General features: G+C 32.4%; 41 protein-coding genes (2 of these 41 running past the window's edge). 21 read left to right on the forward strand and 20 right to left on the reverse strand.

All coding sequences use genetic code 11. From position 1 onward, the window contains the following. Positions 1 to 205, reverse strand: the 5' portion of a protein-coding gene (locus tag QM746_RS00525) for a DUF6759 domain-containing protein (RefSeq protein ID WP_414982422.1). Its footprint begins 368 nt before the window's first position; the window shows 205 of its 573 coding nt (coding positions 1–205); the start codon lies at positions 203 to 205; the stop codon falls past the left edge of the window. Positions 206 to 333: 128 nt separating this feature from the next. On the opposite strand from QM746_RS00525, the gene tsf reads away from it, so the two are divergent. The 4 genes from tsf (at position 334) to guaB (ending at position 10,067) form a co-directional block, all read left to right on the forward strand. Beyond that, on the forward strand, positions 334 to 1,158 hold the full coding sequence (gene tsf / locus QM746_RS00530) for a translation elongation factor Ts (protein WP_414982423.1): 825 nt from the start codon (positions 334 to 336) through the stop codon (positions 1,156 to 1,158). Between the two features lie 96 nt (positions 1,159 to 1,254). Beyond that, on the forward strand, positions 1,255 to 5,061 hold the full coding sequence (locus tag QM746_RS00535; protein WP_414982424.1) for a choice-of-anchor L domain-containing protein: 3,807 nt from the start codon (positions 1,255 to 1,257) through the stop codon (positions 5,059 to 5,061). Positions 5,062 to 5,105: 44 nt separating this feature from the next. After that, a complete protein-coding gene (locus tag QM746_RS00540; protein ID WP_414982425.1) occupies positions 5,106 to 8,504 on the forward strand; it encodes a gliding motility-associated C-terminal domain-containing protein in 3,399 nt (1,132 codons plus the stop codon). 102 nt (positions 8,505 to 8,606) lie between these two features. Continuing rightward, complete coding sequence (guaB, locus tag QM746_RS00545; protein WP_414982426.1) at positions 8,607 to 10,067, forward strand: IMP dehydrogenase; 1,461 nt, start codon at positions 8,607 to 8,609, stop codon at positions 10,065 to 10,067. A gap of 79 nt (positions 10,068 to 10,146) precedes the next feature. On the opposite strand, the gene QM746_RS00550 is transcribed toward guaB, so the two are convergent. From QM746_RS00550 to ruvC, 3 genes are all read right to left on the reverse strand, one after another. Next, the gene (locus tag QM746_RS00550) at positions 10,147 to 11,370 is read right to left on the reverse strand and encodes an OFA family MFS transporter (RefSeq protein ID WP_414982427.1); all 1,224 of its coding nucleotides are present in this window, start codon (positions 11,368 to 11,370) and stop codon (positions 10,147 to 10,149) included. 143 nt (positions 11,371 to 11,513) lie between these two features. After that, positions 11,514 to 12,593 carry a DUF4407 domain-containing protein gene (locus tag QM746_RS00555; protein ID WP_414982428.1) on the reverse strand — a complete coding sequence of 360 codons (1,080 nt, stop codon included), beginning with the start codon at positions 12,591 to 12,593 and terminating at the stop codon, positions 11,514 to 11,516. A gap of 156 nt (positions 12,594 to 12,749) precedes the next feature. Beyond that, entirely contained in the window at positions 12,750 to 13,304 is a 555-nt protein-coding gene (gene ruvC, locus QM746_RS00560) for a crossover junction endodeoxyribonuclease RuvC (RefSeq protein WP_414982429.1), read from the reverse strand. A 99-nt stretch (positions 13,305 to 13,403) separates the two neighbouring features. On the opposite strand from ruvC, the gene QM746_RS00565 reads away from it, so the two are divergent. Next, positions 13,404 to 14,633, forward strand: a complete 1,230-nt coding sequence (locus QM746_RS00565) for an aminotransferase class I/II-fold pyridoxal phosphate-dependent enzyme (protein WP_414982430.1) — start codon at positions 13,404 to 13,406, stop codon at positions 14,631 to 14,633. Positions 14,634 to 14,693: 60 nt separating this feature from the next. Here QM746_RS00565 and QM746_RS00570 read toward each other — a convergent pair whose 3' ends face one another. Then, positions 14,694 to 15,743, reverse strand: coding sequence for a hypothetical protein (locus tag QM746_RS00570; RefSeq protein WP_414982431.1), 1,050 nt, complete (start codon positions 15,741 to 15,743; stop codon positions 14,694 to 14,696). A 166-nt stretch (positions 15,744 to 15,909) separates the two neighbouring features. Here QM746_RS00570 and QM746_RS00575 point away from each other — a divergent pair, with 166 nt between their 5' ends. Together QM746_RS00575 and QM746_RS00580 are read left to right on the forward strand one after the other, a co-directional pair. Continuing rightward, positions 15,910 to 16,233 (forward strand): PadR family transcriptional regulator, encoded by a 324-nt coding sequence (locus tag QM746_RS00575; RefSeq protein WP_414982432.1) that lies wholly within the window; start codon positions 15,910 to 15,912, stop codon positions 16,231 to 16,233. 4 nt (positions 16,234 to 16,237) lie between these two features. After that, positions 16,238 to 16,954, forward strand: coding sequence for a hypothetical protein (locus QM746_RS00580; RefSeq protein ID WP_414982433.1), 717 nt, complete (start codon positions 16,238 to 16,240; stop codon positions 16,952 to 16,954). A 105-nt stretch (positions 16,955 to 17,059) separates the two neighbouring features. On the opposite strand, the gene QM746_RS00585 is transcribed toward QM746_RS00580, so the two are convergent. From QM746_RS00585 to QM746_RS00615, 7 genes are all read right to left on the reverse strand, one after another. After that, entirely contained in the window at positions 17,060 to 18,037 is a 978-nt protein-coding gene (locus QM746_RS00585) for a deoxyhypusine synthase family protein (RefSeq protein WP_414982434.1), read from the reverse strand. A gap of 336 nt (positions 18,038 to 18,373) precedes the next feature. Continuing rightward, a complete protein-coding gene (locus tag QM746_RS00590; protein ID WP_414982435.1) occupies positions 18,374 to 18,520 on the reverse strand; it encodes a hypothetical protein in 147 nt (48 codons plus the stop codon). Positions 18,521 to 18,618: 98 nt separating this feature from the next. Then, the gene (gene arfB, locus QM746_RS00595) at positions 18,619 to 19,011 is read right to left on the reverse strand and encodes an alternative ribosome rescue aminoacyl-tRNA hydrolase ArfB (RefSeq protein ID WP_414982436.1); all 393 of its coding nucleotides are present in this window, start codon (positions 19,009 to 19,011) and stop codon (positions 18,619 to 18,621) included. A 3-nt stretch (positions 19,012 to 19,014) separates the two neighbouring features. Beyond that, the gene (locus tag QM746_RS00600; protein ID WP_414982437.1) at positions 19,015 to 20,103 is read right to left on the reverse strand and encodes an AMP-binding protein; all 1,089 of its coding nucleotides are present in this window, start codon (positions 20,101 to 20,103) and stop codon (positions 19,015 to 19,017) included. 1 nt (position 20,104) lies between these two features. Continuing rightward, a complete protein-coding gene (argS, locus tag QM746_RS00605; protein ID WP_414982438.1) occupies positions 20,105 to 21,862 on the reverse strand; it encodes an arginine--tRNA ligase in 1,758 nt (585 codons plus the stop codon). Positions 21,863 to 21,942: 80 nt separating this feature from the next. After that, positions 21,943 to 23,532 (reverse strand): SusD/RagB family nutrient-binding outer membrane lipoprotein, encoded by a 1,590-nt coding sequence (locus QM746_RS00610; RefSeq protein WP_414982439.1) that lies wholly within the window; start codon positions 23,530 to 23,532, stop codon positions 21,943 to 21,945. Between the two features lie 11 nt (positions 23,533 to 23,543). After that, positions 23,544 to 26,561 (reverse strand): SusC/RagA family TonB-linked outer membrane protein, encoded by a 3,018-nt coding sequence (locus tag QM746_RS00615; RefSeq protein ID WP_414982440.1) that lies wholly within the window; start codon positions 26,559 to 26,561, stop codon positions 23,544 to 23,546. 427 nt (positions 26,562 to 26,988) lie between these two features. Here QM746_RS00615 and QM746_RS00620 point away from each other — a divergent pair, with 427 nt between their 5' ends. After that, complete coding sequence (locus tag QM746_RS00620) at positions 26,989 to 27,573, forward strand: ribonuclease HII (protein WP_414982441.1); 585 nt, start codon at positions 26,989 to 26,991, stop codon at positions 27,571 to 27,573. Positions 27,574 to 27,701: 128 nt separating this feature from the next. On the opposite strand, the gene yidC is transcribed toward QM746_RS00620, so the two are convergent. After that, positions 27,702 to 29,504, reverse strand: a complete 1,803-nt coding sequence (gene yidC, locus QM746_RS00625) for a membrane protein insertase YidC (RefSeq protein ID WP_414982442.1) — start codon at positions 29,502 to 29,504, stop codon at positions 27,702 to 27,704. Positions 29,505 to 29,644: 140 nt separating this feature from the next. Then, complete coding sequence (locus QM746_RS00630) at positions 29,645 to 31,252, reverse strand: CTP synthase (protein WP_414982443.1); 1,608 nt, start codon at positions 31,250 to 31,252, stop codon at positions 29,645 to 29,647. A 191-nt stretch (positions 31,253 to 31,443) separates the two neighbouring features. On the opposite strand from QM746_RS00630, the gene QM746_RS00635 reads away from it, so the two are divergent. From QM746_RS00635 to QM746_RS00645, 3 genes are all read left to right on the forward strand, one after another. Further along, a complete protein-coding gene (locus QM746_RS00635; RefSeq protein WP_414982444.1) occupies positions 31,444 to 34,224 on the forward strand; it encodes a T9SS type A sorting domain-containing protein in 2,781 nt (926 codons plus the stop codon). Positions 34,225 to 34,333: 109 nt separating this feature from the next. Further along, positions 34,334 to 35,683: a DNA repair protein RadA gene (radA, locus tag QM746_RS00640; RefSeq protein ID WP_414982445.1), complete on the forward strand. Its 1,350-nt coding sequence runs from the start codon at positions 34,334 to 34,336 to the stop codon at positions 35,681 to 35,683. Between the two features lie 78 nt (positions 35,684 to 35,761). Then, on the forward strand, positions 35,762 to 36,343 hold the full coding sequence (locus QM746_RS00645) for an ACP phosphodiesterase (protein ID WP_414982446.1): 582 nt from the start codon (positions 35,762 to 35,764) through the stop codon (positions 36,341 to 36,343). Between the two features lie 41 nt (positions 36,344 to 36,384). On the opposite strand, the gene QM746_RS00650 is transcribed toward QM746_RS00645, so the two are convergent. Together QM746_RS00650 and QM746_RS00655 are read right to left on the reverse strand one after the other, a co-directional pair. Further along, the gene (locus tag QM746_RS00650) at positions 36,385 to 36,783 is read right to left on the reverse strand and encodes a hypothetical protein (RefSeq protein ID WP_414982447.1); all 399 of its coding nucleotides are present in this window, start codon (positions 36,781 to 36,783) and stop codon (positions 36,385 to 36,387) included. 4 nt (positions 36,784 to 36,787) lie between these two features. Continuing rightward, on the reverse strand, positions 36,788 to 37,288 hold the full coding sequence (locus QM746_RS00655; RefSeq protein ID WP_414982448.1) for a DUF6702 family protein: 501 nt from the start codon (positions 37,286 to 37,288) through the stop codon (positions 36,788 to 36,790). A 64-nt stretch (positions 37,289 to 37,352) separates the two neighbouring features. Between QM746_RS00655 and QM746_RS00660 the strand changes: the two genes are divergently transcribed. The 4 genes from QM746_RS00660 to groL all read left to right on the forward strand — a co-directional run bounded on the left by QM746_RS00660 (position 37,353) and on the right by groL (position 42,634). After that, entirely contained in the window at positions 37,353 to 37,931 is a 579-nt protein-coding gene (locus tag QM746_RS00660) for a HupE/UreJ family protein (protein ID WP_414985103.1), read from the forward strand. Positions 37,932 to 38,055: 124 nt separating this feature from the next. Beyond that, positions 38,056 to 40,428, forward strand: a complete 2,373-nt coding sequence (locus tag QM746_RS00665; protein WP_414982449.1) for a M1 family metallopeptidase — start codon at positions 38,056 to 38,058, stop codon at positions 40,426 to 40,428. A gap of 186 nt (positions 40,429 to 40,614) precedes the next feature. Further along, on the forward strand, positions 40,615 to 40,893 hold the full coding sequence (locus tag QM746_RS00670) for a co-chaperone GroES (RefSeq protein ID WP_213190461.1): 279 nt from the start codon (positions 40,615 to 40,617) through the stop codon (positions 40,891 to 40,893). 112 nt (positions 40,894 to 41,005) lie between these two features. Beyond that, positions 41,006 to 42,634, forward strand: a complete 1,629-nt coding sequence (groL, locus tag QM746_RS00675; protein ID WP_414982450.1) for a chaperonin GroEL — start codon at positions 41,006 to 41,008, stop codon at positions 42,632 to 42,634. 216 nt (positions 42,635 to 42,850) lie between these two features. Here the strand turns inward: groL and QM746_RS00680 are convergent, their stop codons facing one another. After that, complete coding sequence (locus tag QM746_RS00680; RefSeq protein ID WP_414982451.1) at positions 42,851 to 43,201, reverse strand: helix-turn-helix domain-containing protein; 351 nt, start codon at positions 43,199 to 43,201, stop codon at positions 42,851 to 42,853. 202 nt (positions 43,202 to 43,403) lie between these two features. Here QM746_RS00680 and QM746_RS00685 point away from each other — a divergent pair, with 202 nt between their 5' ends. The 5 genes from QM746_RS00685 to uvrC all read left to right on the forward strand — a co-directional run bounded on the left by QM746_RS00685 (position 43,404) and on the right by uvrC (position 50,111). Then, positions 43,404 to 44,180, forward strand: coding sequence for a T9SS type A sorting domain-containing protein (locus QM746_RS00685; RefSeq protein WP_414982452.1), 777 nt, complete (start codon positions 43,404 to 43,406; stop codon positions 44,178 to 44,180). 18 nt (positions 44,181 to 44,198) lie between these two features. Beyond that, entirely contained in the window at positions 44,199 to 44,483 is a 285-nt protein-coding gene (locus QM746_RS00690) for a hypothetical protein (protein ID WP_414982453.1), read from the forward strand. Positions 44,484 to 44,576: 93 nt separating this feature from the next. Further along, a complete protein-coding gene (locus QM746_RS00695) occupies positions 44,577 to 47,714 on the forward strand; it encodes a UvrD-helicase domain-containing protein (protein WP_414982454.1) in 3,138 nt (1,045 codons plus the stop codon). 23 nt (positions 47,715 to 47,737) lie between these two features. Then, positions 47,738 to 48,247: a hypothetical protein gene (locus QM746_RS00700; RefSeq protein WP_414982455.1), complete on the forward strand. Its 510-nt coding sequence runs from the start codon at positions 47,738 to 47,740 to the stop codon at positions 48,245 to 48,247. Positions 48,248 to 48,320: 73 nt separating this feature from the next. Then, the gene (gene uvrC / locus QM746_RS00705; RefSeq protein WP_414982456.1) at positions 48,321 to 50,111 is read left to right on the forward strand and encodes an excinuclease ABC subunit UvrC; all 1,791 of its coding nucleotides are present in this window, start codon (positions 48,321 to 48,323) and stop codon (positions 50,109 to 50,111) included. A gap of 30 nt (positions 50,112 to 50,141) precedes the next feature. Here uvrC and QM746_RS00710 read toward each other — a convergent pair whose 3' ends face one another. The 3 genes from QM746_RS00710 to QM746_RS00720 form a co-directional block, all read right to left on the reverse strand. Further along, positions 50,142 to 50,930 carry a hypothetical protein gene (locus QM746_RS00710; protein ID WP_414982457.1) on the reverse strand — a complete coding sequence of 263 codons (789 nt, stop codon included), beginning with the start codon at positions 50,928 to 50,930 and terminating at the stop codon, positions 50,142 to 50,144. 99 nt (positions 50,931 to 51,029) lie between these two features. Continuing rightward, the gene (locus tag QM746_RS00715) at positions 51,030 to 52,109 is read right to left on the reverse strand and encodes a PorV/PorQ family protein (RefSeq protein WP_414982458.1); all 1,080 of its coding nucleotides are present in this window, start codon (positions 52,107 to 52,109) and stop codon (positions 51,030 to 51,032) included. Between the two features lie 16 nt (positions 52,110 to 52,125). Beyond that, the gene (locus tag QM746_RS00720) at positions 52,126 to 53,022 is read right to left on the reverse strand and encodes a DMT family transporter (RefSeq protein ID WP_414982459.1); all 897 of its coding nucleotides are present in this window, start codon (positions 53,020 to 53,022) and stop codon (positions 52,126 to 52,128) included. A 310-nt stretch (positions 53,023 to 53,332) separates the two neighbouring features. Between QM746_RS00720 and QM746_RS00725 the strand changes: the two genes are divergently transcribed. Further along, a protein-coding gene (locus QM746_RS00725; protein WP_414982460.1) for an acyl-CoA carboxylase subunit beta crosses the window boundary here: on the forward strand, positions 53,333 to 54,657 show its 5' portion. Its footprint extends 304 nt past the window's final position; 1,325 of the gene's 1,629 nt are visible here — the first part of the coding sequence; it begins with the start codon at positions 53,333 to 53,335; its stop codon lies beyond the right edge, outside the window.

A 54,657-nucleotide genomic window follows, 5' to 3' on the forward strand; every position in this document is an offset into this window, starting at 1 on the left:
AAGATTGTGCAGGAGCAAGATTTTTTAATCTATTCGAAAGAAAATTGGCATTTGGATTGTTAGGATATTTTTTCACAAAAGCACTAATCTCTTTAGGGTCTTGGCTTCTCATTATTTTATCTGTTTCTTCTTTTGTCTGAGCAAACACAGAACTTGCTGATATTAAAAACAATAGAGAAAATATTTTATAATTTTTACAATTCATATTTCGTTAAATAATAGGCATTAAAAATTTAAAGTATAACGCAAAAACCTGCTTTTTAGTTTAAGTGAAATTTCATATCTTTGCAACTCAAAAATTTATACCACAATTATAATTAAAATTTTTCAATTATGTATACACCAGTTGCTGCAGATGTAGCTAAACTAAGAAACACAACAGGAGCAGGAATGATGGACTGCAAAAAAGCTTTAACAGAAGCTGAAGGAGATTTTGAAAAAGCTATCGAAATCCTTAGAAAAAAAGGACAAAAAGTAGCTGCTAACAGAGCTGACAGAGAATCTACTGAAGGTGCTGTAATTGCAAAAGTAAACGAAGATCAAACTTTAGGAGTTGTAATCGCTTTAAATTGCGAAACAGACTTCGTAGCGAAAAATGCTGCTTTCGTTGAGCTAGCTCACGAATTAGCTGAACAAGCTCTTTTCTACAAAGACAAAGAAGAGTTTTTAGCTTCTGACTTCCACGGTATCACTGTTGCTGAAAAATTAATTGAACAAACAGGTGTTATTGGTGAGAAAATCGAAATCGGTGGATTTGAAAGATTAGATGGTACTTTCGTTGGATTCTACATCCACGCTGGTAACAAAATTGCTTCTCTTGCTTCTCTTTCTGCTAATGTAGAAGGCGCTGAAGAAGCTGCTAAAGCGGTTTCTATGCAAGTTGCTGCAATGAATCCAATTGCTTTAGACGAAACTCAAGTTTCTCAAGAAGTAATTGACAGAGAGTTAGAAATTGAAAGAGATATCTTAACTAAAGAAGGAAAACCTGCTAACATTATCGATAACATCCTTAAAGGTAAAATGCAGAAATTCTACAAAGAAAATACTTTAGTACACCAAGCTTTCATTAAAGATGGAGGTATGTCTGTTGCAGATTATGTAAAATCTGTAAGTGGAGATTTAAAAGTTACAGGATTCAAGAGAGTTGCTCTTTCTTAATCACCATCCTTTAAAATACATAAGAGAGGCTGTCTATTTAGATAGTCTCTTTTTTTATTTTATAATGTTTAAATTTGCAGTCCATTCTCCAAAAAAATGATAACAACATATTGGCACAAATATATTTTTTTAATTTTAATTCTTTTTGTTCATACATTAAGAGCTCAATATGTTAGCATATCTACCACTACTAATACTGCTACAGAATTAGTAAACAAACTCATTGGGAATAACAACAATTGTATTTCGATATCAAATGCTAAAATATCTGGATGGAATTCTGGCGGAATATACAGTTACGGATACATCAATTCTAACGGTACAAATTTCGAAATTAACGACGGAATATTACTTTCCACAGGAAATGTTAGCGATGCAGTAGGCTCATATAACAACACTCAAAGCTTTGGAAACAAAACAGGCTGGGCTGGCGATACTGATTTAGAAAACGCGGCAAACATCACAGCAACTACCAATGCTACTGTTTTAGAGTTTGATTTTGTTCCTAATACTAATAAAATTAGTTTTGATTACATGTTCCTTTCCGAGCAATATCTTAGACAAGGCGACTCTGGAAGCTGCGGATACACAGATGGTTTTGCTTTCTTAATTAAAAAAAATGGAGACCCTAATTATCAAAACCTTGCAGTAATTCCCAATACCAACACTCCTATCACCTCTCAAAATGTACTTGGACCAGGAGGAAGGTGCAACGAAAATAACGCTCAATATTTCGGACATTTCAACCCGAATGGAAGCCCAATTAGTTTTAACGGACAAACTGCAATTCTCACGGCTCAAACCGATGTGACACCTGGAGATTCTTATCATATAAAATTGGTAATTGCAGACCAAGGAAATGGATTATATGATTCTGGAGTAATCTTAAAAGCTGGTAGTTTCTTAGGAAATAAAGATTTAGGAACAGATAAACTTATTGCCAATAACACGGCAATTTGTCAAGGAAATACCGTTACACTAGATGCTACTTCAATAGGCGCCACCTATCAATGGTACAAAGATGGAAACGAAATCTCCGGCGCTACTTCTGCTACTTATACCGTAAATTCTACTGGAAAATACGAAGTAATGATTTACTCTTCTTCTTGTAATTTAAAAGGCTCTATCACTGTAGAATTTGTAGAAAAAGCAATTGTTAATCCCCAAACTTTCACCAATTGTGATAACGCTCTTGGCGGACAAATCTCTATTAAATTACAAGATTTGAACCCAATAATTATTTCCAATTATAAAACTCAATTTAATGTAAAATATTACGAATTATTAACCGATGCAAATGCCGGAAACACCAACACTCTTCCCAATGATTGGTCTTATAATACAGACACTACTATTTTTGTAAGAGTAGAAAACGGAATTTGTACGCCAGAAATTCATCCAATAACTTTCAAATTCGGAAATAAAATTCCTACAAACGATATTACTGAAATAGTTTGCGATAACGATTTGAACAATTCTCAAGACATTCATCTTTCTGATTACCTTTCAAAATTATCTTCGGAAACTGGTTTTTCTTATCAATTTTACAAAACCAAAAATGATGCAGATTTAGAACAAAATACTACTACAGATGCTCAAACCATCAATTCAGATATTACTTTTTATGCAAGATTAAAGAAAAGTGGTTTTTGTGATAATATTGCAACCATTACTTTGAAATTCAACCAACCAAGTAAATCTACTACTCTACCAGACACTGTTACCGTTTGCGAAGGAGATTTGGCAACGCTTGATGCAGGAACAGGATTTTCAAGTTATTCTTGGAGCAACGGAGCTACTACTCAAACCATTACCGTAGGAAAAGGAGATTATTTCGTTACCTTAACTTCGGCAAATTCTTGTTCTTATACTCAAAAAGCAAGCGTTGTAGAATCGCCAAAAGCAATTATTGACCTTTCTAAATTCAATACAACCATTTGTGATGACGATTTGGATGGTACAATTAAGGCAAATTTAGACCTAGTAACCACTGCAATACTTTTAAATCCAGGAATTTACAGAGTTAAATATTATTCAGATATTAATGATGCAAACATTGGCAATTCAAATACTTTAAGCACGAATTGGTCTTCCAATACAGAGACAACAATTTTTGCAAGAATAGAATCTGATTATTGTCCAGCTCAAATTTATCCTTTGGATTTCAAATTCGGAAATAAAATTCCAACAAACGATATTACTGAAATAGTTTGCGATAACGATTTGAATAATTCTCAAGACATTCATCTTTCTGATTACCTTTCTAAATTATCTTCGGAAACTGGTTTTTCTTATCAATTTTACAAAACCAAAAATGATGCAGATTTAGAACAAAATTCTACTACAGACGCTCAAACCATCAATTCAGATATTATTTTTTATGCGAGATTAAAGAAAAGTGGTTTTTGTGACAACATTGCAACAATTACTTTGAAATTCAACCAACCAAGCAAATCTACTACTCTACCAGACACTGTTACCGTTTGCGAAGGAGATTTAGCAACGCTTGATGCTGGAACAGGATTTTCAAGTTATTCTTGGAGCAATGGAGCTACTTCTCAAACAATTTCCGTTGGAAAAGGAGATTATTTCGTTACCTTAACTTCGGCAAATTCTTGTTCTTATACTCAAAAAGTAAGCGTTGTAGAATCGCCAAAAGCAATTATTGACCTTTCTAAATTCAATACAACTATCTGTGATGACGATTTGGACGGTATAATTAAGGCAAATCTAGACCTAGTAACTTCTGCAATACTTTTAAATCCAGGAATTTACAGAGTTAAATATTATTCAGATATTAATGATGCCAATCTTGGAAACTCAATTACTTTGAGCACGAATTGGTCATCCACTACAGACACAACAATTTTTGCAAGAATAGAATCTGATTATTGTCCAGCTCAAATTTATCCTTTGGATTTTAAATTCGGGAATAAAATCCCTTTAATCACAACTAACGCTTCTACCAGCGAGTGTGACGACAATCTAGATGGTACAAAAACCGTAAATTTAGATTTATACAAAACCTTATTTACCAATGACAACTCAGTTTCTGTAAAATATTTCGCCTCAGAATCTGATGCTAAAAACAATGCAAATCCAATTTCAAGTTCTCAAAACGTAACCAATACTAGAACTTTTTATTTGAGATTTGAGAGCAATTCTGCTTGCGCCAATTGGGCAACATTTACAATGAACATTAATGTACCAAATGCTTCTACAAGCATACAAGACTTAACAATTTGTAAAAACACTACTACAACTATTGATGCAGGTTTAGGTTTTACTCATTACAAATGGAGCAACGGAACAGACGGACAATTCGCAAGAACAGCAGATTATGGCATAGGAACTCATTTCGTAGAACTTACTTCACCAAACGGCTGTGTTTACAAACAAACTTTCACTATTTCAGCAACCGAAAGTCCAAAAATTACAAATATCGAAGTTACCGGCACTACAGCTACCATTTCTGTAACTGGAGGAGAAGCTCCATATCAATATTCTATCGATGGAATTAATTATCAAAATTCAAACATCTTTAGCAACATCCCAAGAGGAACACATACCGTATATGTAAAAGATTCAAAAGCTTGTGAAATTATACAATCTCAATTTTTAATCATCAATCTTATTAATGCAATTACTCCAAACGGAGACGGCATTAATGATGTTTTAGATTACTCAGATTTGAGGATAAAAGATAATGTTTCTATTAAAATATTTGACAGACAAGGCGCCGCAATCTACCAATCTGAAGGCAAAAATTACATTTGGGATGGTAAATCATTCGGTAGAAATGTAACTTCTGGCACTTATTGGTACGTAATAACATGGACCGAACCTCTTACACAAGTCTCTACAGCTTATTCTGGTTGGATTTTAGTTAAAAACCGAAATTAATTTTTTCTAAATTTTATAGTACATTTGTAGTAATTATTCAACAAATGAAGAAACTACTATATATTTTATTTTTACTTTTTGCGCATTCTTTCGTTTATAGTCAATTTGACACAGAACATTGGTTTGCTCCTTTTGCAGATAAAACCGGAGGTCAAAATGCAGAACAATATCTATATCTTTCTACCAATAAAACAGCTCCTTTTGTTGTAGAAATTTACAATAACAATATATTATACAAAAGCATCTCAATAAGTAAAGGAAATCCTGGCATTGTCCCAATAGACAGAGCGTTAATGATTTCTAGTGACGCTTCAAATTTATTTACGCCAAATAAAATGGGACTTCATCTTGTGGGCGAATATAAATTTTTTGCTCATTTCAGATTTTCTGTTTCCAATCATGCTGAAATTATAACTTCTAAAGGAAAAGCAGGACTAGGAAAAAATTTTTACACATACACTCCTCCGAATAACAACACTGCAAGTAACGCTAACTCTACTGTAGGAATTGTTGCCTCCGAAGATAATACCACAATAACTCTTGACCATTTTAATGATAATATTGTGCTATCTAACGGAGATTCTGTTAATTCTACAACGGTAAAAAACATTACTCTGAACAAAGGAGAATCTTACATTTTAGAGAGTTATGCCAATACACAAAATAACTTAATTGGTTTAAACACCTTGCACATACAATCTAATAACCCTATTTCCGTCACAAATGGAGCCTTCAATAACATTTCCCCTAATAGAGCAAACAACGATGTTTACATGGATCAGGCTAGCCCTATTGAAAGATTAGGCACAGAATATATTTCTTTAAAAGGCAATGGAAATCTTGATACTCAAATGGAAGTCCTAGCAATTATTGCTACCGAAGACAATACTTCTTTCTATGTAAATGGAAGTTCTATCCCTAGAATTCTTGCAAAAAAAGGAGATTATACTATTGTTCCCAGTTCAGACTATGTTAATACAAATTCTAGTGTAGATGCTTATAACATTTATATAAAATCTGACAAAAAAATATACGTTTATCAAATGTTAGCCGGCGTAGATGTTGGTAGCAGTGGACAAGGTTCTGCTAATTCTTACGCTTCTGGTGGAATGAATATTTTACCACAACTTGCTTGTTTACTCCCAAATAAGATTGATGAATTTGCAAACGTAAACGAAATAGGATATCAAAGTAATTTTAATGTAAGACTAAATGTAATTACAGAAAAAGGAGCTACAATAAAAATAAATGGAACTGTAGCTTCTAGCATCAATGGTCCTTTTGCAGTTCAAGGTACTAATGATTGGGAAACTTATGTTTTTCCTAACGTAAGCGGAAACATCGCTATAGAATCTACCAAAGCAGTAACAGCTGGTATTTCTGGTGGCTCTGGTGCTGTAGGTTTTGGTGGATATTTCGCAGGATTTAATTCTAATCCAATTATCTCAAAAGGTGGAGATTGCGACAAAGGAAACGTTACATTAGAGGTAGATAATACTTATACCAACTATCAATGGTTTTTAAACGGACAACCATACACCGGAGATGGCGCAAACACTTACATCATCCATCCTACAGAAAGCGGAGACTACTACGTGCACATAGAAAAACAAGGTTGCGGAACCTTAGACTCTCCTATTTTCAGTTTCCAAAGATGTCCTTTTAAATCTTCTAATTCTGTTGAAATAAGCAATTGTAATCCAACTTACACCACTAATACCCCAGCGTTCTCTGTATCAACTCAAACCGTAGATTACAGCACCGTTAAAATTACCTCTCTTCCTACTAACGGAACCGTTACCATCAATACAACAACAGGCAAAATAACCTATACACTTACTAATCTTTCTGCTTTAACTGATACTTTTACGTATAGTTTTTCTAGCACAGACCCAAAATTTCCAGATACTGAATATATAACAGTAAACATCAATGTGAACTATTTAAAAGTTTTTGGTGGTGAAACTTTCACTTGTATAAAGCCAGATAAAACAGGAGATTTTGACCTCAGCAAAGCTGTAATTTCTAATGATACCAACATCACTAGCATTGAATATTTCGAAAGTTACAATTCTCTTACCAAAACCTTTACTAATCTTATCAGTAATTTTACAAGCTACAACTCTCTTCCTAAAACAATTTATGCAAAAGTAACCAACAGTTACGGCTGTACAGATGTAGCAACAATTGAACTAAAATTTTATCCAATCCCAAATATTGACACTGTAAAATTCAATTCTACGCTTTGTGACACCGATTTGGATGGATTATACGAGCCAGATTTTGATGAAATTTCCAAAACAATCGTTAATAATTCTTCGGATTTTGATATTTATTACTTTGATAATTCTGGTTATAATTTCCCCGCACTTCCGAAATCTTGGACATACACAACACCAACAAGAGTTTACGTTTTAGTAGCATCTAAAAATGGTTGTACCAGCGCAACAGGTTTTATAGATTTTAAAATAGGAACTAAAATTTCTGTAAATGATATTTCTGGTTCTGTTTGCGACAACGATTTAAACGGAAAAGAAGACACCAAAATATCTAATTTTCTTCCCGCTTTAACAAATGGAACTTCTTATTATTACTATGACACACTAGCAAAGGCACAAGAAGCAAAATCTGGTACTACAATTCCAGACGAAAAGATAATTACAGCTAATACCACTTTTTATATTAGAACAGAAAACCCTTCATTTTGTCCAAATGTTTTTGCTTTACAGATTGTTTTTAATCAGCCAGAAACATCTTCAAAAATTCATGATTTAACCATTTGCAAAAACACTACTACAACAATTAATGCTGGAACAAATTTCACATACTACAAATGGAGCAACGGAACCGAAGGACAATTCGCAGAAGAAGCAGAATACGGAGTTGGAACTCATTTTGTAGAACTTACTTCCCAAAATGGCTGTGTTTACAAACAAACCTTCACTATTTCTGAAGCAGAAGACCCAACGTTCGACTCTGTTATAGAACTAGGAAACTCTATAACTGTAAATATTTCTGGCGGGAAACCTCCTTACGAATATTCTTTAGATAAAATCAACTGGCAAACATCCAATGTTTTTAATAATCTTAAAAGAGGTTTACAAGTTGTTTACGTAAGAGACAGCTACAAATGTACTCCAATAGAATATGAATTTTTAATATTTAACCAAATAAATGCCATTACACCGAATGGAGACGGCATAAACGATGTTTTAGATTATTCTGATTTGAAAGTAAAAAAAGACGTAAAAATTCTAATTTTTGATAGATACGGAAGAAAAGTTTACTCTAACGAAAAACAATCTACTTACATTTGGGATGGCACCAGCAACGGAAGAGTTCTACCAACCGGAACTTATTGGTATATCTTAGAATGGACAGAACCAGACAATGGCGCTAAATTAAGCTTCAAAGATTGGATTCTAATTAAAGAAAGAAACTAAAAATCCAAAAAAAGATTTCAAATTATTGAAATCTTTTTTTGTTAATGTAAATTTAATTTTCATAATAACAAAAAATCTATTAATTTTGCAAAGAAAGTAAAGATGAGTATTCACAGTAAAATTGTAGAAACTGCCATCACTTTCGATGACGTTCTTCTTATCCCTTCTTATTCAGAAGTTTTACCTAGTCAGGTTTCCCTTAAATCTAGAATTTCAGACAAAATAACGCTTAATGTACCTATCGTTTCTGCGGCAATGGACACCGTTACAGAAGCAGATTTGGCTATTGCATTAGCAAGAGTAGGTGGTCTTGGTTTCATTCATAAAAACATGCCTATTTCAGAACAAGCAGCACAAGTAAATCGTGTAAAACGTTCGGAAAACGGAATGATTTCAGACCCTGTTACCCTTTCTAAGAACCATACTTTAGCAGAAGCTAAAGAATTAATGGCAAAATATAAAATTTCTGGTTTGCCAGTTGTAGATGCAGAAAACAAGTTGATTGGAATTATCACCAACCGTGATGTAAAATATCAGGAACACGACAATCAAAAAGTGGAAGAGTTAATGACCAAAGAAAACCTCATCACTTCTGACAAATCTACCACGCTAGAAGATGCTAAAAAAATTCTTTTAGAAAACAGAATCGAAAAACTCCCAATTGTAGATGCCGAAAATCATTTGGTTGGCTTAATTACGATTAAAGACATAGACAACCAATTAGAATATCCTTATGCCAACAAAGACCAAAACGGAAGACTAATTGTAGGCGCTGGTGTTGGCGTTGGCGAAGATACAATGGAACGTGTAGCTGCATTAGTAGAAGCTGGTGTAGATATTATAGCAGTAGATTCTGCACACGGACATTCTAAAGGTGTTCTCAACAAAATTTCTGAAATTAGAAATGGTTTCCCAGATTTGGACATCGTTGGCGGAAACATCGTAACTGCAGATGCTGCCGAAGCTCTTATCAATGCTGGAGCTAATGTTCTAAAGGTAGGTGTTGGGCCTGGTTCTATCTGTACAACCAGAGTTGTTGCAGGTGTTGGTGTTCCTCAGTTATCTGCGATTTACAACGTTTACGAAAAAGCTAAAGAATATAATGTAGCGGTAATTGCAGATGGTGGAATAAAACTTTCTGGTGATATTGTAAAAGCCATCGCTTCTGGTGCTGGCGCAGTAATGCTAGGTTCATTATTAGCTGGAACCGAAGAAGCTCCTGGAGACGAAATTATCTTCCAAGGTAGAAAATTCAAATCTTATCAGGGAATGGGAAGTTTAGCTGCAATGAAACGTGGCGGTAAAGAGCGTTATTTTCAATCTGAAGCTAAGAAATTTGTACCAGAAGGTATTGAAGGAAGAGTTCCTCACAAAGGAAAATTAGAAGATGTGATTTTCCAATTAACTGGTGGTATTAGAGCCGGAATGGGATATTGCGGAACTCCAAATATTGAAACGCTTCAAAAAGAAGGTAAAATGGTGATGATTACAGGTTCTGGACTTAAAGAATCTCATCCTCACGATGTAATTATTACGCAAGAAGCTCCGAATTATTCACTTTAATTCTTAGGAACTATAAATACACAAATCTCTCAAAATTTTGAGAGATTTTTTTATGCTGAAAATTTATATTTAAAAAAAATTAAGCTACCTTCTTATCATTCTTCACAAAAAAGGTAAGCAAGATTCCTATTAAAATTAAGAATAAAGCAACCATAAAAGAATTGGTTCCTGCTTCGGCACCGAAATTGTCTTTCATGTAAGCTGTAATTTGAGGACCAATAATTCCGCCAACTCCCCAAGCCGTTAGAGCAACGCCATACATTGTTGCCATTAATTTTGCTCCGTAAGATTCTTTTACCAAAGACGGAACAACTCCGAAAGCACCACCATAATTTAATAAAACAATACAAACACCTATTGAAAACATCATCGGATTTTTAGTGAAAATTAATCCTGTAAATACCAATGCTTCTACTATTAATAAAATTCTAAATGTATTAATTCTGCCCAATTTATCTGATGCACTTCCCCAAACAAATCTTCCCAAACCATTGAACAAGGCACTCATGGCAATTAATGTCGCGCCTTTATGTTCCAAAGATAATTGGTCTGTAAGCCCTTCTGCTTTTAATAAATCTTGCAAAAGCGGCGATTGAAAAGAAATGAAAATCATTCCTGCAATTACAGCAAATGTGAACATTACCCAAATAAAAATAAAATTTTTAGAAAAAATTTCTGGTAAAGGATTCACTTTTTCGGTTGAAACCTCAGTTGTTTTCTCTTGTGCTGGCATTGATAGAAAATTCGCGAAAAGTGGTAAAAACACCAACATAATAATTCCTATTGCTAAGAAAGTTTTTGGCAAACTATTTTCGAAATAATTTAAGAAAATCGGAGCTAATAATTTTGCCATCAAAAGAGCTCCCAAGCCAAATCCCATCACCACCATTCCTGTTACCAAACCTTGTTTATCTGGAAACCATTTTGATGCAACTGCAACAGGAGTTACATAAGCCAAACCTAATCCAATTCCGCCAACAATTCCGTAACCGAAATAAAGTAGAATTAAACTTTCGTTTTTTAAGGCAAAATAAGAAATAATATATCCTAAAGAATACAAAACAGAACCAATAAGTGCTAATTTTCTAGAACCATATTTTGGTAAATTAATACCTCCCCAACTTGCCGTAATCCCTAGCATAAAGATGGCAATACTAAACGTCCAAGCTGTTTGAGAATTAGACCAGCCGAAAGTTTCTGTAACTTTTCCTTGGAAAAAACTCCACGCATAAACCGTTCCTAAACACAAATGCACCAATGTTGCCATTATTGCTATAAACCATCTTTTACCAGAATTCTGCATCGTTATATTGTTTAAAATTAGACGCTGCAAAGCTACAATGATTTACATTTTTTCAGAATTTTTGCAATGTGAATTATAGCAGGTTTTTGAAAATTATTTTCGCCCTATTTCTTTGACTTTTATGCAATTGTAGAGTGATAATTTTAGTCTTTTCCTAAATTATTTTTGAAATCTTCTATCCTAAAATCTGTACCAGCATTTCCTTTTTCTATTTTTTCTTTAGCGTACAATCGGTAATCATTTTCGGTTTTATCAAGAAGATAATCATAAGGTCCCACAGAAGAAATCAATTTTACCAAAACCGGCGAAATTTCTAAAGTAATAAACATCATCATAATGAAAAACGTTGCCAAAGCCATCACGCTATTGGTGTCTCCAAGTTCTGATAAAGCTTGCAATCTTGCTGCAAAACCATTAAATTTATTCTCTGCTTGTTCAGAGTTTTTTTGTTCGGTTTGTAAATTTTTATAAACTCCAGAAATTTGTTCGTCCAAATATTTTAATCTAGGTTCTACTTGTTTTTGATAGTCTGCTAAATCTTTTCTGCGCTGTTCTTTCAGTTCAGATTTTCTTTTAGCATTACTTCCAAAACCTACTTTCCCAGAAGTTAAACCTGTTTTTGTACCCAAAATTTCTTTTTCTAATTCTACGTTTGCAGAATCAAAACTGGTTTGTTTTGCGGCAATTTGTTTCTGAATTTGAGCTTTTTCTTCAGCATAAGGACCAGATTGTTGCATAATTCTACCGTTCATGGTTTTTTGAAGCTCCGTTTTATTTCTTTGAATAATGGTATTGAGTTGTTTATTAACTTCTTTTTCAAAAATTTTCAATTCTAAAGGTTTAGAAATTACAATTCCTAGAAAAATAGCCAAAATAAGACGAGGAACTGCCATAAAAAACTGATTCCAAAAGGTTCCTGTTTTTTTAATAGACGAAACAATGTATCGGTCTAAATTAAAAATCATTAATCCCCAAAGAATTCCGAAACTTACAGAAATTATTTCGTCTTCGAAAACCGTATACATTGCATAACTCGCCGAAAGCGTAGCAAAAACTGCGGTAAATAGTACAATTCCGCCAATTCCTGCATATTTATTCCATTCGCTGGGAGATTTTTTTAGAATGTGAATATTAGCTCCAGAACAAATCATTAAAAATTGCTGAAACCAATTCATTTTGTGTTGTGAAGCACTTTTATGAGGAGTGTTGTTTTTATTTTCCATAAATATTTTAATTGATTGGTCGTATAATAACGTTACAATGTTACGAATAGTATTAGGTTTTACACAGTAAAATATTTGTAAACTTATTTTACAAAATTAAAACACTGAAAAACAATCAACTAAAATTTGAATTTACAAAAATAGAAAACAGAAATTTTACTTAATTCTATCTGGATTTTGCTTTAGAAAACTTTCCCAACCGGTATAACTTTTTTCTTTATCTGCCTTTCCGAGATTAAAACTATGACAAACAGCTACTGCCAAACCATCAGTTGCATCTAAATATTTGGTAGGAAATTCTTTTAAATTTAACAAATTTTGAAGCATTCCTGCAACTTGTTCTTTGCTGGCATTACCATTTCCCGTAATGGCCATTTTTACTTTTTTGGGAGAATATTCTGTAATAGGAACTTCACGATGAAGACTTGCTGCCATTGCTACGCCTTGCGCTCTTCCCAATTTGAGCATAGATTGTACGTTTTTACCATAAAATGGAGCTTCTAAAGCTACTTCGTCTGGATGATATTGGTCTATAAGAGCCAAAGTTCTATCAAAAATTTTTTTGAGTTTAATTTCGTGTGTTGGTTCTTTTTTCATCACCAACTCATCTATAGCCAGCAACTTAATTTTATTTTTAAAAATAGAAATAATGCCAAAACCCATTACTGCGGTTCCGGGGTCGATTCCTAAAATAATTTTTTCTGTATTCACATTACAAATTTAGAAAGAATAATCTAAATAATTTTAACACTATTCCTATCGGAATAGTATGAATTATTTTTATATTTGCACTTGAAATGATTTTTAAACATGGATATTTTTGATAGAATTGAAAGAAACCCTGGCCCTCTAGGCGAATTTGCAGATTATGCAGAAGGAGAATATGCTTTCCCTGTATTGGAAGGGGAAATCTCCACAAAAATGAAATTTAAAGGAAAAGAGATGTTAATCTTTAGCTTGAATAACTATTTAGGTCTTGCTAATCATCCTGAAATACGAAAAATAGATGCCGAAACTGGCAAAAAATATGGTTTAGCCTATCCTATGGGCTCTAGAGCAATGACGGCTCAAACAAAATATCATATACAATTAGAAAAAGAATTGGCAGAATTTTCTCAGAAAGAATCTTCATTATTACTAAATTTTGGTTATCAAGGTATGTTCTCAATGCTCGATACTTTACTTTGTAGAAACGATGTAATAATTTATGACAGCGAATCACACGCGTGCGCAATAGATGGAATAAGACTTCACAGAGGGAAACATTATGCTTTTGAACATAATAATATTGAGAGCCTTGAAAAAGTTTTAAAAAAAGCTCAAAAACACACCGAAATTACAGGCGGTGGAATCTTGGTTTTAACGGAAGGTGTATTTAGTATGAATGGTGAACAAGGAAAAATTAAAGAAATTGTTGCACTTAAAAAAAATTACAAATTCAGACTTTTAGTAGACGATGCACATGGTTTTGGTGTGATGGGGAAAGAAGGCAGAGGAATAGGAGAAGAACAAAATGTTCAAGATGAAATAGACCTCTATTTTTCTACATTCACTAAATCATTTGCAGGTTTTGGAGCCTTTGTCTCAGGAAAAAAATCGGTGATTCAATATATAAAATATAATATTCGTTCTCAAATATTTGCAAAAGCTCTTCCTCTTGTAATGGTTATTGGATTACTAAAAAGGTTAGAAATAATGAAAGCTAATCCTTATCTAAGAACAAAACTTTGGGAAAACGTAAAATTATTACAAAACGGATTAAAAAAAATAGGACATAATATTGGCAAAGCTAATACTTGCATTACTCCCGTTTTTCTAGAAGGTACAACTATTGAAGCAACACTTATTGTAAAAGACTTACGAGAAACATACGGAATTTTTACAAGCATAGTTGTATATCCTGTAATTCCTAAAGGTTTAATAATGCTTAGAATTATCCCAACTGCTGAACACACAAAAACAGATATAGAGAGATTACTTTATGCTTTTGAACAAATTCAATTGAATATTACCAACAACAAGTACAAAACTGCTTCTTAATTATTTATAGACATATCAATCAAACCAAATACTCCTTAATTTAATATTTTGGAGTATTTTTTATCTCATATTAGAACTTCTGTAATTTTTAATTACAAAATTTAATCCTGCCTCTAAAATATCTCCCATTGTAGTACATTTTTTAAATTTAGAATTAAAAGTAAGCTTTTGAAGCGCTGTTTTCAATTCTTCTACACTTTCTGGTTTAGAAATATGATCTTGCTTCATTATGTCAATTAAATGTTCTAATCTGCTATCATTACTTGCGCGTTTTGCAATGGCAGAACGAACTTCTTTTCGGTACTGTTCAATAGAATTGGTTCTTAATTTCTCTTGAACCAAATCTACCATCTTCTTATTTTCTTTGAAATATTGAGGCAAATAAATTTTAAGATTTCCCTCATAGCATTGCTGGTCAAAATCTATTGGACGAATTCTGTAAACTACTTGGTCAAAATCGTGAGTAGGAATAATAACATAGTTGTAAGAACGCATATCTCCAAGCAAACCAATCATACAACGTTCGTTAAACTTCACAAATTCTTTTGCAATTTGTGCTTTTTCTAAAGGCGAACATTGCTCTAAATGTTGATCAATAAAAACATCTCCCGGAATTCCCAAAATATGTTCTTCAATTAAAGTATCTTTATACAAAAGGAAATTAATACGATTTGGAGACAAAATTTCTTCTAATTCTAGACCGTAAATTCTTGAAGCATCAGCCTTTTTGATGTAAAAATTGGTATAATTATCATTCAAAATATTACGAACTCTAATTCTGAAAGGTTTAGAATTTCCAAAAGTGCAAAAATGTATAGAATCTACCGTAAGAAAAGGCAAAACATCTACATCTCCATCCGAATGCAATAAGGTATAAATTTTGTTAAGATTAGACTCTATCTCATCATGCTCGAATTCTGGATAATAAACACTTAGCCAAAGTGTGTCTTTTCCCTCTTTGTCTAAAACGGGCGTATAATCTGAAAAACGCAAAAGGTCATCATAAAAAAAACGAATATTAGTGAGACGATTGTTCTTCTCCAGATAATCCATCAAATCTGGATTAACGGGATACATTGGCTTTCTAAACTCTATTTTTACGTCATTCATTTTTTTAACATTCTTAAATTCAAAGATACAAAAAAGTTTTTCTGCAATTATTTTCAATAAAAATTAAAAGAACTTAATAATACATAAGAAAATTATGTATAATTTTGTTATGTATTACAAATTAAGATTTTCAAAGTTTTGATTTTTAATTTAACTTTTAATTTTCATGAAAAAAAACGCATTATATAAAGGCACTTTGCAAAATATTGTACTAAAACTTCTGGCAAAAGAAGTTAAAATGTATGGTTACCAAATTACGCAACGTGCAAAAGAACTTACAAAAGGCGAACTAGAGATGACGGAAGGTGCTCTTTACCCTATTCTGCACAAATTAGAAAACAAAGGCATTATCTTTTCTGAAATGCAAACTGTAAACGGAAGAGACCGAAAATATTATCTTTTAACAGAAAAAGGAAGAAAGCAACAAGCCACACAAGAAGAAGAAATGAAGAGTTATTTATTTAACCTAAATGCTATTTTTAATATTTAAAACTATGATAACCGAAACTCAACTCACAGAAATCCGCAATTATTTGCTTTCTAAGAAGCTTCCAATTGATATTCTTATTGAAGTAAACGACCATTTTATTTCTCAAATTTCAGATTTGCAGAGAGACGAAAACTTGAGTTTTGATGAAGCGTTTGAGAAAGTGAAAGAAGGTTGGAAGGAAGAGCTTCACTTATTTTGGGATAAAACTTGGGATTTAGTTGACACCAATAAACTAAATAAAAAAATAAATAAAGAGAATAATATTACAATATTAAAGCTAAGTCTAAAATTATTTGCTACGCTCTTTGTAATCTTATTTATACTAGCTAAATTTTTCAACCAAATCACGTTCAACTATATAGTAAATGTAATACTTTTCACAATTACATTTTTCCCAATATTACAATTAATTGTACAATACAAAAACTTTAAGTTGATAAAAAAATACGAAAACTACAAGCTTACCTACTTTCAAGATGGGAGCCTATTATCTCTTAGCACCTTAGGCGTTTTTTTAAATTCAATAAGTAAATTAAATACAAATTCAGATTATATATATCAACTCCTCAACTTCAACATAATTAATTATCCCAACAATAATCCTACTCTTAACATGCTTATTCTACTATTTTTAAGTTTAGGAAATTTTTATATTATCATTTCTCAAAAAAATTATTTAAGGCAAATCCAAAAAGTAAAACCTTTTTTGAAGTATTTATAGCTTTTATTTAAATCATGATTCTCAATCATAAAAAACGCCCAAAATAATTTGAGCGTTTGTATTTTAACTTGCATCTAGCATCAAACATCCTTCATCCAGCAATTTTTAAGAATTTTCTAAAATATATTTAAACATTAATGGCGCACAAATGGTAGCGTCACTCTCCACAATAAATTTAGGTGTCGTAATATCTAATTTCCCCCAAGTAATTTTTTCATTAGGTACTGCTCCAGAATAAGAACCGTAAGAAGTGGTAGAATCTGAAATCTGACAGAAATAACTCCAGAAAGGAATATCGTGCATTTCCATATCTTGATACAACATTGGCACCACACAAATTGGGAAATCTCCTGCAATTCCACCTCCAATTTGGAAGAAACCAACTCCTTTTCCTGCGCAATTTTTTGGATACCAATCTGCTAAATACATCATATATTCAATTCCAGATTTCATGGTAGAAGCTTTCAAATCTCCTTTAATACAATAAGACGCAAAAATATTACCCATTGTAGAATCTTCCCAACCTGGTACTATAATTGGCAAATTTTTCTCCGCAGCAGCAATCATCCAAGAATTTTCTCTTGGTATTTCGTGATATTGTTCTAGAACTCCAGAAAGAATCATTTTATACATATACTCGTGCGGAAAATATCTTTCTCCTTTAGAATCAGCATCTTTCCAAATTTCAAAAATATGTTTCTGCAATCTTCTAAATGCTTCTTCTTCTGGGATACAAGTATCAGTAACTCTATTCAATCCTCTTTCTAGCAAATCCCACTCTTCTTGAGGCGTAAGATCTCTGTAATGAGGTACTCTTTCGTAGTGAGAATGCGCTACCAAATTCATTAAATCTTCTTCTAAATTCGCTCCAGTACAAGAAATAATATCTACTTTGTCCTCGCGAATCATATCTGCTAAAATTTTACCCATTTCTGCGGTTGACATTGCTCCAGCAAGCGTTATCATCATTTTACCACCATCTTTTAGGTGCGCTACATAACCTTTTGCAGCATCTACCAAAGCAGCAGCATTAAAATGCAAATAATATTTTTCTATAAATTCGGTAATCGGTTTATTGCTCATTATAATAAGAATTTTTGCAAAGATAAGATTTTTGCAGGAAGTTAGAAGCTGGAAGCCAGAAGTTTTTAGGAGCAAGACATTTGTACTTATTTTTCAATTAAAGCCCCGCTTTCACTACTCGCTTTTTTTCTGTCATTGCGATGAGTGAAGAATGAACGAAGAAGCAATCTATTGAACTTTTCCAAAAAATCGAAACAATAATAACTCAGAAAAAAGAGCTCAAACAGACCGTTCAATCGGGGCTAGAGTTCACTTTCGATTTTTGATTCACTTTTATTGACTACCCCGTCAAAAATTTTTAAAATTTTTGCCACCCCTTCTGAAAGAAGGGGAATTTCAATCCAAAGAATTAATTAGCACATAATATCGAAAAGCCAAAACTCCTTTTTGAAATTTGGTTAATTTCGTTGGGTCTAGATGACTGTATTTTGGTAAGAATTTTTTGTTGAATCTATTGATAATTCTGAAGAGAGATTTTTTCATATTTCTATATTTGTATCGCTCCTACGGAGCTTTGTACTAAACGTTACTTAAAATTTCTACAAATTTTTGATTCCTACGGAACCAATTTTTAAAATTTTTTAAAACCTAAATTTTCTATTTTCTTTCTTTTCAGAGAGTTTCTTTTTGCTTTCTAAGCGTTTTTCTACTTTGGCTTTGCTTGGTTTCGTAGCTATTCTTTTCTTGGGAACTATCAAAGATTTATTCACCAATTCCTGAATTTTTCCGGTAGCAATCTTTTTATTTTGCAGTTGAGTTCTGCTCTCCGAAACCGTCAACTGAAGAATTCCTTCCACATTGATTCTATTTTTCAATTTCAAAGCAATTCTTTCTTTCTCCAAATCTGTAAAAACCATAGAATCCTCTACCTTCCATAAAACCGTTACAGAAGTTTCTACTTTGTTTACGTTTTGTCCGCCACTTCCGCTACTTCGGGAAGTTTTGAAAGAAAGTTCATGCTGGAAATTTTTCATTAACTAAATAATTTTCAAAATTTCTTTCCTCAAAACCTTTCCATTTTCGGCTCTAGGAAATTTCTCTAAAAATAAGATTTCTTTCGGAATGTGAAACTTAATTTTAAATTTAATATTTGAAATTTGAAATTTGATTTCTGTCATGCTGAGCGGAGTCGAAGCATCTTCAATTACCAAAACCAATTTCTCTCCTAAAATCTCGTCTGGTTTCCCTATAAAAACTAAATCTTGGGAAATATGTTTTTTAACTAAATTTTCTAATTCTTCGGCAAAGATTTTCACTCCACCAGAATTAATCACATTATCAAATCTTCCTAAAAATTTGAATTGTTTATTGTCACATTGAGCATAAACCGAAGGTTTACGAACGGAGTTCATGAAATGCTTTATCTCAACTATATCATTGGTTTGTAAAACTTCTGTATTGAGTTTTGGAGCTGATATTTTCAAACAATTTCTTTCGTCAACTGAAATTTCAACGTTTTCAAAAACCGTAAAATATTCTTCCTGAACGGGCGCAATTTGTTTCAAAGCAATGTGAGAAAGCGTTTCGCTCATTCCGTAAGTCTCGTAAATTTTGTTTGATGCTGAATGCTGGATGCTAGATGTTAATTGAGATTTTAAATTTTCAGAAACTGCCGCTCCACCAATGATAAGATTTTTGATAAGGTGAATATTATCCAAAGAATTTTGAACTTGCAAAGGTGTCATTGCACAAAAACAGACATTGTCTGCTTTATTTTTTAAAAATAATAATGGTTCTAGCGAGGGTGCTACTATAATTATTTTCAGTTTTCTTTCAATGGCTCTTACCAGCATCATTTTCCCAGAAATATATTGAACTGGCAAACAAAGTAAAGCAATATCTCCCTCTTTTAAGCCCAGAAAATCACAAGTCATTTTTGCAGAATTGAGCATTTTAGATTTCTCAATTTGAAAAATTTTTGGCGTACCTGTAGAACCAGAAGTTTGCACAGAAACTGTCTCAGAACTTGAAAACCATTCTTGCAAAAAGGAAATCACTTTTTCCTCAAACTCATTTTTTGGAAAAAGTGATTTTATATTGATATTTTCAGAAAAATCTAAAATCATTTTACATTCTATTTACAACCCCAATTCCTAGAAGATTTAAAGCTTTTTTGATGGTTTTCGCGGTTAAATCAGAGATTTGAAGTTTAAATTGTTTTGCATTTTCGTCTTCCAACGTCATCACAGGATTATTTTGGTAGAAAGAATTATATGACTTTACCAAATCGTAAACGTAATTGGCAACTTGTGCCGGACTTAAAGTTTCTGCCGCTTTTTCTACAACTTCCTTAAAATTAGACAATTGCATGATTAATTCTTTTTCAGAATCATTTGGTTGATAATTTCCAAAATCTCCTTCTGTAAAATTCGCTCTATTCAATAAAGATTGAATTCTGGCATAAGTATATTGAATAAAAGGCCCTGTATTTCCATTGAAATCGATACTTTCTGCAGGGTTGAAAAGCATTTTCTTTTTAGGATCTACTTTCAGCATAAAATATTTCAGCGCTCCTAAGCCTACAATTTCGTAAGATTTTTCTTTTTCTTCGCCAGACAAACCTTCTAGTTTTCCTAATTCTTCAGATTTTTCTTTTGCGGTAACGTACATTTCTTGCATTAAATCATCAGCGTCAACCACTGTTCCTTCACGAGATTTCATTTTTCCTTCTGGCAACTCTACCATTCCGTAAGAAAGGTGATAGAGTTGATTTGCCCAATCGAAACCTAACTTTTTCAGGATTAAAAACAATACTTGGAAGTGATAATCTTGTTCGTTTCCAACGGTATAAATCAGTTTTTGAATATCATTTTGCTTGAAACGTTCTACAGCAGTTCCTAAATCTTGTGTCATGTAAACCGAAGTTCCATCGCCACGAAGAACCAGTTTTTGGTCGAGACCATCTTCCGTTAAGTCTATCCAAACCGAATTGTCTTCTTTTTTGAAAAAAACACCTTTTGCTAGACCTTCTTCGATGATGTCTTTTCCTAAAAGATAAGTATTGCTTTCGTATTGAACTTGGTCGAAATCTACACCTAATCTTTTATAAGTTTCATTAAAACCTGCATAAACCCAAGCGTTCATTTTCTCCCAAAGTTCTCTCACTTCAGGTTTGTTTTGTTCCCAATCTAAGAGCATTTTTTGAGCTTCTAAAATTATTGGCGCTTGTTTTTTTGCAGTTTCTTCGTCTAAACCTTGTTCTTTAAGTTCTGAAATTTGAGATTTATAATTTTTATCGAATTCTACATAATAATTACCAACTAGTTTATCTCCTTTTAAGCCAGAGGTTTCTGGAGTTTCTCCGTTTCCAAATTTTTCCCAAGCGAGCATAGATTTGCAAATGTGGATTCCTCTATCGTTGATGATTTGAGTTTTCACCACATTATAGCCAGCTTCTTTTAGAATTTGAGCCACTGAAAAGCCTAATAAATTATTTCTAATGTGCCCAAGGTGTAATGGTTTGTTGGTATTAGGAGAAGAATATTCTACCATTACCGTTTGGTTTTTATTTTCTTTAACCTCGAATTGAGCAACTATTTCTTTAAAATTTTGAATAAAAGCTTCATTATTTACAGATAAATTCAAAAAACCTTTTACTACATTGTATGCTTCTACTACGTTTTGTTTTTTCAATTCTTCACCAAGTTCATTGCCCAAAACATCTGGGCTTTTCTTTGCCAGTTTCACCAAAGGAAAAATTACGACCGTAAAATCTCCTTCGAAATCTGTTTTGTTTTGTTGAACTTCTAAGGTAAGATTCTCAATTTGATAATTGTTTTTAAGAATTTCTGAAATTGTGTTTTGTATATGCTGCTTAATATCCATTTTCAAAATAATTTATGCAAAGATAATAAATAAAAAAACCACCCGAAAATCGGATGGTTTTTAATATAAATTACTAAACTTTACTTAATCCAAAATGGGGTGAATTCATTTTTCACAAAACACTGATCTGCAGTCATCTGAGGAACATTGGTTGCATTTGCTGCATACTCAGAAGTTGGATACATAAGTCTGTAAGGCTTATTTGGCTTTGCAGCTGTCTTTGCTAATGGAATATATGGATAACCAGTTCTATTATAATCAAAAAATACTTGAATTGGAGTTATCATACCTAAAGCTAACCATTTTTGAGTAATTATAGCTTCTATTTTTTCAATATCAGTTCCAATCCAACCCAACTTATTCACAGTATTAATTTTTGTGATATACTCCGTAGCCCCTGTAGCTCCTAAGTAAGCATATGATTGAATAATAGCTTTTTCAAATGTAGCTTTCCCATCATAACTTAAAATTGGATATCTAAGTGAAGCTTCAGATTTCAAAAGATTAATTTCAGTTGCACTCATTAAAGCACCCGCTCTAGAGCCTGCAGCAACTGCATTATCACGAGCTACCCCCCATGTCCCGCTTGTAAACCAGCCTGGGCCAAAAGATGAGATAGGTCTTTCAACTGTCATATCCGCTTCTCCCGGTCTAGCACCTTGTTTAACACCGATTACTCTATTCGATGTTACAGTAAACATTCTAGCTTTTCTACCATCTACTACACCATTAAATTTCTGATAAAAAGCATTCGTGTCATTTTTATCATTACTATTAAGGCAAATTGCTAAATGTCCTGATGCTGTATCCATTCTATACGATTGAGTTGTTGTCCCCGTAATACTAGAGTAAAATAAATTTGCAAATGGATTCATATTATCTGCGCTAGCTGTGCTATATCCAGGATTTACAGTAACATCTTCGTCAATTATTGTTTTACCAACCAAAGTCGCAATTTGTTGATCTCTAACTGTAGCCATATCACCTGTAACATTAGACATTCTAATTACCATTCTTAACTTAATAGCGTTAGCAAAAGCAATCCATTTATTTACATTTCCTTTAAAAACAACATCTTGATTGGAAGGGACAGTAATAGAACCATTTGAATTAGTGTCACTCAATGCTAAAATAGCTTGATCTAATTCGCCAAACATAGTTTTGTACACTTCTACATCTTTATCATACTTGGGTCTTAAATTAGTTTGCATCTTAAATGCCTCTTTATAAGGAACATCACCATATAAATCTACGATAGTTTGCATATAAAAAACTTTCATAATCCTAGCCATACCTCCATAATACTTATAAGCAGGATTAGCGTCAGATTTATCTATCACAAGTTGAATATTATTAACTCCTCTGTATGTACTATCCCACAAAGTAGCATAATAAGTATTATTCAGATTCATAGTAAATTCAGCATCATTACCATTACCATATAGGGCTGAGTTCGTTCCAATAAAGTTAGTATATAAAGCTCCTAGATTAACTAAATCTCTTGCGTGAACACGAAATGTATTTGTTATTGCACCGGGGAAAATACTTGGTGCTCCTACCAAACTTTCAGATGGTAAGTTAGGATTTTCATTGATATCCATATATTCATTACACGAACTCAATGACAATAATACACAAACTGCTGCTATTGATATTTTTTGTAGTTTCATTTTCATTTTTTTTAAAAAGTTGCTTTGATATTAAATCCAAATGCTCTAGTTGTTGGATACTGTGTCTGATTAGCATATCCTGCAGCATTACCAGTAGTACTTGCTGTTTCAGGATCAGCAAAGTTTCTATTTGTTTTGGCATATTGAATAAATGGGTTTCTAGCATATGCACCAAACGTAATAGAATTCACAAATGTGTTTGTTAACAATGATTTAGGAAGATCATATGAAAGTGAAATTTCTCTAATCTTGAAAAAAGTTGCATCTACTGCATAGTACTCTGAAATTGTTCTTGTAAACGGACCAAAATAAGAATTAGCTCCTTGATATGATGCATCATTTAAATACGGTGTTGTATTTACGACATAACTCCCATTAACCAATTGTACAGAATTTGGCACTACATAACCTTGTGATCTATCAAAATTCCCAGAATCTTCAGAATTCCCTGCAAATGCAAGAGTACTCTTAATTGGAGCAATAAATGTACCTCCTTTTCTCCATTCTGCTACTCCAGATAAAGTCAACCCTTTATATCTTATAGATGTTGAAAAATTCATAATAAAGTCAGGTGTTGTTCTTCCTAAATTTGTTAATTGACCTGTAAATAAAGGAACACCTTTATCACTCACAATAACTCTACCTTCTGGATCACGTTGAAAAACATTTCCTCCTTTAATCATTGCAAAATCCTCTCCTTTAACGGCATAAATTCCTATCCCTCCATAATCAGTAGTAGATAATAATGCAACTTGATTCAATCCATCAGCTAGTTCCAAAATTTTTGATCTACTCATAGCATACGACCCTTTCACATTCCACTGAAAATCAGCAGATTTAATAGGCACAACTCCTAAATCAACATCAAACCCTCTCATGCGCATCTTACCATAATTATTAGTTAAAGAACTTAATCCGGAACCACTTGACACAGTCGCAGTCGTAATCAAATCATCCGTACTAGTTTGATAAACAGACCCATCCAAAGTAATCCTATCATTAAAAAATCCTAGTGCCAAATTAGCCTCAATAGTTGAAATAAATTCAGGAGTAATACTACTAGATGTAGGAGTTGTATTGGTTATATATGATGGTAACCCCGTGAAAGGAAATCCAGTTGGGATATTCATAACAGGATTTATAGCATATGGACTTACAGATGAAGCGTTTCCAACTTTTGTATAGTTTCCTGAAATCTTCATATAATTCAATACATCACCTTGTAGTGATTTAAAAGCCTTTGTAGGAACAAAAGACACCCCTCCAGAATAGTATGAGTAACCTTTATCTTTAAATTTCCCTGTACCCGAGTCAGTTGTTCCAAAAACAGAAGTTTGATCAAATCTATAAGTTGCATTTAAAAATAAATAATCTCTAAAAGCTAAATCTGCGTTTAAAAAAGCAGAAACTATTCTTGAATTTGTAGTAAAATTATCTAAGTTTGCACTTCCTGGTGCGTCTACTTTCAATACATTTTTAATATGATACCAACCTGGAATATCTAATCCAACACCTCCAACAGAAACTATATTATACTGCAAATCTTGAATATTGTTACCTATGTTAAATTTTAAATTCAAATCATCACTTAAATCATAATTAAAATTTAACATTAAATCTCCATAATAATTTCTCCTTTTAGATAAACTTTGATAATAATTAGAATCAACATTTGACAATCCAGCATATGCACCCGTTTGACCATTCAAAAATGGCACCTCTGGCGTAACATATTTCCTAGTAAGAACATCTCCATCATTATGCCTATCAGAATTAATAGAAGTTAATGCTAGATTTCCTGTATACGTAATATTAATATTCTTATTAAAATCATACTTCAAAGAAAGAATTCCACTAAAATAGTCAGAATAATTATTACTCCTTACATGTTCAATTGACCAAAATGGGTTTGTAGCATAAGAGGTACCATAGCCATCTCTTCCACTATTCTTGAAAAGCCTAACATTTGAACTTGTCGGATTTTGTATAAAGTTATAATAAATAGAACTGTTTGAAGCATCAGTCTGGTTAATTACCTGATTTATATATTGGATATTGCCATCTATATGAAACTTACCAAAAGTTTTACCAGCTTTAAAGTTAAAACTATTTCTTTTCATTTTATCTCCAAGAATAACAAAGCTATTATCTTGTCTATTTAATGACAAAGAAGCATAAGCATCTGGACTACCAGCATTAATACTTAAACCGTTCTGAAACAAAACGCCTTTATAGAATAATTTACCATACATATCATCAAGTGGAGCATATTTTTCCATAATAAATGTATTATCTTTTTGCGGCAGTCCCGAAGGTAAAAATTTACCTCCAATAGCAGGATTAGAAAAAGCTGGTCCCCAAGATGTATTTTCCCAAGGAACATAATAAGTACCATCCAAAGATTCTGAAGTCCAAGAATCATCTACAGCTCCTTTTCCATATCTCTTTTGATAAAGTGGCAACTTATAAGCTTCTGTAATCTCAGTAGAATTAGTAAAGGTTATTTGCATCCTTTCGCCTCTAGCTCCTTTTTTAGTTGTTACAATAATAACACCATTGACTCCTTGAGCTCCATACAAGGCAGCTCCTTGAAGACCTTTTACAACATTCACACTTTCAACTGACTCAGGTGGTAACTGTTGGAAAATATTAGCATTAGAAATAACATTATCTATTACAATTAATGCTTGATTATCACCCGTAATGGTTTTCACCCCCCTTAATACAATTCTGTTATTTGGATTAACAGAAGAGTTTGTTTGAGTAATTTGCAATCCAGATACCTTAGCAGATAAACTTCCTAATAAATCAGGCGCTGAAGCAGCGGTCAACTCTTTAGCCCCAACTATTTGTTGCGCAGATACTACTGCATCAACTTTCTTTTTAATACCAAGTGCGCCGGTAACAATCACCTCACCAATCTCTTTAGTCCCAGCTGTATCTACCTTCATTTTGCTCTTTTGTGCATACGACACAGTAAAAGAAGCAGTAAGAACAACAGCTAAAACGCTTTTTGTTAGTTTCTTCATATCAAATTAAATTTTTCAATGGTCAAATATGCAAAACTTTATTAAATTAAACAATAGTTTAGTTAAAAAAATGTTAAAAATAATTTAAAACGTTTTTTTTGTTCAATATTTGTTAAAATACATTGTTTTCATGTGATTTTAATCATAATCAACATGCAATTTTATCAATTCAAAAACAGCAAAAAACAAACACACTCAAAATATTAAGCCTTTTTTTATAAAAAACAAGCAAGCAAGAGGGGGTAATTCATTTTTTTAACCCTTTAAAGATAAACACATCCGTTTTAACACACCCCTTTCAATATTTTACAGGAAATTATAAAATACATAGATTTTTATAAATTTGCCCTTTGATTTCATTCACTTTACAAAAAACATATTTTAACGGAAGGTTAAATTCAAAAATTATATTAAATTTCTTTAACAAATGACATTAATTAAGTCTTGGTCTAACCAATACATAGAAGCAGGATGCGACGAAGTAGGCAGAGGCTGTCTTTGTGGCCCTGTTGTTGCAGCTGCTGTAATTTTAGATGCTAATTTCGACCAAAAACTAATCAACGATTCTAAAAAACTGAGTTTCAAAACCAGATTAGAATTAGACTCATATATAAAAGATAATGTTATTGATTTTGGCATAGCAGAGCTTTCGCCAGAGTTTATAGACCAACACAACATTCTTAATGCAAGTATTCATGCTATGCACAGAGCGTTAGACCAATTAAAAACCAGACCTGAACTTATTTTGGTTGACGGAAACAAATTCCATCCTTATAATTATATACCCCATCAATGTGTTATAAAAGGAGATTCTAAAATTCTTTCTATTGCTGCGGCTTCTATTTTAGCAAAAAATTATCGAGACCAATTGATGATTCAACTACATGAAGAATTCCCAGAATATGGATGGAACAAAAATATGGGCTACGCCACGAAAACACACCGAGAAGCCTTAAAAAAATATGGCCCTACAAAATTCCACAGAAAATCTTTTCGACTAGAATATGATTGACAGTTGATGGTTGATGGAAAAAAATTATAATAGACTACAAATTCTCCATTCATCATCAACAAACTCAAAATATTTCACAAAAAAAATCGGACAAGAAATTCTTATCCGATTTTTTATGCTTCTAATGTTTATTTTTTTCTTTTTTGCGATTCTTGCAATTTTTGTTGCTCTTGCGCTTTCTCCATCATTTCTCTCATTCGTTTTTGGAACTTGCCTTCAGGTTTTGGACCTTTTGCTTTATTCTGTTGAATCATCGCATGAATTTTCTTTTCATCTAAAATCCAATTTTTAATTGCCAAAATAATTAAAATATTTAAAGCATTCGACACAAAATAATACCAAGAAAGACCAGAAGGAGCCGTATTTAAGAAGAAGAAGAATGTAACTGGGAAAATATACATCATCACTTTCATATTTGGCATGCCTTCTTGTTGAGGCTGCTGCATATTACCCGATGTCATGATAGTGTAAATCAAAATAACAATGGTACACGCAATAGCAAAAATACTTAAGTGCTCTCCTATTAAAGGAATATTGAATGGTAATTTAATTAAATCGTCATAAGCAGTAAGGTCTTTTACAAACCAAAAACTCTTTCCTCTAAGGTCTATCATATTCGGGAAGAATCGGAATAATGCATAGAAAATTGGAATCTGAACCAATGCTGGCAAACATCCCGCCATCTGATTAATTCCGGCTTTTCTATAAATTTCCATGGTAGCTTGTTGCTTTTTAAGCGGGTCAGCATTTTTGAATTTTTCGTTTGCTTCTTCAATTTCTGGCTTCACCACTTTCATCATCGCACTTAATTTGTGCTGTTTGTACATTACTGGCGAAAGAACCAACTTGGTAACAATAGTCATTAAGAAAATTACCCAACCAGCAGCCATTCCCCAATCTGTAAGCCAATTATAAACAGGAACAAAGAACCATCTATTTAATGTACCAATAAAACTCCAACCAAGAGGAAGAATGGTATCAAATTCTTTTCCTTCGTATGATTTTAGCAATGGTAAATCTAAAGGCATAAAATACCATTTAAAATTCTGATTTAATTCATTACCCGCAAGTTTTACTTGTCCGTCAAAATTAAATTTCTTTAAAAACTCTCCTTCTTTTATAGATTCTTGAGTTCCTTTTGCATTAACAAAACCTGTAGAAGTTTCGATAACAGAAGTGAAAAACTGTTGTTTTACACCTAACCAATTAAGCGTTTCTTTTGGCTCTTCAAAACCATTGGTGTCATAATCTGCATCTTTATAATTATTAAAAGCATAATTAAATTCGGAATGAGTTTGTTCCTGAGAACGCCCTTTTTCCATTCCTCTTACAGAATAATTCCAATTGAAATCTGCTTTATCATCTGCTATTAAACTAGAAAGACCTTGCGTTTTTACATTAAAATCAATAGTGTATTTATCTAATAATGTATAAATGTACTGAATGGTGGCTCCAGAAATTTGAGCCGTCATTGTCACAGAATTACCTTCAACATTCGGAACAAATACTAAATCTTTGGTATTAAAAACCTTTCCCGTTTTATCTTTAAATTGAAAACCGTAACTAGAATTATTTTTATTGAATAGATAAAGTGGCAAATCATGTTTGTCTGATTTTTTATCATAAGCAGAATACTTATTTAATTTTGCAGAAGAGATTTGACCACCTAAAGAAGAGAACTCTACTGTTAACAATTCATTTTTCAGTGTTACATTTTTTACAGCCGCTGCATTAACAGGCGCAGACAAATTAGCTGCTACAGTAGGTTTAGTTGAACTTGCTTTTTGCTCTGTTTTGGCTTTTTGCTCAGTAATTTTAGCTTCTTCTGCCTGTTTATTTTGAAAATAATACATAAAAGCCATCATTACTGCCGATAGCACAAAAAGGCTAATGAGTTGCTTCTTATCTAATCCGTTGTTTTGTTGCATCATATCGATTGAACTTTAAAATCTGAGATTACAATTCTCAAATATTATTCCTATTTATTTTAGCTGACAAAAATAGGAAATTTTTGCCAAAATGTCGTTTTTTATTATTTACAAAAAAAGCTCCCAAAATAAGGAGCTTCTATTTATTTTTTAGAACTTGCTTTTACCAGAGCCAAGAACAACGGGTGCGGCGTTGCCACCGTACTTTTATATTCTGGATGATACTGCACACCAACATAAAACGGATGATTTTTCATCTCTATTGTTTCTACCAATTTGGTGTCTGGGTTTATACCAGATGCTTGCATTCCGTTACTTTCAAAATCTTCTAAGAAATCACTATTGAATTCATAGCGGTGTCTGTGTCTTTCGGTAATATTTCTATTTCCGTAAATTTCTAGAAGTTTTGTATTGGGTTTTAATTGACATTTCCAAGCTCCCAATCTCATGGTACCACCTTTTTCGATAATGTTTTTTTGTTCTTCCATTAAAGAAATTACAGGATGTTTTGTTGTAAGATCGAATTCTGAAGAATTAGCATCTCGGAAACCTAAAACATTTCTAGCAAATTCAATCGTCATAATTTGCATACCAAGACAAATTCCCAAAAGTGGAACTTTATTTTCTCTAGCAAATTTAGCAGCGAGAATTTTTCCTTCGATACCTCTATCTCCAAATCCTGGCGCAATAAGCATCCCATCTATTCCTTTGAAATTTTCGTCAAGATTAGATTCGGTAAGGTCTCCGCTGTAAATCCATCTGATTTTCACTTCAGTTTCCTGAGCAGCACCAGCATGGATAAAAGCTTCTACAATAGATTTATAAGAATCTTGCAAAGAAACATACTTCCCTACTAAAGCTATTTCTACTTTTTTCTTCGGATTTTTATATTTTTTGAGGAAATTTTTCCAATCCTTCAAATCAGATTCTTGATTAACTGGCAACGCCAATTCTTTTAGAACTACCTCATCAAATTTTTGTTTTTGCAATTCTAAAGGAACTTGATAGATGGTTTCTACATCCATACTTTCGATAACATTCTCAAATGGAACGTTACAGAACTGAGCCAATTTAGATTTTACATCTTTAGGAATTTTGTGTTCGGATCTACAAACCAAGACATCTGCCATAATGCCAGATTCCATCAACATTCTTACAGAGTGCTGAGAAGGTTTTGTTTTCAACTCACCACTCGCAGAAAGATAAGGCAACAAAGTAAGATGAATAACCATAGAATTGTTCTCTCCCAACTCCCATTTCAATTGTCTTACACTTTCTATGTAAGGAAGAGACTCTATATCTCCTACCGTACCACCAATTTCTGTGATGATAATATCATAATCTTTGTTTCCAAGAATTTTGATTCTGCGTTTTATCTCGTTGGTAATATGAGGAATTACTTGTACTGTTTTCCCAAGAAAATCTCCTCTTCTTTCTTTTTCTATTACCGTTTGGTAAATCCTTCCAGTGGTAACATTATTATTTTGTGAAGTGGGAGAATCTAGAAATCTTTCATAATGTCCTAAGTCCAAATCCGTTTCTGCGCCGTCTTCGGTAACGTAACACTCTCCATGTTCATAAGGGTTAAGTGTTCCTGGGTCAATATTAATATACGGATCTAGCTTTTGTATGGTAACTTTAAAGCCACGTGATTTTAGGAGAAGGCCAAGAGATGCAGAAACAATGCCTTTTCCCAAAGATGAAGTAACACCTCCTGTTACAAAGATGTACTTGGTATTCTTTTTACTCATTAGATTTAGGTTTGTGCAAAGTTAGGGGATTTTACATAAAGTCCCAAAAAACAAAATTTATCTTTAAGAAAATAATTTCTATTGACAATACTTTTTGAAAAAAAACAGCAAAAAATACGTAAAATGCATTAGTCTCAATTGAAAAAAAATCATTTACTTTTGTCTTAACACAAACTAACTATACACAAGTGATGAAAACTAATTTCTACACCATAGTATTCGTACTATTGGTGAATCTACTATATTCTCAGAATATTGGAGATTACAAAACCATTGCATCTGGCAACTGGGCAGACTATACTAAATGGCAGATTTACACTGCATCTGGTTGGACAGCCGCAACGCAATTCCCTGGACAAACATCTGGAAATTATTCCGTTTCAATAGAAGACGGACATACTATTACTGTAGGAACTTATGGAAACGGAAACAACACTCCTTCTTCTACCTCTATTTACAACATTGGCGATTTAATTGTAAAAGGTCAACTTACCTTAAACATCAATCTTGAACTCAACAACACTAGCTATTTATTATTAGATGCTGGCACCGTTGCTTGGAATCAAAATAATGTCTATCTCAAACTTAAAGCCGACGCAGAAGTAAGCATAATCAATACTGGTTCTGGAAATTGTAATAACGGAAGTGGAATTAACGGATATGGCTTAGTAGGCGCAAGTTGTTCTAATCAAAATTCCTTAATTATTGGAAATCTCACCTATAGTAACTGCGCAGGAAGCGGAAACGCAGTTGCAGGCGACTTCTGCGACGTAAACCAATCTGGAGGTACTATTAACGCAACACCTACCTCATCACCAAGCAGTTTGTGCTATAATTCTTCACAAAATAATTTCGTAACATTAACAGCACCAGCAAACTCAAACATAACTTTAACGAAAACTTATACTTGGTATCTTGATAGTGCACCAACTAATTTTTCGGGATTTTCAACCCAAAACACTCAATCTTTAACAGTGAACAATCTTATTCCCGGAAATTATACTTTCAGACTCAAAATATCAATAACAAAATCTGGAAACACCTATACTTCAGAAGGCACAGTTAACGTAACCGTTTATCAACCTATCTCACCTGGTACAATTAATAGTTTAAACATTTGCAGTAAATACAATACTGGAAACACTCTTACATTGTCAGGATATTTTGGAACCATCGTAAAATGGCAATCTTCTACTTTAAGCGACTTCTCTAGTAATGTAACCGATATTGCAAACACACAGAATACATTATTATTACCAGATAAACTTACTACAGAAATGTATTATAGAGCCGTTTTGTCAAATGGCAATTGTTCTGGATTTTCAGCGGTAGCTTCAGTAAAATCCCCTTCTACAACTTACAATGGAACTTGGAGTAACGGAGCACCAGACGCAACAAAAAAAGTTACATTTACAAATAACTTTACGCTTTCTAGCGACATTACTGCTTGTTCTGTAGAGATACAAAACAATGCTCAAATCGTAATTCCAACTGGTAAAAAATTCACTATAACCGGCGAATTGGAACTTACATCTGGAACTATGACTGTTGAGTCTGATGCAAATCTTGTTCAAATAAATAATAACGCTCAAAACATTGGCAACATTACCGTAAAACGTAAAGCAACTTTAAAACGCTTAGATTACAACTATTGGGGAGCACCGGTAAGTGAACAAAATGTAAAAAACTTTTCACCAAATACTTTAGACACTAGATTCTATGTTTATAATGAAAGTAATGACTATTTTGATGGTTTATTCATAAAAAATTCATATCCAAATAACACTCTAAGTATAACAAACATTGAAGATAAAAACACATACACTTTCACAAAAGGAAAAGGGTACGCAATAAGAGCACCAAACAACTATACCACATCCAATACAACTAGTGATTGGACATTTGTTGGCATTCCTAATAACGGAATTGTTACACTTCCTATTCAAAGAAACGGAAATGGTTTTAATCTTATTGGAAACCCTTTTCCTTCCAATATTAGTTTTAGTCAATTTTACAGTGCTAATTCTTCAATAATAGAGCCAATTGCTTATTTCTGGACTAATGTAAATCCTAATCCACCAATAATGCAAGGCTCAAGCTACGACGGAGCAAACTATGCTATAAGAAATTTAACTGGAGGAGTTGGAGCTGTAAACTCCACCATCGTTCCTACTGACGAAATAGTTGTAGGACAAGGCTTTATTATCAAAAAAACAAATACAGGTAATGCAAACATTACATTTAATAATAGCATGAGAACATCTAGCAAAGGAACTTTTTTCAATGCAAGAACAGCTTCTACAGATAATAAAATATGGCTAAAACTTACAACGCCTGCTAAAAATTTCAACACCTTATTAATTGGATATGTAAAAGGAGCCACCAATGGTTTAGACAGAGGTTATGATTCAGAACAAATCGCAAAATCTTCCGACATGTTTTATTCTGTTATTGACAATAAAAATCTTGTAATACAAGGCAGAAACAACTCTTTCACCAATAATGATATAGTAACTTTAGGTGCTACATTTTTTGAAAAAGGAAACTACGAAATCTCCATTTCTCAAGTTGAGGGAATTTTCAATGGAAGTCAAGCGGTTTATCTTCGAGATAAAACTTTAAACAAAACAATAAATCTTTCACAAGAAAACTATCAGTTTTATGCTGATGCGGGAGATGTAAAAAATCGTTTCGAAATAGTTTACAAGCCAGATGCTACTTTAGCAACATCAAACATTGTTAAAAACGAAGAAATTACAATCTACGAATCTGATGGGAAAATTTTCTTAGAAAACAAATCAGAAAAATTCAAAAAAATAGAAATTTTCGACGCAGCTGGAAAGCTAATTTACACCTTTACACCAAACACCAATTTATTCAGTATTGAAAAATCTGATTTAAACAAAGGCTTATTCATATTTAATACATCTAGCAATAGCAAAACAACATCTAAAAAATTCGTAGTAAAATAAGCCTTTCTCCCGAAATTAACTTTTCGGGAGTTTTTTCTTCTCACACACAAATAAAACATAGAACACAAATTTTTGTAAATTGCAACTTTAATTATCAATAAAAATATTTGTGGCAAAAATAAAAACTGCATATTACTGTCAGAACTGTGGTTCCCAATATTCTCAATGGCACGGACAATGCAAAAACTGTGGAGAATGGAATACTTTAGTAGAAGAAATTGTAGAAAAAAAATCTTCTCATTATGATATTCTGGGAAGCGGAAAACAAAAAATCATCAACATTACAGAGGTAGAAACTGGCACAGAACAACGTCTGAAAACCATTAGCGAAGAACTAAACCGAGTTTTGGGAGGCGGGCTTGTTCTCGGTTCTGTGATTTTAATTGGTGGAGAACCTGGCATTGGCAAATCTACTCTTTTACTACAATTGGCATTGAAAATGAAGAAGAAAATCCTCTACGTTTCTGGTGAAGAAAGCGCTTCTCAAATTAAAATGCGCGCAGATAGATTAACAGATATCCAAAATCCACATTGTTTTCTCTACACCGAAACATCTGTTGAAAAAATTTTGAAAGAAGCCAAAAATCTGCAACCAGACGTTATGATTGTAGATTCTATTCAAACGCTACAATCTCAATTAATAGAAAGTTCGCCTGGAACTATTTCTCAGATTAGAGAATGTTCTAACGAATTGATAAAATTTGCCAAAGAAAACAGCATTCCTGTAATTTTGGTGGGTCATATAACGAAAGACGGACAAATCGCTGGTCCAAAAGTTCTAGAACACATGGTAGATGTGGTTCTAAATTTCGATGGAGACCGAAATCACCTTTTCCGATTGCTTAGAGCACAAAAAAACCGTTTCGGGTCTACACAAGAAATCGGGATTTACGAGATGGTAACTCAAGGTTTAAAAGAAATAAAAAATCCTTCCGAAATTCTCATTACCAAAAAATACGAAGAACTTTCTGGCAATGCTGTTGCCGTAACTTTAGAAGGAAACAGACCTATGTTGCTAGAAATTCAGGCTTTGGTTTCTAGCGCAGTTTATGGGACACCTCAACGAAGTTCTACTGGTTTTGATGCCAAAAGATTAAATATGCTTTTGGCTGTTTTAGAAAAACGTGCAGGTTTTATGTTGGGAGCAAAAGATGTTTTTCTCAACATTACTGGTGGAATAAAAACAGATGATCCGGCATTAGATTTAGCTGTAATTGCAGCAATTTTGAGTAGTAACGAAGATTTGGCAATTTCGGAGAAATACTGTTTTGCAGGAGAAATTGGCTTAAGCGGAGAAATAAGACCTGTGCCACAAATAGAACAGCGCATCTCAGAAGCAGAAAAGCTTGGCTATGATAAAATTTTCGTTTCTAAGCAAAATAAAATCCCAAAAAAGAACTTTGGAATACAAATTGAAGGAGTAAACAAGATAGAAGAATTTCACGAGAAGATTTTTTAAAAAAACCTAGCTCTAATCGTAGATTTTTCTTAATTTTAAACAGATATTAAGTTATTTCCTTCTTTAAAATCTAAAGTTATGAATTACCTTGCCCACACATTTCTTTCTTATACAGACGAACAGATTGTAGGAAACATTATAGGTGATTTTATCAAAAATAAAAACAAAGAAAATTTGCCCGAAGGCATACAGCAAGGCATCACACTTCACCGTGCAATAGATGCTTTTACGGATGTTCACCCGAAAGTTTCTGAAGCAAAAAAAGTTTTCCAACCTATAGTGAGATTATATTCTGGTGCTTTTGTAGATGTAACTTTTGATTATTTTTTAGCCAATGACACTTCTATAAAATCTGATAAAGAATGGAGAGATTTCTCTTGTCATGTTTATGAAGTTTTAGATAAATATGAAGAAATTTTGCCCGAAACTTTCAGAAAAATTCTTCCCAGAATGCAAAAAGACAATTGGCTCTACAATTACCGCTTCGACTGGGGCATGGAATATAGCCTCACTAATGTAATGAACAAAGCAAAATATCTAAACAACACCGTTCCTGTTTACGGATTTTTCCAATACAATAAAGATGTTTTAAGAAAATGCTACGAAGAATTTTTTCCAGAATTAAAAGATTTTTGTGATAAATTCAATGAGAATCTTTAAAATCCTGTTTAAATTTTATTGCTGAAAATTTAAACAGTAAGCTATTTTTTCACTTCTAAAATGAGATAAGGAAACTGAAAATCTGCCAAAACGAAATAAAATTTTCCGTTTTTATTTTCTACAAAAAATTTCATCACTTTATCTTTTCCTTTGCTGATGGAGACAATACTTTCAGATTGTAAATCCCAAGTTCCGTTTTTTACCGCCATTTCTGGAGAAGGAAAATTAAAATCTACAGAATTATTATTCTTGAAAACAAAGTTAGATTTCAAAAACATTTTTTTTAGCATTTCCATTTTAGATTTTTGTTCTAATGTTGAATTTTTCTTATTAAAACTTACATTTTCTACACGCCAAATCCCCACCAAATAAGCTTTGGAAATTTGAGCATAAAAAAACGTTCCTAGAAAAATCAATAAAAATGCTGATATTTTTCTCATACTTTTAAAACATTTGGTACAAATATCTATCCGGATAATTTAATTTACTACTTTTACGGTTTCCGTTTACGATAATGTGCACAATATTCATTTGGTCATCGTACAAATTATAGAGCAAACTTACAGCGGTTTCTACTTTTTTGGGAGCTTCGGTAACTTCTGATTCTAAATAAATATTTACCGCTTCTTTATCTTCTTCGTAACCCAAATAATTAATTTTTAGAAATTTATTATTATTTTTCAATTTAAAATATTCCGAAAAATAATTTCCTAGAGCTTTATTAATTGCATCTTTACTTTTTTCATCTCCAAAATGCAAAGATTGATTGTACTTTTTATTGAGTGCACTTTCCAAATCATCTAAAAAAAGCCTAGCAGAAACTTCGAAAGTTTTGGTTTTAGAATTATAATTAACCTCCACAGAACCAACATGATACGGATGCAAATCTTTTGCAGAAGACAAAAGAAAAAAGAACATCCCGAAAAGCAAAAAAAACTTCTTCATAATTAAAACATTTCAATTTTCGTTCCGAAATTAATCATTATTTTCGTATTTTATTTTAAAAATGATGACAGATTTTCTTTTTTATTTACAATTAGGCTGGGAACATATTATTTCGATTGATGCATTAGACCATCAACTTTTCATTTTAGCATTGGTAGCAATTTTCAGTTTTCAAGATTTAAAAAAGGTACTTATTTTAGTTACTGCTTTCACACTAGGACACTCTTTCACGTTAGCTTTAAGTGCTTTTGACATCATTAGATTCCCAAGCAATTGGGTGGAATTTTTAATCCCTTGTACCATTGTTTTCACCGCCTTAGATAACATTATTTTTTCTAAAAACGAAGACAAATTAATAAAACTCAATTATTTTCTGGCTTTAATTTTCGGATTAATCCACGGAATGGGGTTTGCCAACTCCGTAAGAATGATGCTTGCAAAAGAGCAAAGCATTGTAATACCGCTTCTTGGCTTTAATGTTGGTTTAGAAATTGGTCAAATTGCAGTTGTTATTATTGTACTGAGTATTTTCTACATCCTTTCTACATTTTTAAAATTAAAGAAAAAGCATTGGGTAATGTTAGTTTCAGCGCCAATTTTAATCTTTTCTATCAAGATGGCTTTAGAAAGAATACCCGTTTAGTCCTATTATAAACAAATAAAATAACTACAACCCCTATATTTTTTAAGTAAAAGTTTAAAAAAATTGATTTTTTCTGTAACAAATATCTATATTTGTTGACAAATCTGAAAAAATTAATTTGATAATGAAAAGGAGTCTAAGCATTTTTATGTTTTTATGCTCTCTTGCGAGCATTTCCGCTCAAAACATTCAAAACAACCCTGGCAGCAACCACGGGAACAAATTTGAACAATTGGGCACCATTTTACCAACCCCTAATAATTACAGAACAGCATCTGGTGCACCTGGCCACGAATATTGGCAACAGCGTGCAGACTATGACATTTCTGCTTATTTGGACGAAGACAAACTAAACCTAAAAGGTTCTGAAACGATTACTTACTATAACAATTCCCCAGACGAACTAGATTACATTTGGTTACAATTAGATGAAAATCAGCAATCTTCTGTAAAAAATGCGGGATATGACAATAGTTCATCTTTACTAAAGCAAACTTCTAGCACTCGTTTATCTGCCTCTGAATTACCTGCAAAAGACAATGGCTATGGCGTGAATCTAGACAAAGTAACAGACGAAAATGGCAAACCGCTTTCTTATGTGGTAAACAAAACCATGATGAGAATAGATTTACCTAAAAAATTAAAAAAAGGAGAAACTTTCAAATTTAAAATTGATTGGAATTACAATATTTCTGACCGCATGAAAATGGGAGGAAGAGGTGGTTATGAATTCTTTCCAGAAGAAGGAAATTATCTTTTCACCATGACGCAATGGTATCCTAGACTTTGTGTTTACTCAGATTTCCAAGGATGGCAAAATCACCAATTTACAGGAAGAGGAGAATTTGCCCTTACTTTTGGTAATTTCAAAGTAAAAATGAATGTTCCTGCAGACCATGTAGTTGCCGGAACCGGTGTTGGAAAAAACTATGCAGAAGTGCTTACTCCAGAACAATTTGCAAGATGGCAAAAAGCTCAAAACGCTTCCGAACCAGTAGAAATTGTGACTTTAGACGAAGCTAAAAAAGCAGAAAAAACAAAATCTAAAAATAGAAAAACTTGGGTTTTCGAAGCTGAAAACGTAAGAGATTTCGCTTGGACTTCTTCTAGAAAATATGTTTGGGATGCAATGCCACAAGTAATTGCTGAAAACAACAATAAAGTAATGGCAATGAGTTTCTATCCTAAAGAATCTTATGGACTTTACAGAAAATATTCTACTAAAGCCGTTGCTCATACTATTAAAACATATTCTGACTTTACAATTCCTTATCCTTATCCAGTTGCTCAATCTGTAGAAGCTGCAAACGGCATGGAATATCCAATGATTTGTTTCAACTACGGAAGAACCGAAAAAGATGGAACTTATTCTGAAGGCACTAAAAACGGAATGTTAGGGGTAATCATCCACGAAGTTGGTCATAATTTTTTCCCAATGATTATTAATTCAGACGAAAGACAATGGTCTTGGATGGACGAAGGACTTAATACTTTTGTAGAATATCTTACAGAAGAACTTTGGGACAACAAATTTCCTTCAAAAAGAGGTCCTGCACATACTATTGTAGATTACATGAAACTTCCAAAAGACCAATTGGAACCAATAATGTCTAATTCTGAAAACATTATTCAATTTGGACCAAATGCTTACTCTAAACCAGCAACAGGACTTAATATTTTGAGAGAAACCATTATGGGAAGAGAGCTTTTTGACAAAGCTTTTAAAACCTATGCAAAAAGATGGGCTTTCAAACATCCTGAACCTGCAGATTTATTTAGAACAATGGAAGATGCAAGTGGCGAAGATTTAGATTGGTTCTGGAGAGGTTGGTTCTACAGTACAGATCCTGTTGATATTGCAATTGACAAAGTAACCGTAGCAACACCAGATTTTGACGGCAAAGCAACTCCTAGAGAATTTAAATATAAAGTAGAAAAACCTGCTGTTAACGATTTTGAAGATATTTCTAAAATTAGAAACCGAGAAGATAAAAAAATCACTTTCTATACAGACAAAGATACTTCTACTCAAGATTTTTACTGGAGATATGACAGAGGTTTAGAAAATGTAGACACTACTAAAGAATACACAATTAAAGGTGACGCCGCAGAAAATTTAACTGAAAAAGAAAGAGCAAATTTCAAAAATCTAACTGGTTATCAAATAGATTTCTCTAACAAAGGAGGTTTGGTAATGCCTCTTATTCTAGAATTCACTTTCGAAGACGGCTCTAAATTAAACGATAAAATCTCTGCTCAAATTTGGAGAAAAAACGAAAAATCTGTTTCTAAAACTTATTTCTTCGACAAAAAATTAAAGTCTATTCAACTAGACCCAATGAAAGAAACTGCTGACATTGATACTTCTAACAACTTCTGGGGAACATTCTCAGAACCCACCAAGTTCCAAGTATTCAAAGACAGACAACAGCAACGTGCAAGAGGTGTTTCGCCAGGAATGGTAAATCCAATGCAAGCTGCAGGAAAGAAAAATTAATACCAAAATAATTGATTAAATAATACGCCACTCAAAGTTTTTTGAGTGGTTTTTTTCTGCCAAAATTTCACATCAACTGTCAGAATTCTGCCAAATTAACTTTCAATTTTTAATTTTTAATTTTCAATTGCTATTGGCACAAAATTGGGGAATTCCATCACAGAAAATTTAAAAATAATTATACATATGTCAGTAAATTTTAAACCATTAGCAGACAGAGTTTTAGTAGAACCTGTACAAGCAGAAACTAAGACTGCATCGGGAATCATTATCCCTGATACCGCAAAAGAAAAACCACAAGAAGGAACTGTAGTTGCAGTAGGAAATGGAAAACCAGACGAACCAATGACAGTAAAAGTTGGCGACAGAGTTCTTTACGGTAAATATGCCGGTTCTGAATTGAAACTAGACGGTAAAGATTATTTAATTGTAAGAGAATCTGATTTATTAGGAATTCTTGGATAATTTACCTGTACATTGTACAAAGTAAAATGTACAATGTATTTATAAAAATTTCATAAAAATAACTCTGTACTTTGTACATTCTACATAGTACATTAATACAATCTAAAAAATTATGGCAAAAGAAATAAAATTCGATATTGAATCTAGAGACGCTCTTAAAAGAGGTGTTGATGCATTAGCTAATGCAGTAAAAGTAACTTTAGGACCAAAAGGTAGAAACGTAGTAATCGAGAAAGCTTTCGGTGCTCCTCACGTAACCAAAGACGGTGTGTCTGTAGCGAAAGAAATAGAGCTAGAAGACAAAGTAGAAAACATGGGCGCTCAAATGGTGAAAGAAGTTGCTTCTAAAACCAATGATATTGCTGGAGACGGTACTACTACCGCTACAGTTTTGGCTCAGGCTATCGTAAGAGAAGGTCTTAAAAACGTTGCAGCTGGTGCAAATCCTATGGATTTGAAAAGAGGAATCGACAAAGCAGTAACTGCTGTTGTAGAAAATCTTAAATCTCAATCTCAATCTGTAGGTGATTCTGCTGAAAAAATTAAACAAGTAGCTTCTATTTCCGCAAATAACGACGAAACTATCGGAACTTTAATTTCTGAAGCTTTCTCTAAAGTTGGTAAAGAAGGTGTAATTACCGTAGAAGAAGCAAAAGGAACTGATACTACAGTAGATGTAGTAGAAGGTATGCAATTCGATAGAGGTTACCAATCTCCATATTTCGTTACCAATGCAGAAAAAATGGTGGCAGAATTAGACAATCCTTTTATTCTTTTAGTTGAGAAAAAAATCTCTTCAATGAAAGAATTATTGCCAGTTTTAGAACCAGTTGCTCAGCAAGGAAAAGCGCTTCTTATTATTTCTGAAGAAGTAGAAGGTGAAGCTTTAGCAACTTTAGTTGTAAACAAATTAAGAGGTTCTCTTAAAATTGCAGCAGTAAAAGCTCCAGGTTTTGGAGACAGAAGAAAAGCAATGTTAGAAGATATTGCCATCTTAACTGGTGGACAAGTTGTTTCTGAAGAAAGAGGCTTCAACATGGACAATGTTACCATTGACATGCTAGGAAGAGCAGAAAAAGTAACCATTGATAAAGACAATACAACCATCGTAAATGGAGCTGGTAACGAAGAAGAAATTAAAGGTAGAGTTTCTCAAATTAAAGCTCAAATGGAATCTACAACTTCAGATTACGACAGAGAAAAATTGCAAGAAAGATTAGCTAAACTAGCTGGTGGAGTTGCTGTTCTTTATGTAGGTGCTGCTTCTGAAGTAGAAATGAAAGAGAAAAAAGACAGAGTTGACGATGCGCTTCACGCAACAAGAGCTGCTGTAGAAGAAGGAATCGTTGCTGGTGGTGGAGTTGCTTTAGTAAGAGCAATTGCTGCACTAGACAATCTTTCTGGAGCTAACCAAGATGAATTTACAGGTATCAAAATCGTAAAAAGAGCGATTGAAGAACCTCTAAGACAAATCGTTGCAAATGCAGGTGGTGAAGGTTCTGTAATCGTAGCTAAAGTAGCAGAAGGAAGTGGAGATTTCGGTTATAATGCAAAAACTGACGAGTATGTAAATATGCTAGAAGCTGGTATTATAGACCCTACTAAAGTAACCAGAGTTGCCTTAGAAAACGCTGCTTCTGTATCAGGAATGTTATTAACTACAGAATGTGTAATCACAGAAGTACCAAAACCTGAAAGCGCAATGCCACCAATGGGAGGAGGAATGCCAGGAATGATGTAAAAAAGCAGGAAGTGCAAAATCGGAAGATGGAAGACTCGAAAATCGTCATTGCGAGGAAGGAGTACAACGACTGACGAAGCAATCCGCTTATAAATTATATTAAATCCGTTCAATTTTTTTGAGCGGATTTTTTTCGTTCCGTAGGAACGTAATGTGTGTAGAAAAAACAGCAAAAAAAGGCGTTCCGTAGGAACGCTATGTTAAAAAATATAAATTCTATTTTACAAATTTATCAAGAAGATTTTTTAAATATTTATTTTCTTCTTCCAGTTTTTTAATTCTCAATTCGTATTGCTCTATTAATTTTTCAGATAGGTTATTAACTACAAAACCATTATTAACTCCTGAATTATTTTGATAAAAAGACATATTCTCACCTGAAAGAAACTCTAAAATACTTGTTTCTAAAATTTTAGATATTTCTTCTATTTGGCTAAAATCTGGTTTTGTCTTATTATTCTCAAAATTAGAATATGTTTTTTGCGAAATCTGTAAAACTTCTGCCATATATTCTTGTGAAAAGTTTTTTGTAAGTCTTGCTTGTTTCAGTTTTTCTCCTAAACTCATTTCTAAATATTTTACTCAAATGTAAAAATATTTTTTGGAATTAGTAATTTTTTTCTTGTATTAGTAATATTAATATCAATTTTTGCTTTTAATAGCGGTACTTTTGAAAAAAAACTAATGTATAACAAACAAAAATTCTGACATTACGGTTTCCCGTATTTTTAATCAAAACATCTTATATAACTTTACAAAAAATTTTAAAATGAAAAAAAATCTATTATCTTTATTGCTTTCAACTATTATCACTAGTTATGCATTTGGGCAAATTACACTTGAAAAAACTTATCCTTCCGAGAATCTCCAAGTTTTTACAAATAATGCTGAAACTTATTATTATACTGTTGGTTGGAATCTTTCCACAATAAAAATTTACAATTCAGACTACTCTCTGAAGAAACAGTTCACTCCAACAATTCCTGTGGGATATGAAATGGTAATAAGAGCGTATGATAATTTCTTTCTTTCAAAGAATCTATTTAATTTTGATAATTTGTTGGAAATAGTCGTTGCTTTTGCCAAATATGATACTACTATTAATGAATTTACATATAAAATAATAATATATAATGAAGATGGGCAAATAGTGAAAGATTTTGGTGATGGCTACAATTTAGAAAATGAATTTGATTTTCATATTTATCATGACAGTAACGCAAATAAAAACAAATTAAGACTTTTTAATCTAGCAACTAACTCAACAGAAATTTATAATCTTTCAACCAATTCCTTAACAACAAAAGAAATTACATATAAAAATAAACTTTCGGCTTTTCCTATTCCTACAAATAAAAATTTAAATATTATAAATCCAAATAATGGTAATAATAATTTACAAGTTTATGATCAAAATGGCAAAATAGTCTTAAATAAATCTTTCATGAACTCTGAAAAAATAATTTCTTTAGACGTTGAGTTTCTTCCTAAAGGTATTTATATTTATAAAATAGGAAACATTAATTCTAAATTTTTTAAAAATTAAACAAAAAAAAACAAAATTATGAAACCAGAATTAGTTAAACCTGGTAACTTTGAATTAGTAGAAGTTGTTTATGATAACGGTGAATTTTCAATTGCTTATGGTAGATTTTATGGTGGTGAAATGTGCATTGCTGTTAGATGGAATGGAGAAGATGATGCTGATGCAGGATACCCAAAGACATTTGGAAATCCAATGTGGATGATTGTACACAATGATTTGAAAATTCCTTTTCTAAAATCAATATTCGGAAATGAATTTTCTAAAAATGATAAAATTCTTAAAATTTTCACTAGTGAAATTTAGTGGCTACTAATATTTCCACAAACAATAACTGAATTCCGTTCAAAAAAATTGAACGGATTTTTTATTTCCAAAAAAATTCAAGAAATTAGTAAAATGAAACCATACATCGCCATCAATGCTTCTGCCGGTTCTGGTAAAACATACACTTTGGTACAAAGAGTGTTGATGATTTGCCTTGAAAATCCATATCAAAAAGACGCTATTCGTCATATTTTGGCATTGACGTTTACCAATAAAGCAGCCAATGAAATGAAGGAGAGAATTCTTTCTTGGCTCAAAGAATTTACACAAGAAAACTATGCCGAAAACGATAAATTGCTCGGAATTCAGCAGAAATTTGAGGAACAAGGCAAGAAAATTACACTTGATGATTTGCATCAACGTTCGCAAAAAGTGCTAGATTACATTTTGCACAACTACTCTACTTTAAATATTGGTACGATTGATAAATTCAACACAAAATTGGTGAGAAGTTTTTCTTATGAATTAGGTTTGGCGCAGAATTTTAACTTAGAAATTCAACCAGAACCATTCTTAATTGAAGCGGTTGACCAAATGCTCAATAAAATTGGAGAAGATGAACAAATTTCTGAAGCTTTTTTAGATTTTGTCAATTATAGCCTCGACCAAAATGAACGTGTCAACATCAATAAAACGCTACTCGATTCTGCTAAAGAATTTGTAAACGACAAGCATTATCATTGGCTCGAAGAAAATAAAGATTTCGATTGGAAAGCTTACGAAAACACCAAAAATAACATCAGAACAGAGATTAAAGAGCTGAAAGAAAATTCTAAAAAAATTGCTCAAGATTCTTTAGATTTAATTAAAAACAACGGATTAGAAATCGAAGATTTTGCCAATGGTAAAAACGGAATTGGCGGTTTTTTCAATAGAATTATAGAAAAATCTGAACCTTTGCTCTACGAAACAGAAGCCGAAGAAAACAAAAAACTCGAAAGTTATCAAAAAGGAGCTTCTGCAAAAGGTAAAAAGAAAGAATCTGAAATTTTCGGAATTCTAGAAACTTTAATTGAAAATCGCAGAAAAATCATTCAAAATTACATTCTCGGAGAAAAAAAAGAGAAAATTTTACGAGCATTGCTTCCGTTGAAAGTCAACAAAGAAATTCAAGACCAATTGCAACAAATTGAAGACGAAAACGATTTAATTTTACTATCAAAATTCAATGTTCTCATCAACGAGAATCTTCGCAACGAGCCTTCTGCATTCATTTATGAAAAAGTAGGAACGCAATTTCAACATTACTTTTTTGATGAATTTCAAGATACTTCTGCATTACAATGGATGAATTTTCTTCCACTTCGAGACCACAACATTGCAACCGAAAACAGTAGTTTTACGTTGGTTGGAGACCCAAAACAAAGCATTTACAGATTCCGTGGTGGAAATGCAGAAATAATGCTCGACATTATCAATAAAAAGGAAGTTGCTCCCATTGAAGTAGAAATAGAAACGCTTCAACAAAACTTTAGAAGTGCCAAAAATATTGTAAAATTCAACAATGAATTGTATCATTTTTACGGAAATTTTCTTAACGAAGAACACGCAAAATTATTTGGAAAAGATGCAGAACAAACTGCTTTTTCTGGAAAAGAAGGCAGAGTGAAAGTCCATTTTTTAGAAAATGATTTAAAGGAAACATATTACCAAGAATGTGCAGAAAAAATGCAGCAAGATTTGCAAGAGTGCATCAATAACGATTTTGAATTTAGCGACATTACCATTCTTTGCAGAGGAAACAAAGATATTTTCAATTTTTCTAAATTGTTGGGAAATCTAAAGGTGAATTACAAAGGCAAAGAAACCTACATTAAAACAATTTCGGAAAAAGGTTTAACATTGGAACTTTCGGGGACGATTCGAGCTTTAATTCAGTTTTTGTATTGGGAAACTTTTCCTAAAAACAGAAGATTTTTGGTAAAAATGATGTACGAATTAGAAAAATCTGGCAGAATAACAATGCAAGATTTTTCGGTGGAAATGAAACAAATTTTAGACCTCGAAAGCAAAAAAGACATCGAAAATTTCATCAAAGAAAAATATGAAGTTGCTCTAAAACAAGAAGATTTTCCGCATCTTAATTTGTACAATTTTATAGAATATTACATCCACGAATTTTCGGTAAAAGATAAAGAAACCGATTTTTTGCTCAATTTTTTAGAATTGCTCTACAATTATACGCAAAATGCTGGTGCAACTTTGAAAGATTTCCTCAATTTCTGGGAAGAAGAAGGCAAAAATACGAGCATTCAAGCTTCTGAAAATATTGATGCTATTCAATTGATGACCATTCACAAAGCGAAAGGTTTAGAATTTCCTATTGTTTTTCTACCGATGGAAAATGCACATTATGATAATAAAATTCAAGATTGGTTTTCTTTAGAAAATAACGAAGAACTGAAATCTGTAAATGTTAATGGTTTCGACAAAAAACTGCAAACTTATGACAAAGAAATTTCTGAATTTAATGAAGAAAATACGTACAAAAATTTCATCGACAGATTGTGTTTGCAATATGTTGCCACAACCAGACCTGTAGAACAATTGTTTCTTTATGTTCAAAAACCTGGAATCGACAGTAAAACTGGTGTAGAAAAACCATCAAAAATAGAAATTTATGATTTCTTGAAAACTAAAAATTTAGAAAATTTAGATTGTTTTGATATTTTTAAAATCGATGAAAATTCATTAAAAAAGCAAAGCAAAAAAGAGGAAAAACAACACATTTCTCAACAGATTACATCTCTCACTCAAAAGCACGAAAAATCTGCAAACATTACGATTGCTACACCTTCTAAAAATTATCAGGAAAGAAATGAAAAGGTGAGAAAAGGAATTTTCACCCACGAGATTTTGTCAAAAATTAATGATAAAAGTGATATTGAAAAAGTGTTGAAATCTTATCTTTTAGAAGGATTAATCACCGAAACTGAAAAGTCTGAAATTGCCGATAGAATTTTTGAAATTATAGAAAAACACCCAAAATATTTCACTGAAAATCAAGAAGTTTTAAGCGAAAGAGAATTGTTAATTGAAGGAAAAACCTACAGACCAGACCGAATGGTAAAAATAGATGACGCTTGGTTTATTATTGATTTTAAAACAGGTGAACCTTCTGAAAAACATCAAAAACAAATTGATTTATACCAAAAAACAATGGAAAATTTGGGTAAAAAAATAGGTGGTTCGGAATTGATTTATTTGTAACTTCGTAAATAAAATATATAACCATGAAAAAAATATTATTTCTTGTTGTTTTATCATTTACTCAAATGAGTTTTGCTCAAAATTTTGACATTAGAACATCTTCTTCAAATCAAACCTCAAAAAGTATTTATTCTAAGCAAGATGCTCCTTTGGTAGTAGCAAATGGGCAAAAAACTTTTTTTTATGCAACAGCTTTTATCCCTAATAATATTGAAAGTATAACCGTTATTAAAGGTGAAAAAGCAGTTAACTTACATGGTGAAAAAGCAAAAAATGGTGTTTTGGAAATAACTTTCAAGCCTAATACTGTTTTATTAAATCTTCAGAATTTTTATTCGGAATACAATATTTCAAAAGCTGACCAATTCTTGCCTATCGTTCTCAACAAACATTTCGTTGACGAAAAAGAATATCTTTTGCTTGATAAATCTGCCATTACTTCTGTGAAAATTCTTGATGAACAACCATTTGTAGAACCTGTTCTTTTGCCAAAAGGAAAAGCAATTTATATTGAAGCAATGGAAATGAAATAATACATTTCAATAGATTGCTTCGTCGTTTCACTCCTCGCAATGACGGTAGCAACTTTTTCACTATTTTTGTTCTATGAATGAAAACCTAGAACTTCAACTCAAAACACTTCCTTCCGAACCCGGAGTTTACCGTTATTATGATAAAAACGGACAACTTCTGTACGTTGGAAAAGCCAAGAATTTGAAGAAAAGAGTCCATTCTTATTTCAACAAAAATCAAAACGGATACAGAACCAGAATTATGGTTTCTAAAATCGTAAGGCTAGAAACTACCGTTGTAAACTCCGAATACGACGCACTTTTATTAGAAAACAATTTGATAAAAGAGCATCAACCGTTCTACAACGTCATGTTGAAAGACGACAAAACTTATCCTTGGATTTGTATTAAAAATGAAGATTTTCCTAGAATTTTCATGATCAGAAATGTCGTAAAAGATGGCAGCGAATATTATGGACCTTACGCCAAAGTTCGTCCAGCTAAAATCTTATTGGAAACGATTAAAAATTTGTATAAAATTCGTTCGTGTAGTTTAGATTTATCTCCAAAAAAAATTGATGACGGAAAATATAAAGTTTGCCTAGAATATCACATCAAAAATTGCAAAGGACCTTGCGAAGGTTTAGAAAGCAAAGAAAATTATGACGAAAAAATAGACGCCATCCGTGGAATTATTAAAGGAGATTTCCGAAAAGCAAGAAAATATTTAGAAGACGAAATGTTTCGTTTTGCTGCAAATTTAGAGTTTGAAGCAGCACAAACCGTGAAAGAAAGATTAGATTTTTTAGATGATTATCAGGCGAGAAATACGGTTGTAAATCCTAATATTGATGATGTAGATGTTTTCGGGATGACGAGTGATGAAACCGCTGCTTATGTCAATTTTTTCAAAATTAGAAACGGAAATATTGTACAAAGTTTTACCACAGAAATTAAGAAAGTTTTAGAAGAAACCGATGAAGAAATCTTGGAAGAAGCTTTAATAGAAATCCGACAAAAATTTGCTTCTGAATCTAAGGAAATTTTGCTTCCTTTTCATTTGAATATAGAAATTCCGAACATCAAATTGATTGTTCCAAAAGTTGGAGATAAGAAAAGAATTGTAGAACTTTCAGAAAAAAACGCCAAAGAATACAGACTAGAAAAGCTGAAACAAGTTCAAATTATTGACCCCGAAAGACACACCAACAGAATTATGGCAGAAATGCAAAAACTGCTCAGAATGCCTGTAGAACCGAGACATATTGAAGGTTTTGACAACTCAAACATTCAAGGGAGCAATCCTGTTTCGGCGTGTGTTGTTTTCAAAGATGGAAAACCAAGTAAATCTGATTACCGAATTTTTCACGTAAAAACAGTGGAAGGTCCGAATGATTTTGCAACGATGGAAGAAGTAATTTACAGGCGTTACAAAAGAATGTTAGACGAAGGTGAAAATCTACCTCAATTAATTTTGATAGACGGAGGTAAAGGACAACTTTCATCTGCCATAAAAAGTTTAAAATTATTAGGCTTATACGGAAAAATAACGATTGTAGGTATTGCAAAACGTTTAGAAGAAATATTTTTCCCTGAAGATTCTATTCCGTTGTATTTAGATAAAAAATCGGAGACTTTGAAAATTCTGCAAAGAGTAAGAGACGAAGCTCATAGATTTGGAGTAAAACATCATAGAACGCGTAGAACCAACAATACTATAAAATCTGAATTGGAAGAAATACCTGGAGTGGGCGAAAAAACCATAGAATTGCTTCTAAAGAAACTAAAATCTGTAAAACGAATAAAGGAATCCAACTTAGAAACTTTGGAAGAAATTCTTGGGAAACAGAAAGGAAAAATTGTTTGGGAGTTTTTTAATCAATAAAAAAGCATCAATTTCTTGATGCTTTTCTTTTTATTTCGCTGTAAAAACTTCTTTCTTATAATTTCCATCATTGATTGGGATTTCAATCACCAGATTTCCGTTTTCATAGTAACCTAAAGTAGAAATTCCGTTTTCTAAAGTCACTCTGTAAACATCTGCTTTAGTTGTATTTTTGAAAGTAGCAAAAGGAACAGAACTGCTAGAACTCACCAAAATAAATTGGTCTTTCGAGATTTGTATTTTTTGCAAATTAACTTTTCCGTTGGTGTAAGATTCTGCTTTTTTGGTTTCTGAAACTGTAGGAGAAGGTGTATCTTTTTTCTCTTCCAGAACCACTTTTTGGTCTATTGGCAAAGGAACTGCCTCTTTTATAGTCTCTTTAATATTAGAAGAAGCAAGGTTTGGGTCTGGCATAGAAGCAGGAATTGTAGCCAAAGATTGTTTAAGTGCATCTTGAAAACCTAAATCAAATTCTTTGAGCATTGAATTTCCTTTGGTTTCAGAAACTACTTTTTTCTGACAATCTGAAAACTGTAATTTCACTCTATTTCTAAACATATTAGAGTCGTTAAGAAGTTCTGCATTAAGCACTTTGCAAGGATTTTGTCTCAATTCCGAAGGCCAATTTGCCATTTCTTCTTGTATCACTTTGTATTTTTTGCTTTCCAAAGCTTTTTTCAATAAATTATTCAAATTGTATTGATTCGTTTCATAATCTTTGAATTTTGCTGGAACATAAACATATTCATAATCAGAAAGTTTTTGTCCGTACAATAAAGTTAAGCTAAAAAGCAACGAAAGTGATATTATTTTTTTCATTTTTTTGAATAATTTTTACGAAAGTAAATGTATGAAATTTATTGAAAGTTTTCTGTTTTAATAGAAATGAAATTACTTTAGAGCATTCATTTTTTTATTTTAATTTCTAAATTCGCCCATATCTAATTTCAAAGAAAAGAAATTCGAGAAGTAATTGCTACCTCCAATTCCAGTACTTGTAATGGCATAATCTAAAGTTAAACCACGGTAGCGAATTCCAATTCCGGCACTTGGCTGAAAAGTAACTTTTCTTTTTAAATCTTCAATATCTGTTACATTTTGAAATTTATTAACTCCAGCTCTCACAAAAATCATTTTCTGAAAGCTCAATTCTGCACCAAGATAAGGTGTGATACTGGCAAAATCTGTTGAAATAAGCGCTGCTGTTTTGGCAAAATCTACATTTACACCAGCTTCTGGAAGCAATTCTAAATCTCTATTTAGCTCGAAGTTTTTAGAAAGTCCCATATTTAATTTTGGCATTGTAATCTCCATTTTATCTTTTGGAGCGGGATTAAATTCTTCACCATTTACAATTGCTGATAATTCTTTTTGATTGATAGACCAAAAATTAACTGTCGTAATAGCGTCACGAAGCATTGCACCAAATTTATAACCAGAATCTGCATTATAAATCGCTCCCAAATCAAAACCAAAACCAAAACCGTTAGCAAATTTCCCAACGTTTCTATATACAATTTTTGCATTAACACCTACGCTTAATTTTTCTTTTCCAGCGGGATGAAACGCATAGGAAATAATACCTGAATAATCTGAAGTAGAAAATTTAGAAATTTTATCATAATCTATATTTCCTTCAGAATCTATCATTTGTGTGGTATTCAAAATATTATCAACACCTAATCTAACGATAGAAATCCCAAGAACGCCATCATTAGAATCTAACGCTTTTGCAAAAGAGATATAATCGTACTTTGCAATAGATTCAAAATATTCCGCGTGCATTGCTGCACCTTGCCAATCTCTATCAATTTCTGTTAATCCTGCGGGGTTCCACATTGGCGCATAAACATCGTTTTGGTTAGAGATTACAGCTCCTCCCATTGCTAAACCTCTTGCTCCAGCTCCAATATTTAAAAATTCATTAGAATATTTTCTAACGATTTGAGCATTGCTGAAAACGGACAATAAGGTTAAAATAAATAAATATTTCTTCATCAAATTTGTTTATAATCTAAAGCGTATTTTCTACTGCTTCAAGTTTAGATTTCTTTCTAGCTTTTATAATTCCATTTATTACAATTGCCAAAATCATTACCAACGAAGCGATATAAAAAATAGCACTCATCTTTTCTGATTCTCCAAAGATAAAAAAAGCCAAGATAATACCATAAATTGGTTCTAAATTCACTGTTAAAATCAATGTAAAAGGTGAAATATATTTCATAAGATTCACCGATTCAAACATTGGAAAAGCAGTAAATAGACTCGCTAATATGGTTAATAACGCTAAATCTCTGTAACTTATTTCGCCAACTTGAAAAATATGTCCTGAAAACAGAAAATATAAACTAATTACGACCCATCCTCCGAAAATTTCATAAAAAATAATGTTTCCCGAAGATGTTTTGCCATATATTTTACCATTAAATACAGAAAAAATAGTGCCTAAAAGTGCACAAATTAATCCATAAATAATCCCTAATTTATACTGAAATTCTACTTTAAAAATTAAAGAAATACATATCACAATTACGATTCCCATTAATATTTCAGATAAATCTATTTTTCTTTTGAAAACCAAAGGTTCTATTAAGGCTGCAAACAACGTAGAAGTTCCTAAACAACTCAAAGCAATAGAAACATTAGAAACTTTAATAGAGCTAAAGAAAAATAACCAATGAAAAGCCATTAAACTACCAATTCCTATTAATTTTAACAGCAATTTTCTAGAAACTTTTATATTATCTTTTTTGATGAATCTTATGAAAATGTAAAGAAAAGTGGCAGCAAAAATCATTCTATAAAATACCAAAACTTCAGCATTCGCATGAATTAACTTTCCTAAAATTGCAGTAAAACCCCAAAGAAAAACAATAAGGTGTAGCCTAAAATGGGCAGATTTGTACATAGTCATTATTTATTATTGCAAAAATAATCACTTATTTTCATTATTTAGGTAAATAATAAAAAATAACACCGCCCAAAACATCCTTCGAAATTCTGGGCGGCATCAAATAATAAACTATAAAAAACTAATTAGGAAAAATCTTTCATCCATTCTATTTGAGACTAAAACGTGATTTTTATCATTAATATTTCTTAAAAAAAAGTTAAATTTTTATTTTTTATCAAGACGAAACAAATTCATAAAATTTCTCATTTACTTTTCATTTTTTATTTTTATTAAAATGTGTATTTTTAGAGACACATTTTAGGATATGGATTTAGAATTCAATAAAAACGAAGACATTAATAAATTAAGACTTGCTGAAATTAATCAACTCTATACCAAAATTAAAAAAGGTGGAGGCGAAAAAGCATTACAGAAACAACGCGACCAAGGAAAACTTACCGCTAGAGAAAGAATTTCCTATTTATTAGATGATGATAATGACGCAATTGAAATTGCCGCTTTTGCAGGTAATGAAATGTACGAAGAACATGGCGGTTGCCCAAGTGGTGGAGTTATCGTGAAAATTGGTAAAATATCTGGTAAACAATGCATCGTTGTAGCCAATGACGCTACCGTAAAAGCTGGAGCTTGGTTCCCTATTACAGGAAAAAAAAATCTAAGAGCTCAAGAAATAGCGATGGAAAACAGACTTCCAATTATCTATTTGGTAGATTCTGCAGGGGTTTACCTTCCTATGCAAGACGAAATATTTCCAGACAAAGAACATTTTGGTAGAATTTTTAGAAATAACGCTAAAATGTCTTCCATGGGGATTATTCAAATCTCAGCGATTATGGGAAGTTGCGTTGCCGGTGGAGCTTATCTTCCAATTATGAGTGACGAAGCTATGATTGTAGATAAAACTGGCTCTATTTTTCTTGCAGGGAGTTATTTGGTAAAAGCAGCAATTGGTGAAAATATAGACAATGAAACGCTTGGTGGAGCAACTACACACTGCGAAATTTCTGGAGTTACTGATTATAAAGCCAAAGACGATAAAGATGCTCTCGATAGAATTAAAAATATTATGAAATCTATTGGAGACTTTGAAAAAGCAGGTTTTGATAGAATTGAAAGTTCAGAACCTAAAAAAAATCCAGAAGAAATATTTGGAATTATACCAGCCTCTAGAGCAGAACAATATGATACGTATGAAATCATCAAAAGATTAGTAGATAACTCAGATTTCGAAGAATATAAACCAGATTACGGAAAAACGATTATTTGCTGTACCGCAAGAATTGACGGTTGGAGTGTTGGCATTATTGCCAATCAAAGAAAAATGGTAAAATCTGGAAAAGGAGAAATGCAATTTGGAGGTATAATATATTCGGATTCTGCAGATAAAACTACCAGATTTATTGCCAATTGTAATCAAAGAAAAATTCCTTTGGTTTTTCTACAAGATGTAACAGGTTTTATGGTAGGTTCAAAATCAGAACATGGAGGCATCATAAAAGACGGTGCCAAAATGGTAAATGCAGTGGCAAATTCTGTTGTTCCAAAGTTTACTATAATTATGGGAAATTCATTTGGTGCTGGTAATTACGCTATGTGTGGCAAAGCTTATGACCCTAGATTTATCGTTTC

Origin of the sequence: Cloacibacterium sp. (assembly GCF_047601505.1) — a bacterium.
Lineage (GTDB): Bacteria > Bacteroidota > Bacteroidia > Flavobacteriales > Weeksellaceae > Cloacibacterium.

What these genes read in the sequence shown, in the direction of transcription:
- QM746_RS00670 (WP_213190461.1), top strand. Translation starts at nt 40,615, where the DNA reads ATGTCAGTAAATTTTAAACCATTAGCAGACAGAGTTTTAGTAGAACCT.
- yidC (WP_414982442.1), bottom strand. Translation starts at nt 29,504, where the DNA reads ATGATGCAACAAAACAACGGATTAGATAAGAAGCAACTCATTAGCCTT.
- QM746_RS00535 (WP_414982424.1), top strand. Translation starts at nt 1,255, where the DNA reads ATGATAACAACATATTGGCACAAATATATTTTTTTAATTTTAATTCTT.
- arfB (WP_414982436.1), bottom strand. Translation starts at nt 19,011, where the DNA reads ATGAAAAATTTCCAGCATGAACTTTCTTTCAAAACTTCCCGAAGTAGC.
- QM746_RS00665 (WP_414982449.1), top strand. Translation starts at nt 38,056, where the DNA reads ATGAAAAGGAGTCTAAGCATTTTTATGTTTTTATGCTCTCTTGCGAGC.
- QM746_RS00720 (WP_414982459.1), bottom strand. Translation starts at nt 53,022, where the DNA reads ATGTACAAATCTGCCCATTTTAGGCTACACCTTATTGTTTTTCTTTGG.
- QM746_RS00650 (WP_414982447.1), bottom strand. Translation starts at nt 36,783, where the DNA reads ATGAGAAAAATATCAGCATTTTTATTGATTTTTCTAGGAACGTTTTTT.
- uvrC (WP_414982456.1), top strand. Translation starts at nt 48,321, where the DNA reads ATGAATGAAAACCTAGAACTTCAACTCAAAACACTTCCTTCCGAACCC.
- QM746_RS00630 (WP_414982443.1), bottom strand. Translation starts at nt 31,252, where the DNA reads ATGAGTAAAAAGAATACCAAGTACATCTTTGTAACAGGAGGTGTTACT.
- QM746_RS00585 (WP_414982434.1), bottom strand. Translation starts at nt 18,037, where the DNA reads ATGAGCAATAAACCGATTACCGAATTTATAGAAAAATATTATTTGCAT.
- argS (WP_414982438.1), bottom strand. Translation starts at nt 21,862, where the DNA reads ATGGATATTAAGCAGCATATACAAAACACAATTTCAGAAATTCTTAAA.
- QM746_RS00715 (WP_414982458.1), bottom strand. Translation starts at nt 52,109, where the DNA reads ATGAAGAAATATTTATTTATTTTAACCTTATTGTCCGTTTTCAGCAAT.
- QM746_RS00540 (WP_414982425.1), top strand. Translation starts at nt 5,106, where the DNA reads ATGAAGAAACTACTATATATTTTATTTTTACTTTTTGCGCATTCTTTC.
- QM746_RS00655 (WP_414982448.1), bottom strand. Translation starts at nt 37,288, where the DNA reads ATGAAGAAGTTTTTTTTGCTTTTCGGGATGTTCTTTTTTCTTTTGTCT.
- QM746_RS00580 (WP_414982433.1), top strand. Translation starts at nt 16,238, where the DNA reads ATGATAACCGAAACTCAACTCACAGAAATCCGCAATTATTTGCTTTCT.
- QM746_RS00575 (WP_414982432.1), top strand. Translation starts at nt 15,910, where the DNA reads ATGAAAAAAAACGCATTATATAAAGGCACTTTGCAAAATATTGTACTA.
- QM746_RS00600 (WP_414982437.1), bottom strand. Translation starts at nt 20,103, where the DNA reads ATGATTTTAGATTTTTCTGAAAATATCAATATAAAATCACTTTTTCCA.
- groL (WP_414982450.1), top strand. Translation starts at nt 41,006, where the DNA reads ATGGCAAAAGAAATAAAATTCGATATTGAATCTAGAGACGCTCTTAAA.
- QM746_RS00710 (WP_414982457.1), bottom strand. Translation starts at nt 50,930, where the DNA reads ATGAAAAAAATAATATCACTTTCGTTGCTTTTTAGCTTAACTTTATTG.
- QM746_RS00570 (WP_414982431.1), bottom strand. Translation starts at nt 15,743, where the DNA reads ATGAATGACGTAAAAATAGAGTTTAGAAAGCCAATGTATCCCGTTAAT.
- QM746_RS00635 (WP_414982444.1), top strand. Translation starts at nt 31,444, where the DNA reads ATGAAAACTAATTTCTACACCATAGTATTCGTACTATTGGTGAATCTA.
- QM746_RS00680 (WP_414982451.1), bottom strand. Translation starts at nt 43,201, where the DNA reads ATGAGTTTAGGAGAAAAACTGAAACAAGCAAGACTTACAAAAAACTTT.
- QM746_RS00690 (WP_414982453.1), top strand. Translation starts at nt 44,199, where the DNA reads ATGAAACCAGAATTAGTTAAACCTGGTAACTTTGAATTAGTAGAAGTT.
- QM746_RS00590 (WP_414982435.1), bottom strand. Translation starts at nt 18,520, where the DNA reads ATGAAAAAATCTCTCTTCAGAATTATCAATAGATTCAACAAAAAATTC.
- QM746_RS00610 (WP_414982439.1), bottom strand. Translation starts at nt 23,532, where the DNA reads ATGAAACTACAAAAAATATCAATAGCAGCAGTTTGTGTATTATTGTCA.
- QM746_RS00685 (WP_414982452.1), top strand. Translation starts at nt 43,404, where the DNA reads ATGAAAAAAAATCTATTATCTTTATTGCTTTCAACTATTATCACTAGT.
- QM746_RS00645 (WP_414982446.1), top strand. Translation starts at nt 35,762, where the DNA reads ATGAATTACCTTGCCCACACATTTCTTTCTTATACAGACGAACAGATT.
- QM746_RS00660 (WP_414985103.1), top strand. Translation starts at nt 37,353, where the DNA reads ATGACAGATTTTCTTTTTTATTTACAATTAGGCTGGGAACATATTATT.
- QM746_RS00565 (WP_414982430.1), top strand. Translation starts at nt 13,404, where the DNA reads ATGGATATTTTTGATAGAATTGAAAGAAACCCTGGCCCTCTAGGCGAA.
- QM746_RS00555 (WP_414982428.1), bottom strand. Translation starts at nt 12,593, where the DNA reads ATGGAAAATAAAAACAACACTCCTCATAAAAGTGCTTCACAACACAAA.
- guaB (WP_414982426.1), top strand. Translation starts at nt 8,607, where the DNA reads ATGAGTATTCACAGTAAAATTGTAGAAACTGCCATCACTTTCGATGAC.
- QM746_RS00615 (WP_414982440.1), bottom strand. Translation starts at nt 26,561, where the DNA reads ATGAAGAAACTAACAAAAAGCGTTTTAGCTGTTGTTCTTACTGCTTCT.
- QM746_RS00695 (WP_414982454.1), top strand. Translation starts at nt 44,577, where the DNA reads ATGAAACCATACATCGCCATCAATGCTTCTGCCGGTTCTGGTAAAACA.
- QM746_RS00550 (WP_414982427.1), bottom strand. Translation starts at nt 11,370, where the DNA reads ATGCAGAATTCTGGTAAAAGATGGTTTATAGCAATAATGGCAACATTG.
- tsf (WP_414982423.1), top strand. Translation starts at nt 334, where the DNA reads ATGTATACACCAGTTGCTGCAGATGTAGCTAAACTAAGAAACACAACA.
- QM746_RS00620 (WP_414982441.1), top strand. Translation starts at nt 26,989, where the DNA reads ATGACATTAATTAAGTCTTGGTCTAACCAATACATAGAAGCAGGATGC.
- QM746_RS00700 (WP_414982455.1), top strand. Translation starts at nt 47,738, where the DNA reads ATGAAAAAAATATTATTTCTTGTTGTTTTATCATTTACTCAAATGAGT.